Source organism: Bradyrhizobium frederickii (assembly GCF_004570865.1).
In the GTDB taxonomy this organism is placed as follows: Bacteria; Pseudomonadota; Alphaproteobacteria; order Rhizobiales; family Xanthobacteraceae; genus Bradyrhizobium; species Bradyrhizobium frederickii.
Genome location: NZ_SPQS01000008.1, coordinates 280,972 through 326,423 on the forward strand (window position 1 = coordinate 280,972; position 45,452 = coordinate 326,423).

The following is a 45,452-nucleotide window of genomic DNA, read 5'->3' on the forward strand; positions in this document are numbered from 1 at the left end:
ACTCTGCAGTGGCCGCGAATTGCTCTGCCGATGCGACCAAGTCTGCGGCACTTCGTTTATTCTGTTGGAAATCGAAGAAGATCTGCCACTTTCCATCGTCGTGCTTATAAACGGTCAGATGGCCGGCGTCGGCGTCGGCAAGGTCTAGTTCGTACCGCTGAAATTTGGCGATGTCGGATGAGTAAACGGGATCACCAGCCTTGACCGCCCTTGTGGTCTCTATCTCAAACGCCCCGCTGATCTCGCCGTTGAACCGTACCTCCGGGGGTTGCCTCGATCTAAAAAGCACCTGAGCGCACCGCAAGTGAAATGGAATTTTGAGCGTGCCTGCCGTTACTCTGCGGTGTACCTCCGGATTGAACCAAAGGTTGAAAGCCTGCAAAAGCGTTCGCTCTGGTCCGAACACATGGTCGGGAATGTCGAATTGTAGCGGCCCTTCGTCGGTGTCTATCATACCCGCTCTCCAATCAAGTCCGGTTCCATCCACGACGACTATTAATGAACGCGAGCGCGGCCTTCGCTACAGCTGGAGTGTTGTTATCCTGGTACGGTTTTGTCCCTTACGCCGCAATGCAGCGGCAGCGGTTCGAAACGCCCCAACGGCCGATGCGAGACGTAAATTATTTCCTCTCTATGACGGCTCCAGTGGCTGGATCTATCTCTTGACCATGCTTGTTTACACGTATCGCGGTTATCGTTGGCAGGACGACGTTTTCGATTTTCGGGTCGTTCGGATCGCCATGAGTTCCCATCATCATGTGAGCTTTCATGGTCACTTGGTGCCGGACCACAGTATCGGGCGAACCGAGCACCAATTGATCGACCTGACTTTGCTTGAGCTGGAGCGCATTAAAAATCGCGGCAAAAGCTGTTTGCCAAATGAAGTCGACTGCATATGCGATCTCAAACCCCGCGACGCGCTCCTTAATTTCGTCCTCGATTTCGGATCGAGTTCGGCCGTGCATTATACCATTTCTGATAAAAAATAGGTCGCGCTGCATGTCAGGCGACACGTTGAGACGATCGAGCAATGCTTGGATTGCTTGCTTCTGAAACGGCCTGTGCTCCGGCACGCAATTGCAGGTCGGACAGAATAAGTCTGATCGGCAATGTGGACATTTGTCGGTCACGCGGGCGGTGCTCTTTGTTAGCTCCGCGATCAACTCGAGAACGAACCAGAAGTATTGGAATTGATCTTCCGGAAATGTTGCCCTGACGCCGGCCGAGAACCAACGCATGGGCGTTCTTAGCCGTGCGATTCCATGACAGCTCTCTAATTGAGCGGTAGTAGTTAGGTTATCGAGCGCAAGATCCGCCCACCTTTCGGTGCCGCCGTCCTGTCCTCCATACACATAGGCCTGTCTAACCTCTAAGCCCGGCGTCCAATCCATAAGGAAACGCAATCGCGAGGCCCGAAACGAACAACTTGTTGCGAAACTTAGCGTGTCCAAAATTTCCCTGATCCGCGCGTCAGCAAGCGCCTCAGCTTCTTTGATATCTATGGCGTGAACGATCAACTGAGCCGCCAGTGCTTCGCTCGGGAGGTCGCTTTTGCCGGCGTTCTGAATGGACAATTCGCAATCCCGTAAACGGATCTTTAGCTCGGGGAGATCCGGCGAAAGGATGAGTGAAGACTCTATCCTGAAGTCGGCGATCCAACGCTTTAACGTGGCATCTGGAGCTGAGACCATATGCAGACCCATTGATTCGGCTTTGCCGCAGCATGACACGCCGAACGAGTGTGCGCCGCACATCTCGCGCTTGTCCCACCTATTCACAGCCGGTGGATTGTCTGAATTGAGCCTTTGACGTGCCGCGACTCAGGCGCCGCCTTCGCGGGCGCGATTCTGCGCTTGGTGGAGGCGAAAATGGCAAATGCTCAGCAGCCAGCTTGGATCGAGGCCCATCGTGCTGGCTGTCTCAAATGGCGTGGTGCCCCTCCGGGTATGCCGGCCGAGCTCGCCGACGAATTCATGACGAATCTTAAGGCGGGCAGCACCATCCGCAAATTAACCTCGGGCATGAAGGAATTTGGCCCGTCGCTGGTGAGCTATTCGCGTTTCAAGAAGCATTGCGAATTGCATCCTGAGTGGGCCGCAGAAGCGTGGCGAATTTCGAAGATCAATGGAGATTTCGGGAAAGGGCACAACAGGATCAAAACTCACTGTAAATTTGGACATCCTTTCGCTACCTATCAACGCCTGAACTTCGACAAGGGCAGCGTAATTCGGAAGTGCAACATGTGTCACTTCCTGAGATATAAGGAGGGTGGGCGGGTTAAGCCCGAGATTATGGTGAAGGTGAAAGCAGAGCTCGAACGTGGCGCCACCATCAGTTCCTTGACCGCTTCCGGCAAGCCGACCCGACTGCTTGCCCATCACGCCTTCAAGCGCGCTAGGCGCGAAAATCCTGAGATAGATATACTTGCCGCGAAAGTTATCGAGGGCTCGCGATCGCGCGCCCTTCGCACACGGTGGACCCGCGTCCACAACGAGATCAGGCGGGAGCAAAACAACGACTACTACATGATCCGTGCGCTGCTGCCGGTGAGCTTCCCGGACAAGGACGACGTGGTCGGCGCGATCTTTGAGGACCTGCTGACGGGTGCCCTAAAGCGCGAGAACGTGCGAGCTCGTGTGAAATCCTACGTTGCTGCGCACAATAAGCTCTTCCCCACTAAGTACGCCAAGTTCGGCGAAAGCCCGCTGCTTTCATTAGACGAGGCCATCTTCGAGGACGGCACCAGCACCAGGGGCGACAACGTGAGCCGCGGCCTTTGGGACTGAGCCCTTGTAGGCCGCACGATGCGGTGCCGGCGGCCTACGCCGGCTACCGTTCCGCACGATCGGCGCCGACAATGGATTGAAGCTCAACCGCCCCAGCAGGGCAAGCAAGGGCATGGATTGGCTATTTGGGACCGAAGGCGCTCAGGAGCCCGATTAGCACGGGTATCAGGGCGACGCAGGCCCATAAAGCTGGCGCGCCGGAGTTTAGACCGGCAATGAAGATCCCAATGCCAAAGCCGACGATAAACGCCGAGATCGCATAGGCAACTATTGTGTCCATCGCTCGACCCTCAAACAACAGGATCGATGCCTTAAGGACGCGCCGCGTCAACAAACGTTCCAGCGCGCCGAAGCGCCCCGAAAGGGGATAGACAAAATTCACCAAATCATGGTGGACTGGCAGTTGGGTTTGATCACCCGGACCGAGAATAGAGCCGCATTCCCTGGCAGGAATTTGCCCTGACGCCTGGCAGCGTTGGGCGGCGGCTGACGAGCCTTTTAGGCTCTCAACGGACGCGCTTGGCGGCGCGGCTCCGAACCCGTCCATATTGGCCGGGGGCGAGCGTGCTGTCCAGAGGGGCAACCCTTAAAAGCGTCTCGACCAGTCTTCTCGGCTGGTGATCAACCCCCGGCTGCCGGTCTGTCACCGGCGACGGCTTTGATCGGCCGAAACCGAGAGACCACCATGTCCAACCTTATCCGTTTCCCCGGCGGCTCTAATGCCGCACGCGCATCATCGAATGCTGCGGCCGACGATGGCCCGACGCAGGCTTCCCGCGATCGGCAGTGGGTGCTGCAGGATATCCAGCGGCACGTCGCGGCCCGCGACGCCTATACCCAGGCAGCCCTACGGGCAGCGTTGATGGCGGAGCAAAACATGCCCGTCGCCCAGATCGGCCAGGCCAACCTGGAGGCGGTCCAGGCTTATGAAGAAATGCGAGAGGCGGCGAGGAATCTGCTCTTAGTTATGCCCACCGAACTGACAGCGCTTATCGACCTCTTGCTCTACCTAGAGCGAAATTTCAGCATTCTTCCGATGGAGATCACCCACGCTTCCGGGTGCGGTCAATCGCTTGCATTCGACGTGCTCCGGACTGTGAGGTTGTCGCTCCGCAAGATCGCGCAATACGGGAAGAGCAGATGAAGCGCCGGCGTCGAGATCACAGAAAGTGCGACCGGCGGCGGCTGATGACGCACCGCCGACGGCTGCGACGTTAGTTTTCCACAACTTCGGCGGCGCTGGCGTCTTGTTTCAGTGCCGCCGGTCTGGCGGCATCAAGGCCAAATGGAATCGAACAATCTTCCTGGTCTTACACCTATTGCAGTCTTGGTGCTGTTCACTGCCCTGACCTTATTGCTGACAGCCGGGATCCCCATCCTCTTGGCTCCAGAGCCGGTGAAAGTATCCGATTGGCTTGGCTTTTCTGGTGCGGTTGTTGGTGCACTCGTCACCTTGAGCGCCGCGATTATCGCCTGGCGGGCAGTTCAAAAACAGATCGAAGCTCAGCGCATCATAGCGGAAAGACAGGCTGCAATTCAGAGCTATGATGTTCTTCATAGGCTTGCGACCACCCTCGAAGACGAACTGCGTCTCGCCCTTGCGCTAGGTGAGGTCGCTCACACATCGTCCATGATAGATGAGTTCAGGCAGAAATGGCCAGTCGACATCATTGCGGCCGGTCTTCTACACGCCCGATACCAGGACGCGAAGGATAGGCTTAGGGCCCTTCGAAATGAATGGGCCGTTGCTGACACCAAGAGGTGGCAATTTAGAAATGCGCTTGAAGCGCGCATGAACTTCGAAGAGGCTATCGTCGAGCTTGAACAGAGACTGAACACAGATACAGCGCTTCTCTTGATGATTAAAGACACCGATCTCACCGATACGAAAAAGGTGATCGAAAGACAGAAGATCGTGGACAAAATTTCCTTCTTAGATGTAGCTGCGAAGGTGCATGTGGCACGCACGAACTATACGACAGCGATTAACAAGGAAATTGCGAGCTTACTGCCCAAACTGGAAGAAATTCGGTCTTTAGCGAAGCTATGAACGAGGCCCCCGGCTGGGGCCGCCCACTATCGCAAGCCTTGGGTTGCCTCGATCGAAATTCGGGCGGACGTCAGCGCCGCGGCTTCCGCAGCCCTGACAGATGAACTGCGGCTCGATGTCGGACAGCCGCACCTCATCGCCCCAACGGTCAGCGTCGAGAGCAATGTGACGGCCGCAATGGCAATAGACCAGGACGCCGCGCACGCCCATGCCGCGCATCTCGCCGAAGGTGATCTTGAGCGGTCGACCGTCGGCGTGCGTGGGTGTGTGGCGGCGGGCAGGGCGGGGCATGGCGCCATCCAAGCGCCGCGCTGGCGGGAGTCAAATTATCAATCCCTAGGGGCCCGGAACGCGCGAGAGCTACTGCGCGTCGTGGTGGGCGGTGCCGCGGTTCACGCTGGCGGCCTGCCATGTTGAAGAAATCCCGGCTGACGAGCCATAAGGCCGCAATCCTAATCGACTGCGCGCGCCGGCTCTTTCCAGGGCCGGCGGCCTTTCCTACGGCGTCGTCGCTAATCGAGTTAAGTTCGAAAGCGCGGGAACATCCAAGGACTCGAATTGCCATCTCGGCAGGTAATGCGCCCCATCCTTCAAAAGGTCATTCACAACGGCTTCCAGCTGGCTCTTATCGGTGATCCCCAGCACGACGCAGAACTGATTGAAGTAGGCCTTCGATTGCGATCGCGCGAAGGGTTCAAATGGTGGTCGAAAGTGGAACGTCGTGTACAGCAGAGTCTCAGGCCACCATCGCCCGCCTTCAACGCCGGCCCGCAGGAAGAGCACGAAATCAGCAAGCATCACATCGGTGAACTTGATCGTGCTTACGATATGGCTTCGCTGCTCCAGAAGATCAGCACGCAGCGACACTCGACGGAGTTCCTGTTGCTTGCGCTCGAGGCTGCGCATGAAACGCCGAATGATCTGGAAACTTTTCATCGGCTCGTCTCGGCGATCATCAGGAACGTAGAAGCGCTGCCCAATGAAATTCGAGGCGTCGGTGAACCGCTCATACTTCAGCAACGCTGCAAGCGTATACAAAAACAGCTCGTGCACGATGAACAGGTAGTTGTCGAAATCCCATTCCCGCCAGGAATGCACGTCTTCCGGCTTGTCCATGAGAGGGATGATGCGCTCGAAGAAACGTTGTAACGTCCTGATCAGATCCGGATCTGACTTGGGTGCGGCTGACGCAATGAATTCGATGTATTCGTTACGATACGGCAGGAAGCGCTCAATGTTGTCGAGAACCGCCTGCGGAAAAACATCCGGTGCACTTGGCGCCAATTTGAATTCGGTTTTCAACACGTCGACCAGCGTGTCCAAGTAGAGATTCATGGAGGCAGCGGGATTGCCTACCGATTTGCGGATGATCTCGATCGACTGACGTGCCTTAGACCGCGTCGGGCTCGGCGAGCTGTCCTCCAATAGAAAGGCTGGCATCGCCCCCAGCGCCGGCTTCACGTACAGCGGTTTGTCGTAGATCCAACGGAGCAGTTGCTCAAAGTTTGTGCCGTAAAGGGACGGTGTCATGTCGATGTAGATGCGCGACCCCAGAAACTTCGGTAGGTAGGGCTCGCCATTCTCATCAACTTCAGAGACGATCGCTGAAAACTTGCTTTGATCAGCCTTTTTGTAGATTTCGGGGGACATGATTTGTGATTCTGCCCCGACACCGCCCTTCCGGCTGTCCGCCTTCTCAGCGTACTTCTTGTCACAGACAATGATGACCTTTTTGACCGCGGGGTCAGTGACCATCGATTCCATGAATTTGTATGCGTCGTTCCCTTCTCTGAGGTGCCACTTGTCGAGAATGACGTCGACGCCGCTCTCCACGAGCTGAGAGGCGAGATCGATAACCCATTCCTGGTGCTCCGGTGAGGACCAACTGTAGGAAATGAAAACGCGGGGTGCGGAAGGCTTGTCGCTGGTCAAGGGGCGCTCCGAAAACTCTGCCGATTCGGGATCACCAATGGTGACACGTAGCTTGGTAACCTACCGGTGATTGTGGAGGTTCGCCCCGCTATTCACAGATCAAGCCGGCCCGGTCTAGCATCGATATTCTAAGGCGCCGTTCGCTCTTGACGTTCCGCGAGCCAGAGAGCCTCCAGGCCGATACGGCACGGCAAGGCATCAGCATGACATCGACGCGCTCGTGCGCATGAGCGCATCTGCCGGAAATGAGCCGCAAAGTGACGATGCCGGAGGAGCGCGCCGGCCTGCTTGAGCTGGCGGGCAATTACCGGGACGAGGTGGACCGCTTGCGTTGGCAAATACAATGTGCTTCCCACGCCCAAATCTTTGGAAGCAAAAGCATCCTAAGGCGCTGTTTTTCCTACAGCAAATCTCTACTTGACCGATCTCCGGCTATCACATGGCGGTGGTCGCGGGCGTGGTCTTCTTCGCGGTGCGCGCGCTGCTGGCGTTGATCCCGGGCCTGGCCGTCGGCTTCGCCATCAAGAAATGGTCGGCGGCCGCAGCATTGGTGGCGGCCGCGTTCTATCTGTTGCTCTCGGGCGCCGAGGTCGCAACGCAACGGTCGTTCTTCATGACGGCGGTGGTGCTCATCGCGGTGATGGTCGATCGCCGCGCCATCACCTTCCGTACGCTGGCGGTGGCGGCGCTGATCGTGCTTGCGGTTGCGCCGGAGGCGCTGGTGCATCCGAGCTTCCAGATGTCGTTTGCGGCAACGCTCGGGCTGGTGGCGCTGGTACAGAGCGGCATGCCGAACCTGCTGGCCTCGCCCGATCATTCGGCGACTGCACGCGTCGCGCTGTGGGGCGGCCGCGAGATCGCGATGCTGTTCCTGGCCTCGCTGATCGCGGGGCTTGCGACCACGCCCTATGCCGCCTTCCATTTCCATCGCGTCACGCCCTATGGCGTGCTCGCCAATCTCGGTGCGATGCCGGTGGTCTCGGCGTTGGTGATGCCGGCGGGGCTGTTGGGATTGCTGGCCGCGCCCTTCGGGCTCGATAGCGTGTTCTGGTGGCTGATGGGACTGGGCATCGACTGGATGGTCGCGGTCTCGCGCTGGGTGGCGGCACTGCCGGGCGCGGTCGGCCGCATCCCGGCGTTCGGTATCGCGCCGCTGATCGCCGCGAGCCTCGGCATCATCGTGATGGGATTGTTGCGCACGCCCTTGCGGTGGTGCGGTGCCGTGGTGCTGCTGGCTTCCATCGCCTGGGGCCTGTCGGTACGGCAGCCTGATGTCCTGATTGCCGGCGACGGCGCGAGCGTTGCGGTGCGGGGCGGGGACGGGCGTCTGCACCTGATCAGGGCGGGCAAGGACGGTTTCCTGCTGAAGGAGTGGCTGGCGGCCGACGCCGATCCGCGCGAGGCCGGCAGCAGTGCGCTGGCCGAGGGCGTGTCGTGCGACGAGGCCGGTTGCCTGACGCCGCTCGCTGATGGACGCCTGGTCGCGCTGGCCTTGCGCATCGACGCGCTGGCGGACGATTGCAGCCGCGCCGCGCTGGTGGTGACGTCACGGCCCGCGCCGCCCGATTGCGCGGCGATGGTGGTGGATCGGCAGCGGCTCGCTCGCCAGGGCGCGCTGGCGCTGACACGGCATGGCGACGGATTTGCGGTTCAGGCGGTGAAGGCGAGAGGTGCAAGCCGCCCCTGGTCGCCGGCGGCAGCCGGCGAGGGAGATTCTGACATGACCCTCATGCCACGGTCGGCAGCTCCACGCGTCCGCGACGCAACGCCGTCGGAGGCCGATCTTCAGGCCGAGGACTGAGCTTCTATCAGCCGATCGGCAGGCGCGTGACCGGCGGCCGACTGTCTGCGATGATCTGCGGCTTGTTCTCGCGCTCGCCGACCGGCTGCGTCACCGGCAGCTGCAGCACGGTTGCGCGCTGGCCTTCGACCAGTTGAGTCACCAGCACGTATTTGCCGTCCGGAAATTCGATCGCGTCGTGATGGCGATCGGGAATGTGCGGATCGATCTTGCCGAACTTGCCGACGCGGGAGTTGACGGTGCGCGTCCAGATCCAGCGGTTGTCGTAACGGACGTTGTCGGCGAAGGCGAGCTCCGTCCCCGGCAGCAGGCAGACCGCAACGGAGAGATCGGCTTCGGAGGCGAAGCCGCGTGTCGAGGTGCCGCGGAAGGTTGTCGTGACGATCGTCTCGCCGACCTCAGCGGGGCGCGTCGCGATAGCATGCAGGCTGTAGTCACACATCGGGTGCTCCTCATGCGAAGATAGCGACCCGCGCCTCACTTGGAGGCGCAGGCCTCGAAGTAGAGCATGCAACGCTCTGCTCGGTTATAGGCGAATCTGCGGCTGCGATTCGCGAGGGGCGATCACATTAACTTTCCCGAAGTCGATAGGAACAAAGCCGGGTCCCGTGCATTTGGCCGGCGCGCATCTACGACTGCCAAGGTGTCGCCAGCTCGATTGCGATGCCTGCACGCTTGTATTGCGGGGTTGCGGACTTGCCCGTGCACTGCCGTGTTGTTGCAGAGATTCTGATGCGATTGCGTGGCAAGCGTGCCGATGCCGCGATCAGCGTCGCGACGGCTGCACCAACCGATCTGGCGCTCGGCTGTCCTCTCGAACCCGAACGGCCGTGAAGCGATGTTGCTTCGCGCGGGGTCCGACCGAGAATGTCGCCGGGGAGGAGGGGCCGGATCATCTGTGCAGAACCAGAAAGACGATCCAGCCGGAGCGGACATTCATCCGCTCCAATCTCTGATCGGCGCTGCCGACCGAAGGGCGCACGCAGACGCCAAAATATATTCCGGACCGAGTCCTTCCGGAATCAGTACTTCCGGTAAAGCCCGATCAGCTTGCCCTGAATCTTCACCCGGTTCGGCGGCAGGATGCGCACCTCATAAGCGGCATTGGCGGGCTCGAGTGCGATCGAGGCGCCGCGGCGGCGGAAGCGCTTGAGCGTGGCCTCCTCGTCGTCGATCAGCGCCACCACGATGTCGCCGGTATCGGCGCTCTCGTTGCGCTGGATCAGCGCCATGTCGCCGTCGAGGATACCGGCTTCGACCATGGAATCGCCGCGGACCTCGAGTGCGTAGTGCTCGCCCGCGCCGAGCATGTCGGGCGGCACGCTGATGGTGTGGCTGCGGGTCTGCAACGCCTCGATCGGCGTGCCGGCCGCGATACGGCCCATCACGGGGACTGCAACGGGCCGCTCGCCCTCGTCCATGGACGGGCTGGAGCTCGTGCGGACCTTGCCGAGATTGCCCTCGATAACGCTCGGCGTGAAGCCGCGCCGGGCGCCGGCGGCAGCCTGGAGCTCCGGCAGCTTGATCACTTCGATGGCGCGTGCGCGGTTAGGCAGGCGACGGATGAAGCCACGCTCCTCGAGCGCGGTGATGAGGCGGTGGATGCCCGACTTCGAGCGCAGGTCGAGCGCATCCTTCATCTCGTCGAAGGAGGGCGGCACGCCGCTTTCCTTCAAACGTTCGCTGATGAACCTCAGAAGCTCGTATTGTTTGCGCGTTAACATCTCGACCAAAGTCCCCCGGTTGACGTCGTTCGATTCCGAGACGATGAGTTCGGCGATAAGCCGCTGCATGCTCGAAACAAATCATGAACGGACACTATATGTTCGATACATGTTCCGCAACTGCTTAATTTACCGTGAACGGCGGCAAACTCGCGGAATGCGTGTGGCCGTGGACTCAGACGGGGAGCCGCAGCACCTCGCAGGGGCTGCCGGCCTCGGCCTTCGGCGCGAACGGTGCGCGCACGAGAAGTACCTGTGCCGCAGCAAGATTTGCAAGCAGGGAGGAATCCTGATGGCTGACGGGAATGGCGACTTGCGTACCATCGTCGCGCAGCTCCAGGCGCGCGCGCAGATAATCCTCGCGCTGGTCGTTGGCACCGAGGTCGCGACCCAGCACGGCGCGCTCGCGGCGATGATGAATCGCTGATCGGCCCGACAAGGCGCGAATCAACGGCACCATGAACAGGAACGCGCACACATAAGACGACACGGGATTGCCGGGCAGGCCGATCACGCGCATCGCGCCGAGCCGTCCGTGCATCATCGGCTTGCCGGGTCGTATCGCGATCTTCCAGAACGCCATCGAGATGCCTTCGCCCAGCAGCGCCTGCTGGACCAGGTCATGGTCGCCGACCGACGCGCCGCCGGTCGTGACCAGGATGTCAGCACCGCTCTCGCGGGCGCGGCGGATCCCGGCGGAGGTGGCCTCCAGCGTGTCGGCGGCGACCCCGAGGTCGATGGTCTCGGCACCCTCGCTGCGGGCGAGCGCGTGCAGGGCGTAGCCGTTGGAATAGACGATCTGGCCGTGCCCGGGGGCGGTGCCCGGCCTCACCAGTTCGTCGCCGGTGGCGAGGATCGCAACCTTGGGACGGCGGCAGACGGCGAGGTGCGGGTGATTCATCGCCGCGGCGAGCGCGAGATCGCGCTCCGTCAGGCGGGTTCCCTTGCGCAGGAGCACGTCACCCTCGCGGAAATCGACGCCGGCGGGACGGATGTGCCGTCCGGTGATCGCGGCTTCCTTGATGGTGACGCTGTTGCCTTCTGTGACGGTGTCCTCCTGGATCACGACCGCGTCCGCACCATCAGGGACGACGCCGCCGGTGAAGATCCGCACCGCTTCCCCGGCGCCGACCGTTCGGGCGAAGGGACGGCCGGCTGCGACCTCGCCGATCACCGTCAGCCGGGAATCGATCGTTGCCGCATCGGCCGCGCGCACCGCGTAGCCGTCCATCGCCGACATCGCTTGCGGCGGCTGCGTGCGCCGTGCCGCGAGGTCATGCGCCAGCACGCGGTGATAGGCTTCGTCGAGCGAAACCATCTGTTCAGGCAGCGGCTCTGCACCTGCCAGCACCGCAGCAAGGGCGTCGGAAACCGGCATCAGGGCCACGGGCGAAACTCCTGCTCGGCACATCGGTCAATGGGCGGCGAGAGTTCTAGCTGACTGCAGGCGCAAGGCAAAGCAGCACGCAGACTGATCTATCCTGCGTGATCTCCGTGGCGGGGGAGCAAGTGCAAGTCCGCCAAGCGCATGATCCGGAATGCGAGACAGACCGGGATGGAAGATGGCCATGGCAAGCACGAGCGCCACGCCGGAATCGGTCAACTCCCGGTCGGCCCGTCCGGGCTGACGTTCCAAGCGACGTCGGGCGGCTTGGGGCCTTGGTCCTTGTCGGGGAGCGGATCGGCCTGCGATTTCAAGTCCGCAGCCTTGCTGATCAGCTTGGCGGAAAGCTCGGAATCCGAGGTGTTTCTTGCGAATTCAAGCAGGAGAGAGGCTTGCTTGGTGAGGTAGGTTTTGCCCAGCACGTCGATCAGTCCGATGTAGAAGTCCCAACGGACTGATGAGTCCGAAGAGGGGTATTCCGTTCCGGGAACTCTGTATAAAAATGCACAAAGTGATCAGGTTCCAAACTTCCTGCAAACTTAGCTCCGGACGCGGGCCGGCTGCCGACCGCCGGGGAGGCAGCGCAACCTTAGATGCCCAATGCCTTCAAGGCGTTGCCGACGTCGCGGGGCGACGTCACATGCACGGCCGTCAAGCCACGCGCCCGTGCGCCCTCGATATTCTCTTCGAGATCGTCGAAGAACACGATGCGCCCGGCGGGCACGCCGATCGCCGCGACGACATGGTCGAAGGCGTCGGCATCCGGTTTGCGCAGGCCGATGCTGGACGACAGGTACAGCTCACGGAAATGGCCGAGCAGATCGGCATATTCCTTCGAGAAATAGTCGACATGCGGCCGATTGGTGTTGGAGAAGGCGTAGAGCGGCATCTGCTTAGCCGCACGCGGTAACAGCTCGGCGATATCTGGCATTTCGCCGGCGAAGATCGCATTCCAGCCCTCCAGGAACTGGGCGTCCGAAATGCCGATTCCCAGCGAAGCGCGCAACGAGGCGAAATAATCCGCGTCGCTGATCTTGCCGACCTCGTGCAGCCGGTAGGCCTCGTCGCGCACATAGCGCGCGAGGAGGCTTTCGGGCTGGCAGCCGGCATGTCCCGCCCAACAGGCGATCGCCTTGGAGAAGTCGATGTCGAGCACCACGCGCCCGAGATCGAACAGAAGCGCATCCGCGCTGCCGGGAGAGAGCGATGTCATTGCGTCCTTTTCACTTCAGTGTCGCAGGAATCCGTAAGGTTAGTACCGATAAGGCTCGTGGTCGAACAGCGGGAACGCGCTGACCACGCTCGGCGCGTTGGTGGCGGCCGCCGGATGCAGGCAGGATTTGTCGATCTCGGCAAATGACGTGGCCCCCAACAGGCCGAGGCAGCGCAGCACCTCGTCTTCCAGCAGCTCCAGCATCCGCGTGATGCCGGCCTCGCCGGCGGCGGCCAGCGCCCAGCATTGCAGCCGGCCGATGCCGACGAGATCTGCGCCTGCCGCAATCGCCTTGACGATGTCGGTGCCGCGACAGATGCCGCCGTCGACCATGATCTTGGCGCGGCCCTTCACGGCCTCGACGATCTCGGGCAACACATGCATGGCACCGCGGCCATGGTCGAGCTGGCGGCCGCCATGATTGGAGACGTAGATCCATTCGACGCCGTGATCGACCGCGATCAGGGCGTCCTCGGCGGTGGCGATGCCCTTCAGGATCAGCGGGATCTTGAACCTGTCCTTGATCATCTTCACGGTCCGCCACTCCAGGCCCTTCTGGAAATCGCCGCCGGTGGCGCGCAGGCGGCTCTCGCGAACGTAGCGCTTGGCGATGTCACGTTCGCGACGGCTGTAATGGGCGGTGTCGACGGTCAGGCAGAAGGCGGCATAGCCGTTCTTCTCGCTTCGGCTGACGACATCCGCGACGAAGGCGTCGTCGCCGCGGACATAGAGCTGATAGAGCCGGAGCGCATCGGGCGCGGCCTCGGCAGTGCCCTCCAGGCCCGGTTCGGACACCGAGCTCAGCATGTGCGCCGCACCGAAGCTGCCGGCACCGCGTGCGACGCTCGCCGCGCCATCCGGATCGAAGATTTCGAGCGCACCGACGGGCGCGAGCACCACCGGAAGGCGCATCTTGCGGCCGAAATGCTGAACCGAGCCGTCCACCTTGCGGACATCGCGCAAAACGCGCGGGCGAAAGGCGATCTCGTCCAGGGCCATGCGGTTGCGGCGCATCGTGGTCTCGGTTTCGGCGGCGCCGACGATGTAGTCCCAGGCGTTCTGGTTGAGGTTGGCCCGCGCTTTCCGGATGAATTCGTGCAGGTTCTGGAACGGCTCGTTGCTGGCGCCGAGTTCGACGTTCCGTTCCGCCCCGATGCCGGGTGCTTCGTTCATTGTTATCCTCCCGAGAATTTGAACTCTTATGTCATCGCCTAACCCGTCCGGCCCTGCAAAACTATCCTAAAATTGCATGGCTGCGAGGCGCGGGCCGGCCGATGATTCCGCTTGTGGACAGGGCAAGTCCTGCAACGTTGCCAAAAGTTTAGGTCCGGGCGAAACGATTTCTGCGGCGTGCCCGTCGGCGTGGCATCCCGGCCTTGAAGAAACCAGAATGGTATTGTGAGAAATGAGCTGGATCGCCAATTGCATGGCGCCTCCCAGGTCTCGACAGACAAGCCTAAAGCGAACCGCCAAAGCAAAAAGGCCAGCCCATCCATGCGGAAATCCCTGCTGTTCCCTCTGGGCACGCTCACCGGAGCGTGTCTCACCCTTCTGGTAGCCAGTCCCCAAGGCGGCGTATGGGCGGCGCGGGCGACAGCGAACGCGAATGATGCCTATTCCCAGCTCAACCTGTTCGGCGAAGTGTTCGAGCGCGTGAAGGCGAGCTATGTCGAGAAGCCCGACAATGCCAAGCTGGTCGAGGGCGCGATCACGGGCATGGTGACCTCGCTCGATCCGCATTCGCGCTACATGAACGCGAAGGCTTGGACCGAGATGCAGGAGACCACTTCCGGCGAGTTCGGCGGCCTCGGCATCGAGGTCACGATGGAAGAGGGCCTCGTCAAGGTGGTCTCGCCGATCGACGATACGCCCGCCTCGAAGGCCGGCCTGATGTCCGGTGACCTCATCAGCAAGATCGACGGCGAGGCCGTGCAGGGCATGACGCTCGAGCAGGCCGTCAACAAGATGAAGGGCCCGGTCGACACCAAGACCAAGCTCACCATCCTGCGCAAGGGCGCGGACGCGCCGCTCGACGTCGCGATCACGCGCGAGATCATCCATGTGCGCCCGGTGCGCTTCCATGTCGAGAGCGGCGACATCGGCTATATCCGCATCACCTCGTTCAATGAGCAGACCACCGACGGCCTGAAGAAGGCGATCGCGTCGATCTCCAAACAGGTCCAGCCGGAGAAGCTCACCGGCTACGTCGTCGACCTGCGCAACAATCCGGGCGGATTGCTCGATCAGGCCGTGTCGGTGTCGAGCGCGTTCCTGCAACGCGGCGAGGTCGTTTCGACCCGTGGCCGCTCTCCCGAAGAGACCCAACGCTTCACCGCCCATGGCGGCGACCTCACCAAGGGCAAGCCGCTGGTGGTGCTGGTCAATGGCGGCTCGGCCTCGGCCTCGGAGATCGTGGCCGGCGCGCTGCATGACCACAAGCGTGCCACGATCATCGGCACGCGCTCGTTCGGAAAGGGCTCGGTGCAGACGATCATTCCGCTCGGGTCCGGCAATGGCGCGCTGGCGCTGACCACGGCGCGCTATTACACGCCGTCGGGCCGCTCGATCCAGGCCCAGGGCATCGCCCCCGACATCGAGATCCTGCAGGACGTGCCGCCCGAGCTGAAGGGCCGCATGGACACCATGGCGGAGTCCCAGATGCGCGGACATCTGTCGGCCGGCGAGGGTGGCGAGCAGACCGGATCGCAGTCTTACGTCCCGCCGGAAGAGAAGGACGACAAGGCTCTGCATGCGGCCTACGACTTCCTGCACGGCGTCACCGCGAACGCGGTTGCGGCGAAGCCCGGGCCGAAGGGTACGGTGCCGAACTAAACTCTCTACGCCTCTTCATCTACGAAATCGCCCGGGAGTGGATGGCCATTCCCGGGCGAATTCTTTTGTGACGCTGTTTCGGTTCGGCGTCATGGCCACGGCAAGACGCGAGATTGCCGCGCGATGGTCATTGCTGCTTCTTCGGACCCACGTGGTGCGGGACCTCGGTCTTCGGTCCGCCGCCGTAATGGTGGCTGCCGCCGGATCCGCCGGCCGATGTGCCGTCGGTGTCCTTCTTGCCCATGTGGTGCGGAGTCTCGGTCTTCGGTCCGCCCAAATAGTGATGGCCGTTCTTGTCGTCGGTCTTGCTCGTCTGCGCCGTGGCAGGCAGCGCGACGAACGACATGATCGCGGCGGCGGCGATCAGCTTGCGGTGACTCATTCTGGTTTCTCCTGTTGATATCGTCGAGTCGGTGTCAATCAAGTCCCGGTGGCTCGATCGAGCTGCAACCAAACCCGCCGCGTGATTGTGTAAGTTGAGCAAGATCAAATGTCGACGCGCGCACTCGCGTGCGCCGTTGCGTGGATCGTCGCGTTGCTGCAGGCGACGAGAAACGTCGATCTTCTTACAGAAAAAAATTCGGCGCGCAGCGCGGGATTGCGGGCCGCAGGCAAAGTCGTCGGTCATGCCGCGAGCCGGATGAGAGATGTCGTGGCCGATGACTCTTCCGGGCGGTGACGACAGCCGCGGCGATTCATTACGCGATCGAGCTACAAAAAGATTTGGCTGGTGCGGCGAGCGAGTTTGATGTCCGTCAAACCCGCATCAATGACGCAACCTAGCGTGCCGGCGCGAATGAGCGGCGACATGATCGCGATCCGAAAGAGGTCGGCCGCGGAGATGGAGAACGAGCCTTTGACTGACGAGACTATCCACGCGCCTGGTCGGCCGTCACGAGCAGCGTTTCTCCTGCGTCGGCTGTTGTGGGAGACGATCACGATCAGATCGGTGCTGGTCAAGCCGCGGCGCGATGTACGCCTGGACCTGTTCCGCGGTCTGGCGAACTGGCTGATCTTCCTCGGACACATTCCGGACACGGCGCTCGCCTGGTTCACGACGCGAAACTACGGCTTCAGCGATGGCGCCGATCTGTTCGTGCTGATCTCCGGATACACCGCGACCTTGGTGTTCGGCTCGATGATGATGGAACGCGGCTTCGTGATCGGCGCAACCCGGCTGCTGCGGCGGGTGTGGCAGCTCTATGTCGCTCACCTGCTGCTGTTCCTGGTCTATCTCACGGCCGTGCACTACATCGCGCACAGCTTCGACGATCTTCATCTGATGGATCAGTTCAACGTCGCGCCGTTGATGAACTTTCCCGTCGAGACGCTCTCCCAGGGTCTGATCCTCAAGTTCAAGCCGCTCAATCTCGACGTTCTGCCGCTCTACATCGTGCTGATGGCCGCGTTTCCCGTCGTGCTCTGGTTCATGCTGCGCTGGCCCAACGCGGTGATGATCGGCTCGCTCGGACTCTATCTTGCGGCCCGTCATTGCGAGTGGAATCTGCCGGCCTATCCGGCTGGGGTCTGGTATTTCAATCCGTTCACCTGGCAGCTGCTCTTCGTGTTCGGGGCCTGGCTGGCCCTGGGAGGAGCGGCGGCCTGCCGCTGGCTGCTGTCGTCCCGCATGCTGCTTGCCCTGAGCGCCAGCTTCCTGGCCTTTGCGCTCGCGATGACGCTGGCCGAGCACATTCCGGAATTGCGGGACCGCGTCCCTGAAGCGCTCGCCGCCGTCTTCATTCCGAACGACAAGACTAATCTGGGACCTTATCGCGTCATACATCTGGCGAGCCTGGTATTCATCGTCGTTTCGCTCATTCCGATCGACTGGCCAGGCCTCAGGTCGCCGTTGCTCCAGCCTCTGATCCGATGTGGTCAGCAGTCGTTGTCGGTGTTCTGCGTCGGCCTCTTTCTGTCGTTCGTCGCCCATTTCGTGCTCGAATCCGGATCCGAAGGACTTTTGGCCCAGCTGCTGGTCGGTGCCGCCGGCCTCTGGATCATGACGATCGTGGCCTACTACCGAACCTGGTCGAAAGACGTCGACAGGACTCGCTTCACCGGCGAGGAGGCGAGCGGATGAAGAGGTCCGGGCTGATCTTAACGGAAGAGACCGTCAAGCTGCGTGGCGTTTGCGCGCGTAAGAGCCGCGGCCGCTTCGCGTCTATGACGCCTGACCCGCGCAGCACTGCACCGCTCGATCGTCGACCTCGACGATCGGATCACCATCCAAATCAAACCAGGAGAATGACCATGAACCGTCCGAGACATGTCTTCGTAAAAGCAGCCGCCTTCGCCGTGCTCCTGCTGGCCCCGGTTGGGCTGTCGCCTGCAATCGCCGCCGGCTTTGGCCAGATCGCGATGATGGATGACGACAAGATGTCGAAGATGCCTGCTTCCTCGGATTCGAGCGGCAAGATGAACACCGGCGAACCTGCGGGGCAGCCGAACATGAGTGGCGGCCGAATGAACGACGACAAGATGAAGATGCCGCCGCAAGGCCAGATGCGGGACTGCCAGGGCGCCGGCTGTCGGGAAAATTCCGGCATGATGCCCATGATGCAGATGATGGAGAAGATGATGCGTGGCCAGATGAGTCCGCCCGCCGGAGGCGGTGCGACGAGCGGCCCGGCGGACGTGACAGAGCGGCTCGAAGGGCGCATTGCCTTTCTGAAAGCGGAGCTGCAGATCAGTGACAAGCAGGCCGCCGATTGGAGCAATGTCGCAGACGCCCTGCGGTCGAGCCGGCAGCATCTGCTCGAAGCGCGCAAGATGCTCGCCATGGACGACAGGTTGGGAGGCTCCGATCGCCTGGAGCACTACGAGCGGCACTTGTCGGAGCGTCTGGAGGCGATCAAATCGGCTCGCTTGGCCTTCACGCGGCTCTACGTGTCGCTGAACGAGAGCCAGAGGCAGACCGCGGATACGATCCTGTTGCCGCTGATCGCATCGTTCTGACCCTGACGTGAACGCAACATCATGTTCGGTTCGTCCTTTCGATGTCGCTCCGGCCTGTTTGCGCTTGCCATCCTGGCGAGCCAGCCCTTCGCGATTGCTGCGCCTGCCTCGGACGTCGGCCGCGGCTTGCCGCACGCCGCCGGTCGGTTCGCCCAGCGCTGGCAGGTCGCGGAGGCAGAGGGCGATCACGCCGCCCACCATCCCGCCGGAACCGGCGGAGAAGCGAGGCCGAAGCCGGATGGATCAGCCGGTTCAAGCGAGGGTCATGCGGCGGGCGCGCCGCCTGGCGCTGCCGCGGCGGGCATGATGGATGGAATGGACGGCATGATGGGCCGGCCGCGGAAGGCGTTCTATCCGGCATTGATGGACATGCCGGCGCTGTCCGCCGAGCAGAGGAGCAGTCTTGAGGGCCAGGCGCGCGCGCGGATCAGCGCTGAGGCCGATCGCCTGGCGAGTGCTGAAATGGACCTGCGGCACGCGGTCGCCGGGGGCGACATCGTTGCCGCGGATCAGGCCTCGCGTCGGCTTCGCGAATCCCTGAACGAGGTCCAGAGCGGTGTGATCGCCCTGCGTTCGCTTCACGAAGGCAAACCGCCGCAGCAGATCGCGCAGGCCTGGTTCAAGTCGCAAATGAACCTGCTGCCTGCTCGAAGCGCCATGGATGCCGATGACGGCGCGACGGCAATCTCCTGGTTTCACGTCACCACCATGGCGCTGCTGGTGCTGTTCTCCGTGGGAATGCTTGCGATCTATCTCGCGCGCATGCGCCGGGCGAACGCGCTCGTCGACCGACTGGCGCGCGCGGCGGTCGCTCCGGTCGCTGCCACGCGACTCGTGGCCACGCCGACCGCCGGCCCGCCGAACGACAGGGACGGAACGACACTCTCCCGGGATCCGGACCGCCGACCGCAGCGCGGGGCGGCGAGCGGCCCCTGGAAAGGCAAGCTGAGAATCTGTGCGATCTATCAGGAGACGCCTGATGTGAAGACCTTCCGTCTGCAGGCAGCGGAGGGTGGTGCGATCCCGTTTACGTTCCTGCCCGGGCAGTTCCTGACCTACGCCATCGAGATTGGCGGACAGACAGTCAGGCGCTCCTACACGATCGCCTCGTCCGCCGCCCAGACCGCCTATGTCGAGACCACGATCAAGCGCCAAGAAGGCGGGCTGCTGTCCGACTACATGCATGGCCGCTTGAAGGAGAGGGACCTCGTCGAGGTCGCAGGCCCGTCCGGCGCCTTTACGTTCACGGGGACGGAGGCCGACAGCGTCGTCCTGATTGGCGGCGGCGTCGGTATCACGCCGCTGATGGCGGCGATCCGGTATCTCTCGGACATCGCATGGCCCGGCCAGATCTACCTCGTCTATGGCGCGCAGACGACGGAGCAATTCATCTTCCGCGACGAGCTGGAATATCTCCAGCGCAGGATGAACAATCTGCACGTCGCGGCCACGATGATGCGGGCGGCGGGCACGTCCTGGATGGGACGCGAGGGGCAGATCACAGCCGAATTCCTGACGCAGGCCGTGCCGGACCTTGCGAAGCGGCGCGTTCATCTGTGCGGTCCGCCCGGAATGATGGAGGCGCTCCGCAAAACCCTGATCGGCCTCGGCGTGCCGGGCGAGCGGATCAAGACGGAAGCCTTCGGGCCGGCCCGCGGCGCCGTTCCACCGCCCGGCAAGGTCGCCGCCGAGGCGGGGGTGCCGGAAGATGAAGCCGGCAACCAAGGGGCCGCGGCAATCGGCCCGGCAACGGCAACCATCCGCTTCACGAGATCCGGCAAGATTGCGGCGTTACCGCCGGACAAGAGCGTCCTGGAGGTCGCTGAGAGCGCCGGAGTTGCGATCGACTATTCCTGCAGGGCCGGGGTCTGCGGGCTCTGCAAGACCCATCTGTTGCAAGGGAACGTCGCGATGGAGGTTCAGGACGCCCTGACCGCGGACGACAAGGCGAACGGTCTCATCCTAGCCTGCCAGGCGAGATCCATCGGCGATCTGGTTGTCGAGGCCTGACGGATGAACGGGAGAGAGCGCCTGATCGCGGATGCCGTTCTGGCTGCCCTGTTGCTGCTGGTGCCGGCTTTCCTGCTTCATTCCAACAGCCGGTTTGCCGGAAGCCTGGCCGGCTTTGTCCTCGGGGTGAGTGCGGCCGCGTTGATGATCCTTCTTCTCGCCTATCCCCTGATCAACCACAGCACGAGGCTCAAGGCGCTCGTCACGCGATGCGTATCGATGTCGACGCTCCTGGCGTTTCATGCCTATGCCGGGCTCGTCGCGGCCTTCCTCGCGCTGCTGCACACCGGGCACAAACTCCAGAGTCCGCTTGGGATCGCCCTTCTGACCAGCATGCTGATCGTCGTCATCACCGGATTCGTCGGCCGCTACTACCTGCCGCAAACCGCAATGGAGCTTCGCCAGCAGCAGTCGCATCTGGCGACCTTGAGATCGGCCTATGAGCACACCGCAGCGGCGATGTCGTCGCCCGATCGGGATCAGCGAGACGGGCCCGGCATGCATGCACGAGTGTTGCAGGATGTGCCGCTGCTGCAACTCGTCGATGGCATTTCCGACGTCGAAGCGGCGATCGGCTCGCGCGAGGCGGTCAAGAAGGTCTTCATGCAGTGGATCGGACTGCATGTCGTGGCCGCGATTGTCATGTACGCGCTGCTCGTGGTCCACGTGGCGAGCGAGGTCTATTACGGGCTGCGGTGGCTCGCGTGACGATCCGAGGGGCGCTCTACGTCGTGGTCGCGACACTGGCGGTCGCAAGTGCGGCGGCCGCGTCGATCGCCCTGTTTCGGGGCAGTCCAGGGATCGTACCGGGATGGGCGCGGATCGTAAGTCCCGGTCCGCTGTCTGCGAAGCATGCATTTCTGTCCAACAGCTGTGAGAGCTGCCATACGCCGGTCAAAGGCGTCGAGGCGGCCGCCTGTATCGCCTGCCACGCGCCTTCAGCTGCCGATCTTGCCAAACAATCGACGGCGTTCCACGCCGTGGCGGGTGGTCAATGCTCCGGCTGTCATCGCGAACATGCCGGCGGCATGCGGCCGACAGGGATGAACCATGCGTCGCTGCTGCAAGTCGCGATGTCTGCCTCCGACAAGACGGTGTTCGGCCGGACCGCGGCCGATCAAATGACAGCGGACCTGAGGGAGTTTCTCGGCCTGCCAAAGTCGGAGCAGCCGGAGAAGGCGGCGCTCAATTGTGCAAGCTGTCACAGCAACCGCGATCCGCACCGCGAATTATTTGGGCGGGAATGCGCGAATTGTCATGCGCTCGCGTCCTGGAAAATTGTGGGTTTCCTGCATCCTTCGCCAACCTCGAAGGACTGCGCGCAATGCCATCCGGCGCCGCCGAGCCACAACATGGGCCACTTCATGATGGACCGGATGATCGCGGGACAGGAGCATGCATCGGTCGATCAATGCTTTCTGTGCCACAGGACGGACTCGTTCAACGACATCAAGGGCGTCGGCTGGCTGAAGCACCATTGACCGGTGCGGGCGACGCTTGTGGGTCTCCAACATTACAGCATCGCCCGAAAATATTTCGTGATGCGTCTTGCAATGGGTCGCCGACGGGCGATGCCTTGCCGAAGCCCAAAATTCCACCGGACGAACGTGGTGAAAGGTCCGTCCTGCATGGCCGCTCCTCGTTTTCTGTTGGCCGACGCCACAACCAGAGTTATATCTTCCAGGGCAAGTAGCGGTGCAGGAATGATTGGCTCGACAAGGCCAAGGCGAAGGTGGTGGGGATGGCTTGTCGCCATCGCCTATCTGCTTGCGTCGATGACGCCGTCTCTTGCGATCCCGATCTCCCCCGTCACGGCGATACCGTGCGAACAGCCTGCGCATGCACACGATCAGATCTATGCCGGATCTGCGTTGCATTCGCATGACGTTGCGATGGAGGGGGATTGTGACGACGACCACGGGCACGGCGACCGACATGCGGCCTGCTGCGGCTCGGTGCTGTGCTTCAGCGCCGTGTCGCCTCAAGCTCCTGGAATCGCGAAATTCGGGTCCCAGCGCTCGCGCTGCGAAGCGCAGCCCGACGTGATCGCCCACGAAGGCGCGTTCCGCCGCCACTACCGTCCCCCCATCGCCTGAGCTAGCTCCCGAAGACCGTACTGCGCCGCTCCAGGTCAGAGCGCCGATCGACACGTCCGCGACGGGGTGCATCCCTGCGGATGATGGTGGTCGCGCCAGGGACTCGCGTGGCGCTACGCGTTGAGCGGAAGGACGTCGACAGGGCGATCATTGGCTGGCGGCAAGGCGAAGCCGCCGCGCGAGCAACCCGAGCGGCGATCTCTCACGACTTCTGTTCGGGAGCGGCGGTATCCGCCGATCGCGCTGGCGGGCGATCTGGCGAACCTGGCTCCAACGAAGCGATCTGCCGAATGGCACGCAAGGACGATAAGTCATGAAATCGCCGAACGAGGGGCCGCCGGTGCGGGCGGCAGGTTCTCTGGACGTGCAGGACACGGTCGTTCGTGCCGCGCTCGTCGGCAGCTACGATCGCCTGCGCGATTATCTGCAGCGACGCGTTGGCGGTCGGGCCGAAGCGGAAGAGGTGCTGCAGGCATTCATGTTGCGCGCGCTGGAGCGGTCTGGCGACATTCGCGACGCGGATTCGGTTCGAGGCTGGCTCAGCAGGGTTCTGGCGACGACCATCGCCGACTTCCATCGCCAGGTATCAAGAAGCAGGACGCGGGAGATGCCGTTCCCGCATGAACTCAACGATCGTCTGGCGGCTGACCAGGGTGCCGCGGCGAATAGCGTGGTTTGCGAGTGTCTCCATGTCCATCTGTCCCTGCTGAAGCCGGAGCATGCCGAGGTCATTAGAAGGGTCGATCTTGGCGGCGAACCGCGGGAACTGGTTGCCGCCGATCTGGGCGTGACGGTGAACAACCTGACCGTTCGTCTTCATCGCGCAAGGCAGGCGCTGAAAGAGCGGCTCGAGCAGACCTGTGTTGTATGCCTCGAGGAAAGTTTCTGGGAATGCCGCTGTGGCGATAACCGAGGTCCGACCTAACCCGCCTCGCGGCGGCGGCTGCCGCTGCCTTCGCGCTGGGCCAGCCGGCTGCGATGCAGCGCGAACAGCTCCAGCACCTTGTCGGCGGGCTTGGCGGCGCTGAACAGATAGCCCTGCATCTCGGAGCAGCCGAGCGCACGCAGCAGGCGCTGCTGCTCCTCGGTCTCGACGCCCTCGGCCGTGGTGGTCATGCGGCGCGCGGCCGCCAGATTGACGACGGCCTGGACGATGCTGGCGGAGCCGTCGGGACCGGCGATGTCGTCGACGAAACAGCGGTCGATCTTGATCTTGTCGAACGGGAAGCGGTGCAGGTAGCTCAGCGACGAGTAGCCGGTGCCGAAATCGTCAAGCGCGATGCGCACGCCGATGGCGCGGAGCTGGTGCAGGATCGTGAGCGCGGCATCGTCGTCGCGGATCAGCACCGCCTCGGTGATCTCGAGCTCGAGCCGGCTCGCCGGCAGGTTCGAAGCAGCGAGCGCCGCCATGATCTTCAGTGCCAGGGTGCCGCTCTTGAATTGCACCGGCGAGACGTTGACCGCGAGGCGGATGTCGTCGGGCCAGTTCACGGCGTCCCGGCAGGCGGTCGCCAGCACCCATTCGCCGACCTCGCTGATCAGGCCGGTGTCTTCGGCGATCGGGATGAACTCCGCCGGCGAGACCATGCCGCGCTCGGGATGGCGCCAGCGCACCAGGGCCTCGCAGCCGGTGACGCGATCGTCCTTCAGGCTGAGGCAGGGCTGGTAATAGACCTCGAGGCCGCCATGAGCGATGGCGTGGCGCAGGTCGCTCTCGAGCTGCCGGCGCTCGCGCACCTTGGCATCCATCTCCGGCTCGAAGAAGCGATAGGTGCGGCGTCCGGCGGACTTGGCGGCGTACATCGCCATGTCCGCGTTCTTGAGGATCTGGTCGAGCACCGTGCCGTGTTCCGGCGCGAGCGCGATGCCGATGCTGGCGTCGGTGGTGAGATGATGGCCCATGCAGTCGAACGGCGCGCGGATGGTCGCGTACATCCGCGCGACGAGCTCGTCGACCTGGTCTCGCGACGTCACCGCGCTCTGGACGACGGCGAATTCGTCGCCGCCGAGCCGCGCCACGAAATCCGCCGGGCCCGCACAGCGGCGCAGGCTTGCCGCAACCGATTTCAACAATTCGTCGCCGACGAGATGGCCGAGCGCGTCGTTGACGCCCTTGAACTCGTCGATGTCGATGTAATGCACCGCGATCTCTTCGCCGTTGCCGACCGTGGCCAGCTCGTTGCGCAGATGCTCGTGGAACATGGCACGGTTGGGCAGATCGGTCAGCGCGTCGTAATGGGCAAGGTGCGTGATGCGCTCCTCGATGCGGCGGCGCTCGGTGATGTCCTCATGGGTCGCCACCCAGCCGCCGTCCGTCAGCGGCTCGTTGAGGATGTGAATCGAGCGGCCATCGGAGGTATCGACCACCATGGAATTGCGCGTATGGACGCCCTTCAGCACGCGCGCGACGTAAGCGCCGACGTCGCCTGCGAAGGAGCCGGTTGCCTTGCGATGGGCGATGATGTCGTGAAAACTGCAGCCGGGCTTCACGATCTCGGCCGACAATCCGTACATTTCGATGTAGCGCTGGTTGCAGACCACCAGCCGCCGCTCGGCGTCGAACAGCAGAAGACCCTGCGTCATGTTGTTGACGGCGCGGTCGAGCCGCTGCTTCTCCAGCGTCAGCCGCTCGCGCGAGGCGCGGTGCTGCTCCAGCAGCTTGCGCACGACCGCGATCAGCAAGCCTGCGATGGCGAGCGCGGAGGCCACGGCGACCGAGACCAGCATGCCGATCTGCTCGCGCCAGTCGGCCAGGGCCGCCGCACGCGTCGTGGTTGCCATCATCAGGATCGGGAAATGGGGCAGGGCGCGCGAGGAGATCAGTCGATCGTCGCCGTCGATCGGGCTCGTGAAACGGCCGGCGAAATGATCGAGCCCGAAAACCCGCTGGTGTTCGAACTGACCGGTCTTGAAGTTTCGTCCCATCAATTCGCTGGAATGGGGATAGCGGGCGAGCAGCGTGCCGTCCCGATGCAGCATCGAGATCGTCGCGCCTTCGCCGAGCGCGACGGTAGCGAAGAACTTTTCGAAGTTGGCGGGCTCGATGCCGCGTCCGACGACACCGAGGAACTCGCCGTTGGGCCCGACGATCCTCCGGGCCACCAAGACGGTCCAGGCACCGGAGATGCGGCTGTGCAATGGCTCGATCAAGACGTCGGGCGCATTGGGATCATACCTAAGGTGCGAAAATAGGCGCGGTCGGCCACGTTGACCTTGGGAGCCGGCCACGTCGTCGATGAATTGATCAGGTTGCCTTCGGCATCGATGATGTTGACGCCGCCGATATGGGGCAGCGCCTCGATCTTCGAACGCAGCATGCGGTGGACCTCCTGACCAGAGAGGCGCGCGCGTAAGTCTGCGACGCTCGAGATGCCGATCGAACGCGCGTGATCGACGAAGTCTTTCTGGATGACCGCGAAATCCTGCAATTGCTGGTCGAAGTGATGGGCAAGCATCAGCACGGTGTTTTCCAGCTCGCGGCTGGAGTTGCGCAGCGCCCGCTCGCGGAAATTCTGCGCCATCAGGACCGAGCCTATCGCGATCGCCGCGATCAGCAGCGTGCCGCCCGCCACCAGCCAACGGATCGGGCCGCTGCGCACGAAGGCCTGGTCAAAAAAGCGAAAGCCGAATCTCGTCGTCATGCTGATCATTGCCGCGCACACCTCAGGATCAACTTATGGCCCTGAGAACACCCGTTGGTTTACGGAGACGATGTGGAGGCGAAGTTAGGAAGCGGGGTTAACGGAGCATGAATTGCCCCGCGCAAAAGCAAGCGATGCGCGTTGCAGGAGCGCCGGGTCGCCGAAACGAGGGGGCTTCAGGCGCGGTAATGCCCGGACTTGCCGCCGAGCTTCTCGACCAGATGGATGCCTTCGATGCGCACCCCGCGCTCGACCGCCTTGATCATGTCGTAGATGGTGAGGCAGGCGACCGACACCGCGGTGAGTGCCTCCATCTCCACGCCGGTCGGTCCCGTCACCTTCACGCTGGCGCGGACGAGGCAGCCCGGCAGCTTTGCGTCGGGCTCGATGTCGATAATGACCTTGGACAGCGCGAGCGGATGGCAGAGCGGGATCAGCTCCGAGGTGCGCTTGGCGGCCATGATGCCCGCGATGCGCGCGGTGCCGAGCACGTCGCCCTTCTTGGCGTTGCCTGACACGATCAGGTCGAGCGTCGCCTTGGTCATGACGACGCGGCCTTCCGCGACCGCGAGCCGCTCGGTGGCCGGCTTGTCCGACACGTCGACCATGCGCGCCTCGCCGGAGGCCCCGATATGGGTGAGGGCGGGGCCGGCCTTGGTCTTCAAGGTCCCGGTCTTCAAGGTCCCGGTCTTTGACGGCCTGGTCGCGGATGCCTTGCGCGCCATGTCAGCGCGTACCGGTCGCGCGCGCGCCCGTCTGCCGCGCCAGCAGCGTGCGCGTCGCCGCGGTGACGTCGGCCTGCCGCATCAGGCTCTCGCCGACCAGGAAGGTCGACATGCCGACGCGCTCGAGCCGGGCGAGATCGGCGGGCGTGAAGATGCCGCTCTCGCCGACCATCAGCCGGTCCGCCGGGATCAGCGGCGCCAAGGCCTCGCTGGTCGCGAGCGTGGTCTCGAAGGTGCGAAGATTGCGGTTGTTGACCCCGATCATCGGCGAACGAAGTTTCAGCGCCCGGTCGAGCTCGGCGCGGTCGTGGATCTCGATCAGCACGTCCATGCCGTAGGCAGTCGCAGCGTCCTCGAGATCCCCGGCGGTGGCATCGTCGAGCGCGGCCATGATGATCAGGATGCAATCGGCGCCGTGCGCGCGGGCTTCGACCACCTGATAGGTGTCGAACATGAAATCCTTGCGCAGCACCGGCAGGGACGTTGCGGCGCGCGCCGCCACCATGAAGTCGAGATGGCCCTGGAACGAGGGCGTGTCGGTCAGCACCGACAGGCAGGCGGCGCCGCCCGCCTCATAGGCCTTGGCGAGCTGCGGCGGATCGAAATCGGCGCGGATCAGGCCCTTCGAGGGCGAGGCCTTCTTCACCTCGGCGATCAGCGCGTAGTCGCCGTTGGCGTGCCTGGCCTTGATCGCGCGCACGAAGCCGCGCGGAGCCCCTTGCGCCTTCGCCTTTGCCTCAATCGCCTCGAGCGGCTGTGCGCGCTTGGCGGCTGCGATCTCTTCGCGCTTGTAGGTCTCGATCTTGGTCAGGATGTCCGACATGTCAGGCTCAGCCGTTCGAGACCGCGACCAGGTGCTTCAGGCGCATGTTCGCCGCACCGCTGTCGAGAGACTTGGTGCCGATCGCAACGCCCTCCTTGAGGTCGTTGGCGCGCCCGGCCACGACCAGTGCGGCGGCGGCGTTCATCAAGGCCACGTCGCGATAGGCGCTCGGCTTGCCATTGAGCACGCTTTGCAGCGCGATCGCATTGGCGTCCGCATCGCCACCCTTCAGCGCGCCGGACTCGCAGCGCAATAGGCCCGCGTCTTCCGGCGTCACCTCGAAATTCCGGATCTCGCCGTTGTGGAGCGCGGAGACGAAGGTCGGGCCGGTGAGGGTGATCTCGTCGAGACCGTCGGAGCCGTGCACCACCCAGGCGGATTCGGAGCCGAGGTTCTTGAGCACCTGCGCCAGCGGCTGCACCCATTGCCTGGAGAAGACGCCGACCATCTGCCGCTTCACGCCGGCCGGATTGGACAGGGGGCCGAGCAGGTTGAAGATCGTGCGCGTCGCGAGCTCGACCCGGGTCGGGCCGACGTTCTTCATCGCAGGATGGTGGGCGGGCGCGAACATGAAGCCGATGCCGCATTCGCGCACGCAGCGCCCGACCTGCTCCGGCCTGAGGTCGATCTTCACGCCGAGCGAGGCCAGCACGTCGGCGGCGCCCGAGCGCGACGACAGGGCGCGGTTGCCGTGCTTGGCCACCGGCACGCCGGCGCCCGCGACGATGAAGGAGGCGCAGGTCGAGACGTTGACCGAGCCGGAGCCGTCGCCGCCGGTGCCGACGATGTCGACGGCGTCCGGCGGTGCCGTCACGGTCAGCATCTTGGAGCGCATCGCCGCGACCGCGCCGGTGATCTCGTCCACGGTTTCGCCGCGCACCCTGAGCGCCATCAACAGGCCGCCCATCTGCGAGGGCGTGGCCTCGCCGCTCATCATGGCGTCGAAGGCGGCAGCGGCTTCGTCACGCGACAGGCTGGCGCCGGTCGCCACTTTTCCAATGATCGATTTCAGGTCGTCCATCGCGTGCTTTCAACTCACTGGTTCGCGCCGGTCACCTGCGCGAAGGCGGCCTGATTAATGGTGGTGCCGATGTCGGTTTCAAGCTTGTTGACGTAGGAGGCGACCTGCTCCTCGGTCTGGGCGCGGTCGAGGCTCTCCTTCAGCTTCTTGACCGCGTCGGAGGCCACGTCGACCGCGGGACCGACGATGTCGGTGACGCGGAAGACGATGACCTCGGTGCCGCCGGTCACCGGCGTCTGTCCGACGCCATCCTTGGCGGTGCGGAAGGCGGCCGCCACGACCGCTGCGGGCACGCCGGCTGGCGTATCGTCGCGCTTGAAGCCGGTCGCGGTCTCGACCTTGGCGCCGATGGCGGAGGCCTCATCGGCGAGCTTGCCGCCCGCTTCGAGCTTCTTCACCATCTCGGTCGCCTTGGCCTTGAGCTTGGTCGCGATCTGGTCCTGGCGCCAGCGCGCCTCGACCTGGTCGCGGACCTCGTCGAGATTGCGGTCGCGCGAGGGCGTGATGGCGAGCACGTCGTACCAGACATAGCCGCCCTTGAACGAGATCGAATCGTTGTCGACGCCGACATCGGTGTTGAAGGCCTGCGACACCACGTCGAGGCCCTGCGGAATGCTGGCGACCAGCTGGCCGTTCGGGGCGCGGCCGGAGCGGTCGACAGCCTCGATGGTCACGGCGGTGAGCCCGAGCTTCTGCGCCGCCTCGATCACGCTGGCGCCGCCGCCGCGCTCGTCTTCCATCTTGTCGCGGAGATCATTGACCTTGACGCGCGCGCGCTCGGTCGCGATCTCGCGCTTGATGTCGCCGGCCGCGCTGGCGTAGTCCGCTTCCTTGCCCGGCTCGATCTTGTCGACCTTGACGATGGACGTGCCGAGCGCGCCCTGGATCGGCTGGCTGATCTCGCCGGCGGGAAGCGCGAACGCGGCTTCCCCGACTACGGCGTCCAGTGAAGATTTGGTGACGAGGCCAAGATCGACATCGGAGGCGCTCAGTCCGCGTTCCTTGCCGAGGTCCTCGAACGACATGCCGCCGACGAGACGCTCCCGGGCGGCCTGCGCTTCCGCGGCGTTGGGGAAGACGATCTGCTGGATCTGGCGCTTCTCCGGCGTGCCGAGCCGGTCCTTGCGCTGCTCGAACACCTTCCTGGCGTCCTCGTCCGACACCTCGCTCCACTTGCCGATCTCTTCCGGCGAGACCACCACGAAGGCGATCTTGCGATATTCGGGCGCGCGGAACTGAACCTTGTGTTCCTCGAAATAGGCCGCGAGCGCCTCGGGCGAGGGCGCGTCGATCTGGCCCGACTGGGCGGCATCGAGTCTGACGAATTCAATGGCGCGCTGCTCGTTCTGGTAGCGCGTCAGCACGTCGATAATGGCCTTCGACGGCTCGAGGCCGGCCCCGATCGTGCCGGTGATCTGCCGGCGCAGCGACACCTTGCGCTGCTCGGCCACGTAGCGCTGCTCGGTATAGCCGAAATTGCGGATCATGGCCTGGAAGCGGTTCGCATCGAAATTGCCGCCGACACCCTTGAAGTTGGGGTCGTTCATGATGAGCTGGCGGATCTGGTCATCGGACTGACCGAGCCCGAGCCGGCGCGCCTCCTCGTCGAGGGCAGCTTCCGCGATGGTCTGCTGCAGCACCTGGCGGTCGAGGCCGAAGGCGCGCGCCTGGTCGGGCGTCAGCGGACGGCCGATCTGACGGCCGATCTGCTGCAGGCGGTCGGTGTAGATCTGGCGGAACTCGTTCAGCGAAATCTCGGTGCGGCCGATCTTGGCGACCGTGGACTGCCCGAAGCCTTTGAAGATGTCGGCGATGCCCCAAATGCCGAAACTGATGATCAACACGCCCATCACCACGGCCATAATGGTCTTGCCGAGCCAGTTTGATGAGGCCTTGCGCATTCCTCGAAGCATTTGGTCCAACTTGTCTGAGCAGGAGGGGAACGGGAGCGCGTCTTAATGCAGATTCCGCAAAAGCGCGTCACCAAATTGATCCATCATCATAAAGTGGCGGCTTTCCCCCCGCAACCTCAGGTCCGGGGACCGCTTACGGCTGCGGTGAAAAGCCTCTGGTCTCTGGAACTGCGGCAGGTCCTCTGCTAGCGCATGCACAAACCTCATTTTGCTGGGAATCGACATGACCGACGCCATCCGCCCCCTGATCGCCGGCAATTGGAAGATGAACGGCCTGAAGGCCCAGTCTGCCGAGTTCGAGGCCATGCTCGACGGTGCGGCCGAGGTGACCGGCAAGGCCGACCTGCTGGTCTGCCCGCCCGCGACCCTGATTGCCGCCTTCGCCGAGAAGGCGCGCGGCAAGAAGGTCGCGGTCGGGGCCCAGGATTGCCATCCCAAGGCCTCCGGCGCGCATACCGGCGATATTGCCGCCGAAATGCTGGTGGATGCGGGGGCGAGCGCCGTCATCGTCGGCCATTCCGAGCGCCGCGCCGATCACGGCGAGGGCGATGCCCTGATCCGCCAGAAGGCTGAAGCGGCCTGGCGCGCCGGGGCGACAGCGATCGTCTGCGTCGGCGAAACCCAGGGCCAGCGCGACGCCGGTCAGACCCTGGAGATTCTGCGCGGGCAGCTCGCCGGCTCGCTGCCGGACGGCTCGACCGCCGCGAATCTCGTCGTGGCCTATGAGCCGGTCTGGGCAATCGGCACCGGCCTGACCCCCACGGCCAAGGATGTCGAGCAGATTCATGGGTTTATCCGGGAACTCCTGACCGTCAGGTTCAACGCCGAAGGTAGCCGGATGCGCATCCTCTACGGCGGCTCGGTCAAGCCCTCGAATGCGGCCGAGCTGATGGCCGTGAAGAACGTCAACGGAGCCCTGGTCGGCGGCGCCAGCCTGAAGGCGGCCGATTTCCTTGCGATCGCCAAGGGCTGCCCCTAGCTAAGTCCAAAGCGCTGACCCGGACCCGATCGGGGGTGGCAATGCCCCTTCCGATCGTGTAACACCGCGCAACTTCAGGAAAACCCGCGAAGCGCGATCGGCCGACGTCAGGCGCCGCCCGCTTGTGACGGAAGGGCACTATGCAGACCGTTGTCATCGTCATCCATCTCATGATCGTCGCCGTGATGATCGGCGCCGTCCTGCTCCAGAAGTCGGAAGGCGGCGGCCTTGGCATGGGCGGCGGCGCGGGCTTCATGTCGAGCCGCGGCACCGCGAACCTGTTGACGCGAACCACCGCGATCCTGGCCGCCGGCTTCTTCCTCACCAGCATGTTCCTGTCCTGGCACGCCGGCTACAGCCGCGCGCCGTCGTCGATCATCGGCACGCCGGCGTCGCAGGGCCAGCCGGCCGGCGGATCGCCGATCGCGCCGCCGACCTCGGGCGGCATCCTGGATTCGCTGAAGAAGGCGGACGAGCAGCAGCAGGCGCCGGCTCCGACCGGCCCACAGGTGCCGCGCTCGCAATAAAGCAGGGGGGCCATGCAGGGCGGCCGCTACCGTCCTGCCTCAACAATCCCCATCAAGGCACTGTCACCACTCTTCGTTTTGGCTCACCCACAGGCCCGCAGAATCTTTGGGGCGGAATACGAATCGCTTTGGCGAATCGAATTCGAGGGATTAGAGGTTAAGTCCCATGGCGCGGTACATATTCATCACCGGCGGCGTGGTTTCTTCGCTCGGCAAGGGTCTGGCTTCAGCGGCACTCGGTGCGCTGTTGCAAGCCCGGGGCTACAAGGTCCGCCTCCGCAAGCTCGACCCCTATCTCAATCTCGATCCCGGAACGATGTCGCCGTATCAGCACGGCGAAGTGTTCGTGACCGATGACGGCGCGGAGACCGATCTCGATCTCGGTCATTACGAGCGTTTCACCGGCCGGCCGGCGACCAAGGCCGACAACATCACGACCGGGCGCATCTACCAGGACATCATCTCCAAGGAGCGCCGCGGCGATTATCTCGGCGCGACCATCCAGGTGGTTCCGCACGTCACCAACGCGATCAAGGAATTCGTCCTCGACGGCAATGACGATTATGATTTCGTCCTGGTCGAGATCGGCGGCACGGTCGGCGACATCGAGGGTCTGCCGTTCTTCGAGGCGATCCGCCAGCTCAAGAACGAGCTGCCGCGCGATCACGCCGTCTACATCCATCTGACGCTGCTGCCCTATATTCCGAGCGCCGGTGAACTGAAGACCAAGCCGACGCAGCACTCGGTGAAGGAGTTGCGGTCGATCGGCATCCAGCCGGACATCCTGCTCTGCCGGACCGACCGCGAGATCCCGAAGGAAGAGCGGCGCAAGTTAGGGCTGTTCTGCAACGTGCGCGAAAGCGCCGTGATCGAGGCGCGCGACGTCGACAACATCTACGCGGTGCCCGAGGCCTATCACAATGCGGGCCTCGACGACGAGGTGCTCGCCGCCTTCGGCATCGGCTCGCGGATTCCGCCGGAGCTGCGCAGCTGGCAAGAGATCAATGAGCGCGTGCGCAATCCCGAAGGCAACGTCACCATCGCCATCGTCGGCAAATATACCGGCATGAAGGATGCGTATAAGTCGCTGATCGAGGCGCTCTCGCATGGCGGCATCGCCAACAAGGTCAAGGTCAATCTCGACTGGATCGAGAGCGAGATCTTCGAGAAGGAAGATCCCGCGCCGTTCCTCGAGCACGTCAACGGCATCCTCGTCCCGGGTGGGTTCGGCCAGCGCGGCGCCGAAGGCAAGATCAAGGCGGCGCAGTTCGCGCGCGAGCGCGACGTGCCGTATTTCGGCATCTGCTTCGGCATGCAGATGGCGGTGATCGAGGCGGCGCGAAACCTCGTCGGCATCGAGGACGCCAATTCCACCGAGTTCGGCCCGACCAAGGAGCCCTTGGTCGGCCTGATGACGGAATGGCTGCGCGGCAACGAGCTCGAGAAGCGCTCGCAGGCCGGCGATCTCGGCGGCACGATGCGGCTTGGCGCATACCCTGCGGCGCTGAGCCGCGGCAGCCGCGTCTCGCAGGTCTATGGCGGCGCCACCGAGATCTCCGAGCGTCACCGCCATCGCTACGAGGTCAACACCGCCTACAAGGACCGCCTCGAGCAGCACGGCCTGAAATTCTCAGGCCTGTCGCCCGACGGCGTGCTGCCTGAAATCGTCGAGTACGAGGACCACCCCTGGTTCATCGGCGTTCAGTTCCACCCCGAGCTGAAGTCGCGCCCGTTCGAGCCGCATCCGCTGTTCGCCTCGTTCATTCAGGCGGCGATGGTGCAGAGCCGGCTGGTGTAGCCGGCTCGGCCCGCCTTTGACGGGTGCGCAATTTGTTGCGACAACTCCCGCCGCAAGAACAAAGGGAGTGAACTGCAATGATCTACGAAATGCGCGTCTATCGCTGCCTGCCCGGCCGGCTGCCGGCGCTCTTGAAGCGGTTTGAGACCGCCACGCTGAAAATCTGGGAGAAGCACGGCATCAGGCAGGCCGGGTTCTTCACGACGCTGATCGGTGACTCCAACCAGGAACTGACCTATTTCCTGGCCTGGGAGTCGCTCGCCGAGCGCGAGAAGAAGTGGGGCGCGTTCATGACCGATCCGGATTGGATGAAAGCCCGTGCCGAGAGCGAAGCCGACGGCCAGATCGTCGGCAACATCGTCAGCCAGATCCTGACGCCGACCGCATTCTCGGCGGTGAAGTAGCGATCCGCACCGCGGCGGGGAGCTCCGGCGCAACCCTGATATTCGAACGGTCCGGGCCGAATAGGGTTGATCCGACCCTCATCGCGGCTATGGTCGCGCCGAAACGAGGGATTTGCCTTGAGCTCTTCGCATTCAGCGGCGCCGGTCGTCACCATTGGAAAGGTCAAATTCGGCAATGACCTGCCGATCTCGATCATTGCCGGACCCTGCCAGCTCGAAAGCCGTCAGCATGCGCTGGAGGTCGCCTCCGCGCTGAAGGAGATCGCTGCGCGGCTGAACATCGGCCTCGTCTACAAGACCTCGTTCGACAAGGCCAACCGCACCAGCGCCTCGGCTGCGCGCGGCCTCGGCCTTTCGCAGTCGCTGCCGATCTTCGGCGAAATCCGCGCCTCGCTCGGCCTGCCGGTCCTGACCGACGTGCACGAGGCCGCGCAATGCGCCGAGGTGGCGCAGGCCGTGGACATTCTGCAGATCCCCGCCTTCCTGTGCCGGCAGACCGATCTGCTGCTGGCCGCGGCTGCGACCGGCAAGGTCGTGAACGTCAAGAAGGGCCAGTTCCTGGCGCCGTGGGACATGGCCAATGTCGTCACCAAGATCACGAGTGCGAACAATCCAAACGTGCTCGTCACCGAGCGCGGGGTGTCGTTCGGCTACAACACGCTGGTCTCCGACATGCGCGCGCTGCCGATCCTGGCGCGCACCACTGGCGCCCCCGTGATCTTCGATGCCACCCATTCGGTGCAGCAGCCGGGCGGGAAGGGGGCCTCTTCGGGCGGCGAGCGCGAATTCGTGCCGGTGCTCGCCCGCGCTGCGGTCGCGGTCGGTGTTGCCGGCGTCTTCATCGAGACCCATCCCGATCCTGATCGCGCGCCCTCCGACGGGCCCAACATGGTGCCGCTGCGCGAGTTCGAGGGGCTGATCGCCAGACTGATGGCGTTCGACGCGCTGGCAAAGAACCCGCGCTGATGCAGCAAGGCGAGGCGCGGGCGCACGATCACGGCCTGCCGACAGCGCTTTACGTCATCTCAGGCGCAAGCTTCGCCGCAGCCTTGTCGGCGCGCGCGCTCGATCCGGTGCTGCCGCACGTCGCCGAGGATTTTAACGTCAGCATCGCCACCGCCGCGGGCTTTGCCGCGGTGTTCGCCTTCACCTTCTCGATCATCCAGCCCATCATCGGCGCTGCCGCCGATCTGTTCGGCAAGACGCGGCTGATGATCGGCTGCCTCGCGCTGCTCGGCCTCGCCAACATCCTGGGCGCATTTTCGACCTCGTTCTCGGTTCTGTTTGCGACCCGCATCCTCGCCGGCATCGGCTCGGGCGGCGTGTTCCCGGTGGCGCTCAGCCTGACCAGCGATCTCGTCGGGCCCGAGAAGCGCCAGGTTGCGATCAGCCGCACGCTGGCCGGCGCCATGACCGGCAATCTGCTCGGCGCCTCGGCTTCGGGTCTGATCGGCGATTTCCTCGGCTGGCGCGGCGTGCTCGCGGTGCTCGGGGGGCTCGTGATCGTGGCGTCGATCGCGGTGGCGGCCGGCTTTCGCGGCGCCAAGGTCAAGCCTCCGCCGAAGACGAGTCTGTCGGCACTGAAGGCCGGCTATCGCACCATCTTCACGAACCCGAATGCCTATGTCTGCTATTCGGCGGTGTTCATCGAAGGCTGCTGCGTGCTCGGCCTGTTTCCCTACATCGCCTCGTTCCTGTTCGAGCTCGGCCAGACCTCGCTGTCGATCGCCGGCATGGTCATCGCGGGCTTTGCGGTCGGCGGCCTGTTCTACACGCTGACGGTGTCGCGCCTGCTGCCGTGGCTGGGCATGAAGGGCATGATGATTGCCGGCATGACGCTGGTGGCCTCGCAGCTCGTCGCCGTCGCGTTCGGTCCGCGCTGGGAAGTGCAGGCGCTGAATCTCATCGTGATGGGATGGGGCTTCTACATCGCCCATGGCTGTCTGCAGGTCTTCGCCAGCGAGCTCTCGGTCGATGCGCGCGCCACCGCGCTGTCGCTGCATTCGTTCTTCTTCTTCATGGGGCAGACCGTGGGCCCGCTCGCCTATGGCTTCGGGCTGCATCACGCCGGCAAGATGCCGACCCTGTTTGTCAGCGCCGCGGTCATGGTGGTGCTGGGCCTCGTCTGTGCCCGGCTGCTCAAGCCGCGGGCACCCTCCGACGCGCGCACCTGACGAAAGTGCACCGGAATCCTGCAACTAAAATCGGACGTCGTGCCATCGGCGTGCTACAGCCGGGGATGACAAAGTTCCTGATCGCCGCGCTGCTCGGCATTGCTCCGGTCGCCGCGCAGACGTCTCAAGTCGAGCCCAAGCCGCCCGTGACGGATCGCGAGCAGGTGCAGGCTGACCGAGCGAAAGCGGCTACCGAGGAAAAGAACGCGCCGACCGCGCGTCCATGGGACCGAGATGCCAACGGCAAACGGCCCTGGGAAAGGTCATCCGTCTCGAAGTAGCGCAAGGCGCGTCGCAACCAGGTTCGCGCGCTTCGCCGTTCGCGTCGTTCTCAGCCCCGCCCGCGATAGGGCGCGACGCCTTGCTCGGGCACCCAAAGGCCCTTCGGCACGCGGCCGGTCTGCCAGAACACGTCGATCGGAATGCCGCCGCGCGGATACCAATAGCCGCCGATGCGCAGCCATTTCGGCTTGATCTCCGAGGCGATGCGCTTGCCGATCATCACGGTGCAGTCCTCGTGAAAGGCGCCGTGGTTGCGGAAGCTCGCGATGTAGAGCTTGAGCGATTTCGACTCCAGCAGCCAGGCACCCGGCGCGTAGTCGATCATCAGATGTGCGAAATCCGGCTGGCCCGTGACCGGACAGAGCGAGGTGAATTCCGGCACGGTGAAGCGCACCAGATAGTCGGTGCCTTTTTGCGGATTGGGCACGCGGTCGAGCTGGCCGTCTTCCGGTGTGTGCGGCCACTCGACCGCACGGCCGAGCTGGAGGGATTTCTTCGCCATCGTCGTCACATCCTGTTTCGATGCCGGGATGGACGCAAATATCGCGGCCGTCAACCGCTCGCGATCGTCTGGATCATGACGATGCGGTCGTTGCCGGACTCGCAGCCCCAGAGCTCACCCGGCCGTCCGTCGAGCTGGCGCACATTGGCATTGGCCTTGTCGCTGGCGAAGAGGTTGAACGTCTCCGTAGCAGGATCGAAGCGGACGATGGCGTTGGCGGAGAAATCGGTCAGCCAGACCTTGTCCTTGTCGTCGACGAAGACGGCATAGGCGCGGGGGCGTTCGCCCGGCAGCTTCCACGTCTTCCACGACCCATCGGCGGGATCGTGCACCGAGACATGGCCGCTATTCCATTCGCTGACCCAGATCCGGCTCCTCGAGTCGGACCACACCCGCCGCGAGCCTTGGCCCGGCGTCGGCGGCTCGACAACGCTGGCATTGCCGGTCGCACGGTCGATCTTCGCGATATGACTGCCGGCGAGCGAGGCGTACCAGACATCGCCCTTGGGGGTGACCGTGATGCCGTAGGGGCCGACGCCCTTGGGCGCCCTGAACACATTCATGTCGCCAGACTTCGGCGCGAGGCGGCCGTAATAGCCGGACTGACCGGTGAACCAGTAAGTGCCCTCCTTGTCGAACACGCCGGTGTTGAGATTGGCGGCAGCGAACTTTTCCGGCAGGCGGAACAGGGTGACCTTGAGATCGGCAGGATCGACCCGTGCGATCGCGTTCTGGCCGCCCTCGGTAATCCAGGGCGCGCCGTCGGGACCGATGGTCACGCCATGCGGAGCGGCGCCCTCGCCGAGGCTGAGCGTCTTGAAACGGCCATCCCGGGGATCGAGCCTGCCGAGCAGGCCCTTGCCCTGCGCCGTGAACCAGACCGAACCGTCGGGGGCGGGGGCTAGATCATGCAGGCCGATGCCGGCACTGATCGGGAAATATTTCGTCCGGAACGGACCTTCCTGGGCAAGAGCTGGGCGGGTCGCGAGCAGCGCGGCGCTCGAGACAAGAAACTGGCGGCGATTCATGGCGTTACCCCGGCTGGTTGAGATTGAGGTTGGACGCGCAGATCAGGCGAATTCGAGCTTAGCCCCGGCCGCTTCACGCGTCAGTCGAAGCCCACCGTCCAAGCGTTCACATTTGCTTGCGGCCCGTGTAAGACCCGCGGCACCGATCAGCCCTAACGAACGGAAGTGCACATCATGACCGCCATTATCGACATCATCGGCCGCGAAATCCTCGATAGCCGGGGCAATCCCACCGTCGAGGTCGATGTCGTGCTGGAGGATGGCGCGCTCGGCCGCGCTGCCGTGCCTTCCGGCGCGTCGACGGGTGCCCATGAGGCGGTGGAACTGCGCGACGGCGACAAGGCCCGCTATCTCGGCAAGGGTGTCAGCAAGGCGGTCGGCGCCGTCAACGGCGAGCTCTTCGAGGCCCTCAGCGGCCTCGATGTCGAGCAGCAGGCCCAGATCGACCAGATCATGATCGACCTCGACGGCACGGCGAACAAGAGCCGGTTGGGGGCCAACGCCATCCTCGGCGTCTCGCTGGCCTGCGCCAAGGCCGCCGCCAACTCGCTCGACATGCCGCTCTACCGTTACGTCGGCGGCACCTCGGCGCGCCTTTTGCCGGTGCCGATGATGAACATCATCAATGGCGGCGTGCATGCCGACAACCCGATCGACTTCCAGGAATTCATGATCCTGCCCGTCGGCGCCTCGTCCTTTGCCGAGGGCCTGCGCTATGGCGCGGAAGTCTTCCACACGCTGAAGTCGGAGCTGAAGAAGGCCGGCCACAACACCAATGTCGGCGACGAGGGCGGCTTTGCCCCGAACCTGCCGTCGGCCGACGCCGCGCTCGACTTCGTCATGAACGCGATCGGCAAGGCCGGCTTCAAGGCCGGAAGCGACATCGTGCTCGGCCTCGACTGCGCCTCGACCGAGTTCTTCAAGGACGGCAAGTACGTTTATGAAGGCGAGGGCAAGACCCGCTCGATCTCCGAGCAGGCCAAGTACCTCGCTGACCTCGTCTCGCGCTATCCGATCGTCACCATCGAGGACGGCATGTCGGAAGACGACATGGACGGCTGGAAGGAGCTCACCGACCTCGTCGGCAAGAAGTGCCAGCTCGTCGGCGACGACCTGTTCGTCACCAACGTCAAGCGCCTCGCCGACGGCATCAAGGCCGGCCGCGCCAACTCGATCCTGATCAAGGTCAACCAGATCGGCACGCTGACCGAGACGCTCGCCGCCGTCGAGATGGCGCACAAGGCCGGCTACACCTCGGTGATGTCGCACCGCTCCGGCGAGACCGAGGATTCCACCATCGCCGACCTCGCGGTCGCAACGAATTGCGGTCAGATCAAGACCGGCTCCCTTGCGCGTTCCGACCGCACCGCCAAATACAATCAGCTCCTGCGCATCGAGCAGCAGCTCGGCAAGCAGGCGCTGTACGGCGGCAAGGCGGCACTGAAGGCGCTGGCATAAGCCGGCGCTTTACCAAACACAGGGGAGGACCGACATGAGCGACGGCAAGTCCGGACTGCAGCTGCGTTCGCTGCTCAAGAAGAGCGGCGAGCTGGAATTGTCCCTCGTGAACGTCCCGACGCCGGAGCCGGCCGACGACGAGGTCGTGGTTCGCGTCGAGGCGACGCCGATCAACCCCTCCGACCTCGGGCTCCTCATCGGGCCGGCCGACATGTCGGCCGCCAAGGCCTCCGGCACGAAGGAGATGCCGGTCATCACCGCGACGATGCCGGAGGCGACGATGCGGATGATGGGAGCCCGGCTCGATCAGTCGCTGCCGGTCGGCAACGAGGGCGCCGGCACGGTGATTGGGGCCGGATCGTCGGACGCTGCGAAGGCCCTGATGGGCAAGACGGTGTCGATGATCGGCGGCGCGATGTACACGCAGTACCGCGTGCTGAAGGTCCGCGACGTCATGGAGCTGCCGGCGGGCACCACGGCCGCCGACGGCGCGTCCTGGTTCGTCAATCCGCTGACCGCGCTCGGCATGACCGAGACGATGCGGCGCGAGAACCACAAGGCGCTCGTGCACACCGCGGCGGCCTCCAATCTCGGCCAGATGCTCAACAAGATCTGCATCAAGGACGGCATCGACCTCGTCAACATCGTCCGGAGCAAGGAGCAGGCCGATATCCTGCGCAAGATCGGCGCCAAGTACATCGTGGATTCCAGCGCGCCTGATTTCACGGACGCTCTCACCAATGCGCTGGTCGAGACCGGCGCCACGATCGCGTTCGACGCCATCGGCGGCGGCAAGCTGGCCAGCCAGATTCTGACTGCGATGGAAGTCGCGGCCAACAAGACCGCGAAGGAATACAGCCGCTACGGCTCCAACGTGTACAAGCAGGTCTACATCTACGGCAGCCTCGACAATCGGCCGACCGAATTGAGCCGGTCGTTCGGTCTGACCTGGGGCGTCGGCGGCTGGCTGCTGACGCCCTTCCTCCAGAAGATCGGCCCGGCCGAGATCGGCCGCCTGCGCCAGCGTGTGGCATCCGAGCTCAAGACCACCTTCGCCAGCCACTACACCAAGGTGGTCTCGCTGGCCGAGGCGCTCGATCCCGCCAACATCGCCGTGTACGGCAAACGCGCCACCGGGGAAAAATTCCTCATCAACCCGAATAAATAATCGTGATCTGCGAAGGCAGGTCACCGAAGGAAGGTCTTGCCTTCTGAGCGCAGCCGGAGATTATTCCGCCGCCATTGCAAGCGGAAAAACCGCAAAGCGCTCAGAAGGGGACCTCTCCATGATCGATCTCAATCGCCGTCAACTGCTCGCAGGCGCCGCCGCCCTCGGTGCGGCTGCCGCGACCGGGCTTGGACCGACCGCCGCCAAGGCCTCAGTCCCGCAAGCGGGAACGCAGGCGCCGGGCTTCTATCGCTACAAGGTCGGCAGCTTCGAGTGCACCTCGATCAACGACGGTGCGCGCACTTTTCCGATGCCGGACAAGTTCGTCGCCAACATTCCGAAGGACGAGGCGCTGGCCGCCGGGGAGGCGGCCTACATGCCGAAGGGCATGGTCACGATCCCGTTCAACCCTCAGCTCATCAATACCGGCTCCAAGCTGGTGCTGATTGATACCGGTAACGGCATAGCCAATTTCGAGGCGAGCAAGGGCGCAGTCGGCCGCACATTGCAGAACATCCAGGCTGCCGGCATCGACCCCAAGAGCGTCGACGTTGTGCTGCTGTCGCATATGCACGGCGACCACATCAACGGCGTTCGCCTGGCCGACGGCGCCTTGGCCTTTCCGAACGCGGAGATCATGGTGCCCGGCAAGGAGTGGGAGTTCTGGACCAGTGAGGACAACGCCGCCAAGGCCGAGTCCAATCAGGCGCTGAAGAGCAACTTCGCCAACGTGAAGAAAATCTTCGCCGGCCTCGAGTCCAAGGTGACGAAGTATGACTGGGGCAAGGAGGTCGCGCCGGGCATCACCTCGATCGCAACGCCGGGCCACACGCCCGGCCACACCTCGTTCGCGGTTGCGTCGGGCGACGCCAAGGTGCTGATCCAGTCCGACGTCACCAACATCCCGGAATTCTTCCTGCGCAATCCGGACTGGCACGTCGCGTTCGACATGGATGCTGCGATGGCGCAGGCGACGCGCCACAAATTCTACGACATGGCGGCAGCGGAGAAGGCCACCGTGGTCGGCTTCCACTTCACGTTCCCGTCGGTCGGCCATGTCGAAAAGGACGGCGTCAAATATCGCCTGATTCCGTCGGCGTGGAATCCGACGCTCTGAGCTGGGTCAGCATCCGCGCGCAAGGATCGGGCCGCCGCTAGGCGGCCCGATTTGTTTGAACCATCTACTTTCGCGAAACGCAGCGTTTCCAAATCGGGCTGATTCATGCACTTGCATCCATCGGTTCGGATCGCTTAAGTGCCATCGGGCACTTCCCTCAAGGTTCAAGGACACCTCATGGCCTACAATATCGTCACGATCGCCGGCAGCCTGCGCAAGGACAGCTTTTCGCTGAAGATCGCCAACGCGCTCGCCAGGCTCGCGCCTGGCTCGCTGAAGCTGGAGGTCATCACGCCGGCCGGCATCTCGTTCTTCAATCAGGATCTCGAGGGTGCGCCGCCCGCGGATTGGCTCGCCTTCCGCGACAAGCTTCAGAAATCGAACGGCGTCCTGTTCGTCACCCCCGAATACAATCGCTCGATCCCGGGCGTCCTCAAGAACGCCATCGACGTCGCCTCGCGTCCCTATGGCAAGAGCTCGTTCCTCGGCAAGCCGGTTGGCATCATCTCCAACTCGCCGGGACCGCTCGGCGGCGTCAGCGCGGCCAAGCATCTGCAGAACATCCTGCCGGGCATCTCCGGTCCGCTGCTGCAGCAGCCGGAAATCTACCTCAACGGCGTCGGCGACGCCTTCGACGCGGACGGCAATTTGACCAAGGATTCCCTGAAGACGGTGCTGCAGCAGTACATCGATGCCTTCGCCGCGCACGTGGCGAAGAACCAGGGCTGAGGCCGAATTGCTGAGGACGAGGCCGATCTCATGATCGGCCTCCCATTGGACCCTTGAAACGCAAGTCTAGCTTGCCATGCGCTGCTTCAGGCTCTGGTAGAACGCCGTCTCGAAGTTCATGTAACCGATGAACGACGCTGGATCACCGAAGGGGAGAATTTGGGTGGCCCAAAACCCGCCGAAGCCGTTCTGGCGGTCGATCCAGTAGAACAGGTTGGCAAGGCCCGCCCAGCCAAGCGCACCGGCGGGACGTCCCGTCGGCGCTTGTTCGTCGTTGATCATAAAGGTCAGTCCCCACGACTTGGACTGGCCGGGGAAGAACTCCGCGTCATTGCACAGCGAGGGAATGACTCCGCTGATCGGCGTCACCTTTTTGTCGCCGAGATGGTTCTTCTCCGCCATGCGCACGGTTTCGGCCTTCAGCACGCGGCCGTACTCGCCCGCTCCGTCATTCAGCCACATGCGGATGAAGCGCATGTAGTCGCCGACGGTGCCGTAGAGTCCGTGACCCCCCATATGAACTTCGGGCTTGGCCGGCAGTTCGAAATCCATCGGCGTCAGCGAGCCGTCGGCGTTTCGCGCGTGGATACCGGCCAGTCGTTGGCGCATCGGCTCGGTCAGTTCGAAGGTCATGTCCTTGATCCCGAGCGGTTCGAAGATGCGCGCCTTGAAGACGTCCCCGAGCCGTCGGTCCGCGATGGCTTCGACGATCTGGCCGCACCAATCGATGTTGGTTCCGTAGTCCCATCGCTCGCCCGGCTCGAACAAGAGCGGGGTCATCAGGCAGGCTTTGGTCGCGGTGATCACGCTTGGCTGACCCTTTTCCTGGGCCAGCCGATTGTAGGTGTGGTTGATGAAATCGTAGCTCAATCCTGCGGAGTGAGTCATCAGCATGCGGGTGGTGATATCGCGCTTTGGCGGACGCAGGATCGGCTCGCCCCTGTCGTCAAAGCCATCGATCACCTGGAGCTTGCCGATCTCGGGCGCATAGCGCTGCGCAGGCGCGTCGAGATCGAGCTTGCCTTGCTCGACAAGTTGCAGGACCGCCGTACCGGTAATCGCCTTCGTCGTGGAGAAGATGGCGAAGATGCTGTCGGTCGTCATGTCGGCGGCAGAATCGAGCCGGCGCTTGCCGGCAGCGCCCTCGTAGACATTGCGGTAGCGATTCGTCACCATCGCGACGACGCCCGGTACGCTCGGCGTGGATGCAACGACATCTTCGAGAACGGTGTCTGCCGTCGCGCCAAAGTTCATGATCATAATTGTCCTCCGGTGTGGATTGAAAATTGTTCGCTCGAGGCGGCGCTTGCGCGGTCAGTTCATGGCAAAGCCCTGGTATGCGCTCGCCGCGGCTTCGTCGCATTTCTGGCGATAGGCGCCGACGCCGCCGCAATAGGAAAGAACGCGGCGCGGCTTGCCTTCGACGTTCGAGCCCAGGTACCAGGAATTGGTCTTTGCGATCAGCGTCGCGTTGGCGATCTCGTCGTGGTGCGTCACCCAGCCGTCTTCCGCGTCCTTGGTCGGCTCGATCACCGTCAGGCCCTTGGCCCGCATGTACCTGATGCAGTTGTCGATCCATTCGACCTGCTGCTGCAAGCACGTGGTCATGTTGCACAGAGCAGCCGCAGGCGCGAGCGGCGCGGCTGTCGTGAACATGTTGGGGTAACCGTGAACCTGCAGGCCCATCGTCGTGCGAATATCCTTGGCCCAATCCTCTTTGAGCGATCGTCCGCCCCGTCCCCTGATATCGATGCGGGTCAGGGCGCCAGTACCGGCGTCGAAGCCGGTTGCGAGAATGATCATATCGAGGTCATGGACCGTGCCGTCGGCGGTCTGGATGCCCACCGGCGTCACCCGTTCGATCGGATTGTTCTTGACGCTGACGATCTCGACATTGGGCCGATGGAAAGCCTCGAGGAAGTTCTGCTCGAGCGGCACCCGGTGCGTCCCGAAGCCATACTCTGTGGGGATCAGGAGGTCGCACAGCTTCGGGTCCTTGAGCCGCTCACGCATCTTCTCGCGGACGAAGTCCGAGATTTCTGCGTTGACCGGCTCTTCGAAGAACAGCTCAGCGAAGGACGAGATCTGAGCTGGCCCCGGTTGTCTGAACAGAATATCCGCGTCGATAAGTGGAGCCTCTGCCGGGGTTAGGCTGCCGTGCGGAGCGGCAGCGGGGTGAAGTAGGCTTGATCCGGTGTGCTGCCGTCAAGGCTCGAATGTGGACGGCGGCAATTGTAGAAGTCCAGATAGCGGCCAATCGAGGCGCGAGCGTCGCTGACGCTGTCGTAGGCCCGCAGATACACCTCCTCGTATTTGACGCTGCGCCACAGCCGCTCAACGAACACGTTGTCCCGCCAGGCGCCCCGGCCGTCCATACTGA

Annotated in this window: 42 protein-coding genes and 3 pseudogenes (1 of these 45 running past the window's edge); 23 read left to right on the forward strand and 22 right to left on the reverse strand. The window is 63.6% G+C overall.

The features are described 5' to 3' along the window. Positions 1-454: the 5' portion of a HEPN domain-containing protein gene (locus E4K64_RS16520; RefSeq protein ID WP_135164448.1), read on the reverse strand. It extends 329 nt beyond the left edge of the window; the window shows 454 of its 783 coding nt (coding positions 1-454); the start codon lies at positions 452-454; its stop codon lies off the left edge, out of view. A gap of 166 nt (positions 455-620) precedes the next feature. Beyond that, the gene (gene mauJ / locus E4K64_RS16525; protein ID WP_135164449.1) at positions 621-1,754 is read right to left on the reverse strand and encodes a methylamine utilization protein MauJ; all 1,134 of its coding nucleotides are present in this window, start codon (positions 1,752-1,754) and stop codon (positions 621-623) included. Between the two features lie 114 nt (positions 1,755-1,868). Between mauJ and E4K64_RS16530 the strand changes: the two genes are divergently transcribed. After that, entirely contained in the window at positions 1,869-2,786 is a 918-nt protein-coding gene (locus tag E4K64_RS16530; protein WP_135164450.1) for a hypothetical protein, read from the forward strand. 121 nt (positions 2,787-2,907) lie between these two features. On the opposite strand, the gene E4K64_RS16535 is transcribed toward E4K64_RS16530, so the two are convergent. Next, positions 2,908-3,168 (reverse strand): hypothetical protein, encoded by a 261-nt coding sequence (locus E4K64_RS16535; RefSeq protein ID WP_135164451.1) that lies wholly within the window; start codon positions 3,166-3,168, stop codon positions 2,908-2,910. Between the two features lie 303 nt (positions 3,169-3,471). Between E4K64_RS16535 and E4K64_RS16540 the strand changes: the two genes are divergently transcribed. Beyond that, a complete protein-coding gene (locus tag E4K64_RS16540; RefSeq protein WP_135164452.1) occupies positions 3,472-3,930 on the forward strand; it encodes a hypothetical protein in 459 nt (152 codons plus the stop codon). A gap of 141 nt (positions 3,931-4,071) precedes the next feature. Next, the gene (locus E4K64_RS16545) at positions 4,072-4,836 is read left to right on the forward strand and encodes a hypothetical protein (protein ID WP_135164453.1); all 765 of its coding nucleotides are present in this window, start codon (positions 4,072-4,074) and stop codon (positions 4,834-4,836) included. Here E4K64_RS16545 and E4K64_RS16550 read toward each other — a convergent pair. Continuing rightward, on the reverse strand, positions 4,831-5,127 hold the full coding sequence (locus E4K64_RS16550; RefSeq protein WP_135164454.1) for a hypothetical protein: 297 nt from the start codon (positions 5,125-5,127) through the stop codon (positions 4,831-4,833). The two genes, E4K64_RS16545 and E4K64_RS16550, sit on opposite strands and share 6 nt — an antisense overlap. Positions 5,128-5,334: 207 nt before the next feature. Further along, positions 5,335-6,768: an SEFIR domain-containing protein gene (locus tag E4K64_RS16555; RefSeq protein ID WP_167772048.1), complete on the reverse strand. Its 1,434-nt coding sequence runs from the start codon at positions 6,766-6,768 to the stop codon at positions 5,335-5,337. Between the two features lie 424 nt (positions 6,769-7,192). Between E4K64_RS16555 and E4K64_RS16560 the strand changes: the two are divergent. Beyond that, positions 7,193-8,569 (forward strand): annotated as a pseudogene (locus E4K64_RS16560) (ComEC/Rec2 family competence protein); the annotation flags it as partial. A 7-nt stretch (positions 8,570-8,576) separates the two neighbouring features. On the opposite strand, the gene E4K64_RS40355 reads toward E4K64_RS16560, so the two are convergent. From E4K64_RS40355 to E4K64_RS16590, 6 genes are all read right to left on the reverse strand, one after another. After that, a complete protein-coding gene (locus tag E4K64_RS40355) occupies positions 8,577-9,011 on the reverse strand; it encodes a hypothetical protein (protein WP_167772049.1) in 435 nt (144 codons plus the stop codon). A gap of 580 nt (positions 9,012-9,591) precedes the next feature. After that, positions 9,592-10,293 carry a transcriptional repressor LexA gene (gene lexA / locus E4K64_RS16570; protein WP_135164500.1) on the reverse strand — a complete coding sequence of 234 codons (702 nt, stop codon included), beginning with the start codon at positions 10,291-10,293 and terminating at the stop codon, positions 9,592-9,594. 175 nt (positions 10,294-10,468) lie between these two features. Then, positions 10,469-11,680 (reverse strand): molybdopterin molybdotransferase MoeA, encoded by a 1,212-nt coding sequence (locus E4K64_RS16575; RefSeq protein ID WP_135164456.1) that lies wholly within the window; start codon positions 11,678-11,680, stop codon positions 10,469-10,471. Between the two features lie 212 nt (positions 11,681-11,892). Continuing rightward, positions 11,893-12,099: a hypothetical protein gene (locus tag E4K64_RS16580; RefSeq protein ID WP_135164457.1), complete on the reverse strand. Its 207-nt coding sequence runs from the start codon at positions 12,097-12,099 to the stop codon at positions 11,893-11,895. A 167-nt stretch (positions 12,100-12,266) separates the two neighbouring features. Next, a complete protein-coding gene (locus E4K64_RS16585) occupies positions 12,267-12,890 on the reverse strand; it encodes an HAD family hydrolase (protein WP_135164458.1) in 624 nt (207 codons plus the stop codon). Between the two features lie 39 nt (positions 12,891-12,929). Further along, on the reverse strand, positions 12,930-14,063 hold the full coding sequence (locus E4K64_RS16590) for an alpha-hydroxy acid oxidase (protein WP_135164459.1): 1,134 nt from the start codon (positions 14,061-14,063) through the stop codon (positions 12,930-12,932). 321 nt (positions 14,064-14,384) lie between these two features. Between E4K64_RS16590 and E4K64_RS16595 the strand changes: the two genes are divergently transcribed. Further along, positions 14,385-15,722 (forward strand): S41 family peptidase, encoded by a 1,338-nt coding sequence (locus E4K64_RS16595; protein WP_135164460.1) that lies wholly within the window; start codon positions 14,385-14,387, stop codon positions 15,720-15,722. Between the two features lie 127 nt (positions 15,723-15,849). Here the strand turns inward: E4K64_RS16595 and E4K64_RS16600 are convergent, their stop codons facing one another. Continuing rightward, entirely contained in the window at positions 15,850-16,104 is a 255-nt protein-coding gene (locus E4K64_RS16600; protein WP_135164461.1) for a hypothetical protein, read from the reverse strand. Positions 16,105-16,212: 108 nt separating this feature from the next. Between E4K64_RS16600 and E4K64_RS16605 the strand changes: the two genes are divergently transcribed. The 7 genes from E4K64_RS16605 to E4K64_RS16635 all read left to right on the forward strand — a co-directional run bounded on the left by E4K64_RS16605 (position 16,213) and on the right by E4K64_RS16635 (position 23,708). Continuing rightward, positions 16,213-16,401 (forward strand): hypothetical protein, encoded by a 189-nt coding sequence (locus tag E4K64_RS16605; protein ID WP_135164462.1) that lies wholly within the window; start codon positions 16,213-16,215, stop codon positions 16,399-16,401. 177 nt (positions 16,402-16,578) lie between these two features. Further along, the gene (locus tag E4K64_RS16610) at positions 16,579-17,802 is read left to right on the forward strand and encodes an OpgC domain-containing protein (RefSeq protein WP_430642504.1); all 1,224 of its coding nucleotides are present in this window, start codon (positions 16,579-16,581) and stop codon (positions 17,800-17,802) included. A gap of 170 nt (positions 17,803-17,972) precedes the next feature. Beyond that, entirely contained in the window at positions 17,973-18,677 is a 705-nt protein-coding gene (locus E4K64_RS16615; protein ID WP_167772050.1) for a Spy/CpxP family protein refolding chaperone, read from the forward strand. 21 nt (positions 18,678-18,698) lie between these two features. Further along, entirely contained in the window at positions 18,699-20,687 is a 1,989-nt protein-coding gene (locus E4K64_RS16620; RefSeq protein ID WP_135164464.1) for a 2Fe-2S iron-sulfur cluster-binding protein, read from the forward strand. Between the two features lie 3 nt (positions 20,688-20,690). After that, a complete protein-coding gene (locus tag E4K64_RS16625) occupies positions 20,691-21,395 on the forward strand; it encodes an iron reductase (RefSeq protein WP_135164465.1) in 705 nt (234 codons plus the stop codon). 23 nt (positions 21,396-21,418) lie between these two features. Continuing rightward, a complete protein-coding gene (locus E4K64_RS16630; protein ID WP_235884686.1) occupies positions 21,419-22,168 on the forward strand; it encodes a class III cytochrome C family protein in 750 nt (249 codons plus the stop codon). Between the two features lie 928 nt (positions 22,169-23,096). Then, a complete protein-coding gene (locus tag E4K64_RS16635) occupies positions 23,097-23,708 on the forward strand; it encodes an RNA polymerase sigma factor (RefSeq protein ID WP_135164466.1) in 612 nt (203 codons plus the stop codon). Here the strand turns inward: E4K64_RS16635 and E4K64_RS16640 are convergent. The 5 genes and pseudogenes from E4K64_RS16640 to E4K64_RS16660 all read right to left on the reverse strand — a co-directional run bounded on the left by E4K64_RS16640 (position 23,705) and on the right by E4K64_RS16660 (position 30,906). Next, positions 23,705-26,424 (reverse strand): annotated as a pseudogene (locus E4K64_RS16640) (bifunctional diguanylate cyclase/phosphodiesterase). The gene E4K64_RS16635 and the pseudogene E4K64_RS16640 overlap by 4 nt on opposite strands. Before the next feature lie 176 nt (positions 26,425-26,600). Beyond that, positions 26,601-27,149, reverse strand: coding sequence for a cyclic pyranopterin monophosphate synthase MoaC (moaC, locus tag E4K64_RS16645; protein WP_135164467.1), 549 nt, complete (start codon positions 27,147-27,149; stop codon positions 26,601-26,603). A 1-nt stretch (position 27,150) separates the two neighbouring features. Beyond that, positions 27,151-27,972, reverse strand: coding sequence for an indole-3-glycerol phosphate synthase TrpC (gene trpC / locus E4K64_RS16650; RefSeq protein ID WP_135164468.1), 822 nt, complete (start codon positions 27,970-27,972; stop codon positions 27,151-27,153). A 7-nt stretch (positions 27,973-27,979) separates the two neighbouring features. Next, positions 27,980-28,993 carry an anthranilate phosphoribosyltransferase gene (gene trpD / locus E4K64_RS16655; protein ID WP_135164469.1) on the reverse strand — a complete coding sequence of 338 codons (1,014 nt, stop codon included), beginning with the start codon at positions 28,991-28,993 and terminating at the stop codon, positions 27,980-27,982. Positions 28,994-29,007: 14 nt separating this feature from the next. Further along, positions 29,008-30,906 (reverse strand): peptidylprolyl isomerase, encoded by a 1,899-nt coding sequence (locus E4K64_RS16660; RefSeq protein WP_135164470.1) that lies wholly within the window; start codon positions 30,904-30,906, stop codon positions 29,008-29,010. A 223-nt stretch (positions 30,907-31,129) separates the two neighbouring features. Between E4K64_RS16660 and tpiA the strand changes: the two genes are divergently transcribed. The 7 genes from tpiA to E4K64_RS16695 all read left to right on the forward strand — a co-directional run bounded on the left by tpiA (position 31,130) and on the right by E4K64_RS16695 (position 37,069). Beyond that, positions 31,130-31,885, forward strand: a complete 756-nt coding sequence (gene tpiA, locus E4K64_RS16665) for a triose-phosphate isomerase (protein ID WP_135164471.1) — start codon at positions 31,130-31,132, stop codon at positions 31,883-31,885. Positions 31,886-32,025: 140 nt separating this feature from the next. Continuing rightward, the gene (gene secG, locus E4K64_RS16670) at positions 32,026-32,412 is read left to right on the forward strand and encodes a preprotein translocase subunit SecG (RefSeq protein WP_028136194.1); all 387 of its coding nucleotides are present in this window, start codon (positions 32,026-32,028) and stop codon (positions 32,410-32,412) included. 166 nt (positions 32,413-32,578) lie between these two features. Then, entirely contained in the window at positions 32,579-34,210 is a 1,632-nt protein-coding gene (pyrG, locus tag E4K64_RS16675) for a CTP synthase (protein WP_135164472.1), read from the forward strand. A gap of 77 nt (positions 34,211-34,287) precedes the next feature. Continuing rightward, the gene (locus tag E4K64_RS16680) at positions 34,288-34,614 is read left to right on the forward strand and encodes an NIPSNAP family protein (protein WP_135164473.1); all 327 of its coding nucleotides are present in this window, start codon (positions 34,288-34,290) and stop codon (positions 34,612-34,614) included. Between the two features lie 117 nt (positions 34,615-34,731). Further along, a complete protein-coding gene (kdsA, locus tag E4K64_RS16685; protein ID WP_135164474.1) occupies positions 34,732-35,580 on the forward strand; it encodes a 3-deoxy-8-phosphooctulonate synthase in 849 nt (282 codons plus the stop codon). Beyond that, positions 35,580-36,788 carry an MFS transporter gene (locus E4K64_RS16690; RefSeq protein WP_135164475.1) on the forward strand — a complete coding sequence of 403 codons (1,209 nt, stop codon included), beginning with the start codon at positions 35,580-35,582 and terminating at the stop codon, positions 36,786-36,788. Before kdsA ends, E4K64_RS16690 begins: the two co-directional genes overlap by 1 nt. Before the next feature lie 65 nt (positions 36,789-36,853). Then, positions 36,854-37,069, forward strand: coding sequence for a hypothetical protein (locus E4K64_RS16695; protein WP_135164476.1), 216 nt, complete (start codon positions 36,854-36,856; stop codon positions 37,067-37,069). Between the two features lie 50 nt (positions 37,070-37,119). On the opposite strand, the gene queF is transcribed toward E4K64_RS16695, so the two are convergent. Both queF and E4K64_RS16705 read right to left on the reverse strand, forming a co-directional pair. Beyond that, positions 37,120-37,572 (reverse strand): preQ(1) synthase, encoded by a 453-nt coding sequence (gene queF, locus E4K64_RS16700; RefSeq protein ID WP_167772051.1) that lies wholly within the window; start codon positions 37,570-37,572, stop codon positions 37,120-37,122. Between the two features lie 50 nt (positions 37,573-37,622). After that, the gene (locus tag E4K64_RS16705) at positions 37,623-38,600 is read right to left on the reverse strand and encodes a Vgb family protein (protein WP_135164478.1); all 978 of its coding nucleotides are present in this window, start codon (positions 38,598-38,600) and stop codon (positions 37,623-37,625) included. 174 nt (positions 38,601-38,774) lie between these two features. Between E4K64_RS16705 and eno the strand changes: the two genes are divergently transcribed. From eno to E4K64_RS16725, 4 genes are all read left to right on the forward strand, one after another. Then, complete coding sequence (gene eno / locus E4K64_RS16710) at positions 38,775-40,058, forward strand: phosphopyruvate hydratase (RefSeq protein WP_135164479.1); 1,284 nt, start codon at positions 38,775-38,777, stop codon at positions 40,056-40,058. A gap of 34 nt (positions 40,059-40,092) precedes the next feature. Next, on the forward strand, positions 40,093-41,226 hold the full coding sequence (locus tag E4K64_RS16715) for a zinc-binding dehydrogenase (protein WP_135164480.1): 1,134 nt from the start codon (positions 40,093-40,095) through the stop codon (positions 41,224-41,226). 118 nt (positions 41,227-41,344) lie between these two features. Next, the gene (locus E4K64_RS16720) at positions 41,345-42,343 is read left to right on the forward strand and encodes an MBL fold metallo-hydrolase (RefSeq protein WP_135164481.1); all 999 of its coding nucleotides are present in this window, start codon (positions 41,345-41,347) and stop codon (positions 42,341-42,343) included. A 177-nt stretch (positions 42,344-42,520) separates the two neighbouring features. After that, the gene (locus E4K64_RS16725) at positions 42,521-43,072 is read left to right on the forward strand and encodes an NADPH-dependent FMN reductase (RefSeq protein ID WP_135164482.1); all 552 of its coding nucleotides are present in this window, start codon (positions 42,521-42,523) and stop codon (positions 43,070-43,072) included. 66 nt (positions 43,073-43,138) lie between these two features. Here the strand turns inward: E4K64_RS16725 and acmB are convergent, their stop codons facing one another. The 3 genes and pseudogenes from acmB to E4K64_RS16740 all read right to left on the reverse strand — a co-directional run. Next, positions 43,139-44,332 (reverse strand): methyl acetate hydrolase AcmB, encoded by a 1,194-nt coding sequence (gene acmB / locus E4K64_RS16730; RefSeq protein WP_135164483.1) that lies wholly within the window; start codon positions 44,330-44,332, stop codon positions 43,139-43,141. Positions 44,333-44,386: 54 nt separating this feature from the next. Further along, positions 44,387-45,157: pseudogene (locus tag E4K64_RS16735) on the reverse strand (NAD(P)/FAD-dependent oxidoreductase); the annotation flags it as partial. Positions 45,158-45,219: 62 nt separating this feature from the next. After that, positions 45,220-45,452, reverse strand: a 233-nt coding sequence (locus E4K64_RS16740) for an integrase core domain-containing protein (protein WP_135164484.1), incomplete at its 5' end; no start/stop codon positions are given.

Coding starts and splice junctions, on each gene's coding strand:
- E4K64_RS16545 (WP_135164453.1), top strand. CDS start 4,072: ATGGAATCGAACAATCTTCCTGGTCTTACACCTATTGCAGTCTTGGTG.
- E4K64_RS16660 (WP_135164470.1), bottom strand. CDS start 30,906: ATGCTTCGAGGAATGCGCAAGGCCTCATCAAACTGGCTCGGCAAGACC.
- E4K64_RS16615 (WP_167772050.1), top strand. CDS start 17,973: ATGAACCGTCCGAGACATGTCTTCGTAAAAGCAGCCGCCTTCGCCGTG.
- E4K64_RS16625 (WP_135164465.1), top strand. CDS start 20,691: ATGAACGGGAGAGAGCGCCTGATCGCGGATGCCGTTCTGGCTGCCCTG.
- E4K64_RS16690 (WP_135164475.1), top strand. CDS start 35,580: ATGCAGCAAGGCGAGGCGCGGGCGCACGATCACGGCCTGCCGACAGCG.
- E4K64_RS16680 (WP_135164473.1), top strand. CDS start 34,288: ATGATCTACGAAATGCGCGTCTATCGCTGCCTGCCCGGCCGGCTGCCG.
- eno (WP_135164479.1), top strand. CDS start 38,775: ATGACCGCCATTATCGACATCATCGGCCGCGAAATCCTCGATAGCCGG.
- E4K64_RS16590 (WP_135164459.1), bottom strand. CDS start 14,063: ATGAACGAAGCACCCGGCATCGGGGCGGAACGGAACGTCGAACTCGGC.
- moaC (WP_135164467.1), bottom strand. CDS start 27,149: ATGGCGCGCAAGGCATCCGCGACCAGGCCGTCAAAGACCGGGACCTTG.
- secG (WP_028136194.1), top strand. CDS start 32,026: ATGCAGACCGTTGTCATCGTCATCCATCTCATGATCGTCGCCGTGATG.
- trpD (WP_135164469.1), bottom strand. CDS start 28,993: ATGGACGACCTGAAATCGATCATTGGAAAAGTGGCGACCGGCGCCAGC.
- queF (WP_167772051.1), bottom strand. CDS start 37,572: ATGGCGAAGAAATCCCTCCAGCTCGGCCGTGCGGTCGAGTGGCCGCAC.
- E4K64_RS16585 (WP_135164458.1), bottom strand. CDS start 12,890: ATGACATCGCTCTCTCCCGGCAGCGCGGATGCGCTTCTGTTCGATCTC.
- E4K64_RS16530 (WP_135164450.1), top strand. CDS start 1,869: ATGGCAAATGCTCAGCAGCCAGCTTGGATCGAGGCCCATCGTGCTGGC.
- E4K64_RS16605 (WP_135164462.1), top strand. CDS start 16,213: ATGTCGACGCGCGCACTCGCGTGCGCCGTTGCGTGGATCGTCGCGTTG.
- E4K64_RS16595 (WP_135164460.1), top strand. CDS start 14,385: ATGCGGAAATCCCTGCTGTTCCCTCTGGGCACGCTCACCGGAGCGTGT.
- pyrG (WP_135164472.1), top strand. CDS start 32,579: ATGGCGCGGTACATATTCATCACCGGCGGCGTGGTTTCTTCGCTCGGC.
- E4K64_RS16720 (WP_135164481.1), top strand. CDS start 41,345: ATGATCGATCTCAATCGCCGTCAACTGCTCGCAGGCGCCGCCGCCCTC.
- E4K64_RS16600 (WP_135164461.1), bottom strand. CDS start 16,104: ATGAGTCACCGCAAGCTGATCGCCGCCGCCGCGATCATGTCGTTCGTC.
- E4K64_RS16705 (WP_135164478.1), bottom strand. CDS start 38,600: ATGAATCGCCGCCAGTTTCTTGTCTCGAGCGCCGCGCTGCTCGCGACC.
- mauJ (WP_135164449.1), bottom strand. CDS start 1,754: ATGTGCGGCGCACACTCGTTCGGCGTGTCATGCTGCGGCAAAGCCGAA.
- E4K64_RS40355 (WP_167772049.1), bottom strand. CDS start 9,011: ATGTGTGACTACAGCCTGCATGCTATCGCGACGCGCCCCGCTGAGGTC.
- tpiA (WP_135164471.1), top strand. CDS start 31,130: ATGACCGACGCCATCCGCCCCCTGATCGCCGGCAATTGGAAGATGAAC.
- E4K64_RS16620 (WP_135164464.1), top strand. CDS start 18,699: ATGTTCGGTTCGTCCTTTCGATGTCGCTCCGGCCTGTTTGCGCTTGCC.
- lexA (WP_135164500.1), bottom strand. CDS start 10,293: ATGTTAACGCGCAAACAATACGAGCTTCTGAGGTTCATCAGCGAACGT.
- E4K64_RS16635 (WP_135164466.1), top strand. CDS start 23,097: ATGAAATCGCCGAACGAGGGGCCGCCGGTGCGGGCGGCAGGTTCTCTG.
- E4K64_RS16695 (WP_135164476.1), top strand. CDS start 36,854: ATGACAAAGTTCCTGATCGCCGCGCTGCTCGGCATTGCTCCGGTCGCC.
- acmB (WP_135164483.1), bottom strand. CDS start 44,332: ATGATCATGAACTTTGGCGCGACGGCAGACACCGTTCTCGAAGATGTC.
- E4K64_RS16725 (WP_135164482.1), top strand. CDS start 42,521: ATGGCCTACAATATCGTCACGATCGCCGGCAGCCTGCGCAAGGACAGC.
- E4K64_RS16540 (WP_135164452.1), top strand. CDS start 3,472: ATGTCCAACCTTATCCGTTTCCCCGGCGGCTCTAATGCCGCACGCGCA.
- trpC (WP_135164468.1), bottom strand. CDS start 27,972: ATGTCGGACATCCTGACCAAGATCGAGACCTACAAGCGCGAAGAGATC.
- E4K64_RS16550 (WP_135164454.1), bottom strand. CDS start 5,127: ATGCCCCGCCCTGCCCGCCGCCACACACCCACGCACGCCGACGGTCGA.
- E4K64_RS16715 (WP_135164480.1), top strand. CDS start 40,093: ATGAGCGACGGCAAGTCCGGACTGCAGCTGCGTTCGCTGCTCAAGAAG.